This window comes from Acidimicrobiia bacterium, from assembly GCA_040289475.1.
Taxonomy (GTDB): domain Bacteria; phylum Actinomycetota; class Acidimicrobiia; order ATN3; family PSLF01; genus PSLF01.
Genome location: PSLF01000015.1, coordinates 1 through 53096 on the forward strand (window position 1 = coordinate 1; position 53096 = coordinate 53096).

The 53096-nt window shown below is 55.9% G+C and carries 50 protein-coding genes, 1 tRNA gene and 2 pseudogenes; 11 read left to right on the forward strand and 42 right to left on the reverse strand.

Going from position 1 to position 53096, the window contains the following annotated elements; all coding sequences use genetic code 11:
• Window positions 1-278 precede the first annotated feature (278 nt).
• The 4 genes from C4318_07850 to der form a co-directional block, all read right to left on the reverse strand.
• Window positions 279-353: transfer RNA gene (locus tag C4318_07850), tRNA-Pro, on the reverse strand.
• Between the two features lie 214 nt (window positions 354-567).
• Window positions 568-2142: a carboxylase gene (locus tag C4318_07855; GenBank protein ID MER3455050.1), complete on the reverse strand. Its 1575-nt coding sequence runs from the start codon at window positions 2140-2142 to the stop codon at window positions 568-570.
• Window positions 2127-3041: a hydroxymethylglutaryl-CoA lyase gene (locus C4318_07860; GenBank protein ID MER3455051.1), complete on the reverse strand. Its 915-nt coding sequence runs from the start codon at window positions 3039-3041 to the stop codon at window positions 2127-2129. Before C4318_07860 ends, C4318_07855 begins: the two co-directional genes overlap by 16 nt.
• A 4-nt stretch (window positions 3042-3045) precedes the next feature.
• Window positions 3046-4392 carry a ribosome biogenesis GTPase Der gene (gene der, locus C4318_07865; protein ID MER3455052.1) on the reverse strand — a complete coding sequence of 449 codons (1347 nt, stop codon included), beginning with the start codon at window positions 4390-4392 and terminating at the stop codon, window positions 3046-3048.
• Window positions 4393-4511: 119 nt separating this feature from the next.
• On the opposite strand from der, the gene ispH reads away from it, so the two are divergent.
• The gene (gene ispH / locus C4318_07870) at window positions 4512-5597 is read left to right on the forward strand and encodes a 4-hydroxy-3-methylbut-2-enyl diphosphate reductase (protein MER3455053.1); all 1086 of its coding nucleotides are present in this window, start codon (window positions 4512-4514) and stop codon (window positions 5595-5597) included.
• 52 nt (window positions 5598-5649) lie between these two features.
• Here the strand turns inward: ispH and C4318_07875 are convergent, their stop codons facing one another.
• The 21 genes from C4318_07875 to C4318_07975 form a co-directional block, all read right to left on the reverse strand.
• A complete protein-coding gene (locus tag C4318_07875) occupies window positions 5650-6342 on the reverse strand; it encodes a 1-acyl-sn-glycerol-3-phosphate acyltransferase (GenBank protein MER3455054.1) in 693 nt (230 codons plus the stop codon).
• A 22-nt stretch (window positions 6343-6364) separates the two neighbouring features.
• Entirely contained in the window at window positions 6365-7051 is a 687-nt protein-coding gene (locus tag C4318_07880) for a (d)CMP kinase (protein MER3455055.1), read from the reverse strand.
• 40 nt (window positions 7052-7091) lie between these two features.
• Entirely contained in the window at window positions 7092-8432 is a 1341-nt protein-coding gene (gene aroA / locus C4318_07885; GenBank protein ID MER3455056.1) for a 3-phosphoshikimate 1-carboxyvinyltransferase, read from the reverse strand.
• Between the two features lie 9 nt (window positions 8433-8441).
• A complete protein-coding gene (locus C4318_07890) occupies window positions 8442-9617 on the reverse strand; it encodes a hypothetical protein (GenBank protein ID MER3455057.1) in 1176 nt (391 codons plus the stop codon).
• A 69-nt stretch (window positions 9618-9686) separates the two neighbouring features.
• On the reverse strand, window positions 9687-10703 hold the full coding sequence (aroF, locus tag C4318_07895; GenBank protein MER3455058.1) for a 3-deoxy-7-phosphoheptulonate synthase: 1017 nt from the start codon (window positions 10701-10703) through the stop codon (window positions 9687-9689).
• 51 nt (window positions 10704-10754) lie between these two features.
• Window positions 10755-11117 carry a chorismate mutase gene (aroH, locus tag C4318_07900; GenBank protein ID MER3455059.1) on the reverse strand — a complete coding sequence of 121 codons (363 nt, stop codon included), beginning with the start codon at window positions 11115-11117 and terminating at the stop codon, window positions 10755-10757.
• 2 nt (window positions 11118-11119) lie between these two features.
• Complete coding sequence (locus tag C4318_07905) at window positions 11120-11914, reverse strand: pseudouridine synthase (GenBank protein MER3455060.1); 795 nt, start codon at window positions 11912-11914, stop codon at window positions 11120-11122.
• 14 nt (window positions 11915-11928) lie between these two features.
• Window positions 11929-12570 carry an SMC-Scp complex subunit ScpB gene (scpB, locus tag C4318_07910; GenBank protein MER3455061.1) on the reverse strand — a complete coding sequence of 214 codons (642 nt, stop codon included), beginning with the start codon at window positions 12568-12570 and terminating at the stop codon, window positions 11929-11931.
• Between the two features lie 22 nt (window positions 12571-12592).
• On the reverse strand, window positions 12593-13423 hold the full coding sequence (locus tag C4318_07915) for a segregation/condensation protein A (protein MER3455062.1): 831 nt from the start codon (window positions 13421-13423) through the stop codon (window positions 12593-12595).
• A gap of 5 nt (window positions 13424-13428) precedes the next feature.
• Window positions 13429-14523 carry a tryptophan--tRNA ligase gene (gene trpS / locus C4318_07920; protein ID MER3455063.1) on the reverse strand — a complete coding sequence of 365 codons (1095 nt, stop codon included), beginning with the start codon at window positions 14521-14523 and terminating at the stop codon, window positions 13429-13431.
• 59 nt (window positions 14524-14582) lie between these two features.
• On the reverse strand, window positions 14583-15374 hold the full coding sequence (locus C4318_07925) for a hypothetical protein (protein ID MER3455064.1): 792 nt from the start codon (window positions 15372-15374) through the stop codon (window positions 14583-14585).
• A 49-nt stretch (window positions 15375-15423) separates the two neighbouring features.
• Complete coding sequence (locus C4318_07930) at window positions 15424-16077, reverse strand: site-2 protease family protein (protein ID MER3455065.1); 654 nt, start codon at window positions 16075-16077, stop codon at window positions 15424-15426.
• A gap of 49 nt (window positions 16078-16126) precedes the next feature.
• On the reverse strand, window positions 16127-16462 hold the full coding sequence (locus C4318_07935; GenBank protein MER3455066.1) for an RNA polymerase-binding protein DksA: 336 nt from the start codon (window positions 16460-16462) through the stop codon (window positions 16127-16129).
• Window positions 16463-16468: 6 nt separating this feature from the next.
• Complete coding sequence (gene xerD, locus C4318_07940; GenBank protein ID MER3455067.1) at window positions 16469-17413, reverse strand: site-specific tyrosine recombinase XerD; 945 nt, start codon at window positions 17411-17413, stop codon at window positions 16469-16471.
• A 24-nt stretch (window positions 17414-17437) separates the two neighbouring features.
• Window positions 17438-18559 (reverse strand): alanine dehydrogenase, encoded by a 1122-nt coding sequence (gene ald, locus C4318_07945; protein MER3455068.1) that lies wholly within the window; start codon window positions 18557-18559, stop codon window positions 17438-17440.
• A 1-nt stretch (window position 18560) separates the two neighbouring features.
• Window positions 18561-19136: an ADP-ribose pyrophosphatase gene (locus C4318_07950; GenBank protein MER3455069.1), complete on the reverse strand. Its 576-nt coding sequence runs from the start codon at window positions 19134-19136 to the stop codon at window positions 18561-18563.
• On the reverse strand, window positions 19133-20824 hold the full coding sequence (locus C4318_07955; GenBank protein MER3455070.1) for a CTP synthase: 1692 nt from the start codon (window positions 20822-20824) through the stop codon (window positions 19133-19135). The genes C4318_07950 and C4318_07955 overlap by 4 nt, the downstream gene beginning before the upstream one ends.
• A 127-nt stretch (window positions 20825-20951) precedes the next feature.
• The gene (recN, locus tag C4318_07960; protein ID MER3455071.1) at window positions 20952-22640 is read right to left on the reverse strand and encodes a DNA repair protein RecN; all 1689 of its coding nucleotides are present in this window, start codon (window positions 22638-22640) and stop codon (window positions 20952-20954) included.
• A gap of 174 nt (window positions 22641-22814) precedes the next feature.
• Window positions 22815-23678, reverse strand: a complete 864-nt coding sequence (locus C4318_07965; protein MER3455072.1) for a hypothetical protein — start codon at window positions 23676-23678, stop codon at window positions 22815-22817.
• Window positions 23675-24415, reverse strand: a complete 741-nt coding sequence (locus tag C4318_07970; GenBank protein MER3455073.1) for a TlyA family rRNA (cytidine-2'-O)-methyltransferase — start codon at window positions 24413-24415, stop codon at window positions 23675-23677. The genes C4318_07965 and C4318_07970 overlap by 4 nt, the downstream gene beginning before the upstream one ends.
• A 6-nt stretch (window positions 24416-24421) precedes the next feature.
• Entirely contained in the window at window positions 24422-24718 is a 297-nt protein-coding gene (locus C4318_07975) for a hypothetical protein (protein ID MER3455074.1), read from the reverse strand.
• Between C4318_07975 and C4318_07980 the strand changes: the two genes are divergently transcribed.
• A complete protein-coding gene (locus C4318_07980; GenBank protein MER3455075.1) occupies window positions 24717-25574 on the forward strand; it encodes a hypothetical protein in 858 nt (285 codons plus the stop codon). The two genes, C4318_07975 and C4318_07980, sit on opposite strands and share 2 nt — an antisense overlap.
• Here the strand turns inward: C4318_07980 and C4318_07985 are convergent.
• The gene (locus tag C4318_07985) at window positions 25518-26495 is read right to left on the reverse strand and encodes a hypothetical protein (protein MER3455076.1); all 978 of its coding nucleotides are present in this window, start codon (window positions 26493-26495) and stop codon (window positions 25518-25520) included. The two genes, C4318_07980 and C4318_07985, sit on opposite strands and share 57 nt — an antisense overlap.
• A 46-nt stretch (window positions 26496-26541) precedes the next feature.
• A complete protein-coding gene (locus tag C4318_07990) occupies window positions 26542-26943 on the reverse strand; it encodes a hypothetical protein (GenBank protein MER3455077.1) in 402 nt (133 codons plus the stop codon).
• 298 nt (window positions 26944-27241) lie between these two features.
• Between C4318_07990 and C4318_07995 the strand changes: the two genes are divergently transcribed.
• From C4318_07995 to C4318_08005, 3 genes are read left to right on the forward strand one after another with little or no spacing between them, the layout of a single operon-like run.
• Entirely contained in the window at window positions 27242-28480 is a 1239-nt protein-coding gene (locus tag C4318_07995; protein ID MER3455078.1) for a hypothetical protein, read from the forward strand.
• Complete coding sequence (locus tag C4318_08000) at window positions 28477-29418, forward strand: MBL fold metallo-hydrolase (GenBank protein ID MER3455079.1); 942 nt, start codon at window positions 28477-28479, stop codon at window positions 29416-29418. Before C4318_07995 ends, C4318_08000 begins: the two co-directional genes overlap by 4 nt.
• 54 nt (window positions 29419-29472) lie before the next feature.
• Entirely contained in the window at window positions 29473-29739 is a 267-nt protein-coding gene (locus C4318_08005) for a hypothetical protein (protein MER3455080.1), read from the forward strand.
• Window positions 29740-29800: 61 nt separating this feature from the next.
• Here C4318_08005 and C4318_08010 read toward each other — a convergent pair whose 3' ends face one another.
• From C4318_08010 to C4318_08035, 6 genes are all read right to left on the reverse strand, one after another.
• Window positions 29801-30946, reverse strand: coding sequence for a hypothetical protein (locus C4318_08010; GenBank protein MER3455081.1), 1146 nt, complete (start codon window positions 30944-30946; stop codon window positions 29801-29803).
• Entirely contained in the window at window positions 30943-32001 is a 1059-nt protein-coding gene (locus tag C4318_08015) for a copper oxidase (GenBank protein ID MER3455082.1), read from the reverse strand. The genes C4318_08010 and C4318_08015 overlap by 4 nt, the downstream gene beginning before the upstream one ends.
• Window positions 31998-32891 (reverse strand): hypothetical protein, encoded by an 894-nt coding sequence (locus tag C4318_08020; protein MER3455083.1) that lies wholly within the window; start codon window positions 32889-32891, stop codon window positions 31998-32000. The genes C4318_08015 and C4318_08020 overlap by 4 nt, the downstream gene beginning before the upstream one ends.
• A gap of 95 nt (window positions 32892-32986) precedes the next feature.
• Window positions 32987-33472, reverse strand: coding sequence for a copper-binding protein (locus tag C4318_08025; GenBank protein MER3455084.1), 486 nt, complete (start codon window positions 33470-33472; stop codon window positions 32987-32989).
• A 74-nt stretch (window positions 33473-33546) separates the two neighbouring features.
• Window positions 33547-35040: a hypothetical protein gene (locus tag C4318_08030; protein ID MER3455085.1), complete on the reverse strand. Its 1494-nt coding sequence runs from the start codon at window positions 35038-35040 to the stop codon at window positions 33547-33549.
• 323 nt (window positions 35041-35363) lie between these two features.
• Window positions 35364-35846, reverse strand: coding sequence for a hypothetical protein (locus C4318_08035; protein MER3455086.1), 483 nt, complete (start codon window positions 35844-35846; stop codon window positions 35364-35366).
• 250 nt (window positions 35847-36096) lie between these two features.
• Here C4318_08035 and C4318_08040 point away from each other — a divergent pair, with 250 nt between their 5' ends.
• A complete protein-coding gene (locus tag C4318_08040; protein ID MER3455087.1) occupies window positions 36097-36276 on the forward strand; it encodes a hypothetical protein in 180 nt (59 codons plus the stop codon).
• A 229-nt stretch (window positions 36277-36505) separates the two neighbouring features.
• Here the strand turns inward: C4318_08040 and C4318_08045 are convergent, their stop codons facing one another.
• The 5 genes from C4318_08045 to C4318_08065 all read right to left on the reverse strand — a co-directional run bounded on the left by C4318_08045 (window position 36506) and on the right by C4318_08065 (window position 42386).
• The gene (locus C4318_08045) at window positions 36506-37039 is read right to left on the reverse strand and encodes a thioredoxin family protein (GenBank protein ID MER3455088.1); all 534 of its coding nucleotides are present in this window, start codon (window positions 37037-37039) and stop codon (window positions 36506-36508) included.
• A 103-nt stretch (window positions 37040-37142) separates the two neighbouring features.
• Window positions 37143-37466, reverse strand: coding sequence for a hypothetical protein (locus C4318_08050; protein ID MER3455089.1), 324 nt, complete (start codon window positions 37464-37466; stop codon window positions 37143-37145).
• 6 nt (window positions 37467-37472) lie between these two features.
• On the reverse strand, window positions 37473-38306 hold the full coding sequence (locus tag C4318_08055) for an alpha/beta hydrolase (GenBank protein MER3455090.1): 834 nt from the start codon (window positions 38304-38306) through the stop codon (window positions 37473-37475).
• 33 nt (window positions 38307-38339) lie between these two features.
• A complete protein-coding gene (locus C4318_08060) occupies window positions 38340-39560 on the reverse strand; it encodes a hypothetical protein (protein ID MER3455091.1) in 1221 nt (406 codons plus the stop codon).
• A 66-nt stretch (window positions 39561-39626) separates the two neighbouring features.
• Window positions 39627-42386, reverse strand: a complete 2760-nt coding sequence (locus tag C4318_08065) for a hypothetical protein (protein ID MER3455092.1) — start codon at window positions 42384-42386, stop codon at window positions 39627-39629.
• A gap of 1 nt (window position 42387) precedes the next feature.
• On the opposite strand from C4318_08065, the gene C4318_08070 reads away from it, so the two are divergent.
• From C4318_08070 to C4318_08090, 5 genes are all read left to right on the forward strand, one after another.
• A complete protein-coding gene (locus tag C4318_08070) occupies window positions 42388-42813 on the forward strand; it encodes a hypothetical protein (protein MER3455093.1) in 426 nt (141 codons plus the stop codon).
• A gap of 287 nt (window positions 42814-43100) precedes the next feature.
• The gene (locus tag C4318_08075) at window positions 43101-46325 is read left to right on the forward strand and encodes a hypothetical protein (protein ID MER3455094.1); all 3225 of its coding nucleotides are present in this window, start codon (window positions 43101-43103) and stop codon (window positions 46323-46325) included.
• Between the two features lie 244 nt (window positions 46326-46569).
• Window positions 46570-47574 carry a Fe(3+) ABC transporter substrate-binding protein gene (locus C4318_08080; protein MER3455095.1) on the forward strand — a complete coding sequence of 335 codons (1005 nt, stop codon included), beginning with the start codon at window positions 46570-46572 and terminating at the stop codon, window positions 47572-47574.
• A gap of 223 nt (window positions 47575-47797) precedes the next feature.
• Window positions 47798-49384, forward strand: a complete 1587-nt coding sequence (locus tag C4318_08085) for an iron ABC transporter permease (protein MER3455096.1) — start codon at window positions 47798-47800, stop codon at window positions 49382-49384.
• Window positions 49384-50427: an ABC transporter ATP-binding protein gene (locus C4318_08090; GenBank protein MER3455097.1), complete on the forward strand. Its 1044-nt coding sequence runs from the start codon at window positions 49384-49386 to the stop codon at window positions 50425-50427. The genes C4318_08085 and C4318_08090 overlap by 1 nt, the downstream gene beginning before the upstream one ends.
• A 105-nt stretch (window positions 50428-50532) precedes the next feature.
• On the opposite strand, the gene C4318_08095 is transcribed toward C4318_08090, so the two are convergent.
• The 4 genes and pseudogenes from C4318_08095 to C4318_08110 form a co-directional block, all read right to left on the reverse strand.
• Window positions 50533-51231, reverse strand: coding sequence for a MarR family transcriptional regulator (locus tag C4318_08095; protein MER3455098.1), 699 nt, complete (start codon window positions 51229-51231; stop codon window positions 50533-50535).
• A 79-nt stretch (window positions 51232-51310) separates the two neighbouring features.
• Window positions 51311-51436: pseudogene (locus C4318_08100) on the reverse strand (transposase).
• Window positions 51433-51561, reverse strand: a pseudogene (locus C4318_08105) (IS200/IS605 family transposase). The pseudogenes C4318_08100 and C4318_08105 overlap by 4 nt, the downstream one beginning before the upstream one ends.
• A 46-nt stretch (window positions 51562-51607) precedes the next feature.
• The gene (locus C4318_08110) at window positions 51608-52201 is read right to left on the reverse strand and encodes a protogloblin ApPgb (protein MER3455099.1); all 594 of its coding nucleotides are present in this window, start codon (window positions 52199-52201) and stop codon (window positions 51608-51610) included.
• Between the last annotated feature and the right edge of the window lie 895 nt (window positions 52202-53096).

Sequence of the window (53096 nt, forward strand, 5' to 3'; positions counted from 1 at the left end):
GAGAGATGGCGCGCCACCGATTCCATAAGCGCCTCAAAGACGGGGTGTTGGGCGAGCGCTTGTAACTTGTAAGACGATTACCAAAGCCCGTCCGCTGGATGATGTTGTGAGGCGCCCGCTTGACCAGACCGCGAAGCTGCGCTCGAACATTCGCCGGCGCGTGTTGATCTAGCCGGGGATTTGCTTTGCGGGGTGCATCCGCAACTGGATGCGACGCATGCGCAACCCCGGTCTGCGACCCTCCGGAGAATATACGCCTCTTGACTAGGCTTTACCCGTCGGGCCGGCCGGATTTGAACCGGCGACCTCTTGACCCCCAGTCAAGCGCGCTAACCAAGCTGCGCCACGGCCCGCCGTAGCCCCCTACAGGCTAACAACGCATTGGGATATCACTAGGGCAATTGGCCGGACAGGCCCCTCGGTCGGATGCGCCCTCTTGAACCCGTGTCTATCAATGCCCAGCAATCCAACGCGCTATCCATCCACCTATCTGAACGAGACGCAGTATGACATAAACAGCAAAAGCCGCCCCCAACAGCTTTATATGCCAGGGAAGAGTAGGACGGCTCAAACCGGAGGCACCCCGTGGTGGCGATCAGAGAAACTACGGTCCTTGTTAGCGACACGCTCTAGCCGAGATGCGAGTTCTGCTCGCAAGTTTTCTGGGTCGACGACTGCATCGACGACGAGGTCAGAAGCTAGCCTCAAAAGGTCGACATCTGCCTCGTATTCTTTTTGCTTTTCCTCTATGAACTTCGCTCTTTCCTCCTCGGGCAGCGACTGGATTTTGTTGTAGTAAACGGCATTGACCGCAGCCTCGGGTCCCATCACAGCGATAGAGGCCGTGGGAAGTGCAAGAGTGGCATCGGGCTCGAAAGCCGGTCCCGCCATCGCATACAACCCTGCGCCGTAAGCTTTTCGTACTACGACACAGATCTTGGGCACCGTCGCCTCCGACACGGCCGTAATCATTTTGGCGCCGTGGCGTATGATTCCTTCCCTCTCGACCTTGGTGCCGATCATAAAACCCGGAACATCGCACAAAAACACGAGGGGGATGTTGAAAGCATCGCAAAGCCAGACGAATCTGGCAGCCTTGTCTGCAGAGTCGACAAACAAAACGCCTCCCCTCACAGCCGGCTGGTTGGCGACGATTCCAATGACGCGTCCTTTGAGCCGCGCGAATCCCACAATAATTTCGGGGGCAAACAACGGCTTCAGCTCAAAGAAGCTACCTTTGTCTACTAGCCCTTTTATCAGTAGGTGCATATCGAAGGGCTTGCGTCCCTCAGCGGGCACTATGCTTCGGAGCGGAGGCCCTTCCTCTGGCGCGCGAGCTGGCACGGTCGGTGGGTGAGCCCTGAAGTTCTGGGGAAAATAAGAGAGATATCGCCGCGCAACTTGGATTGCCTCCTCGTCACTGTCGACGAGAAGGTCTCCACATCCAGAGACAGTGCAGTGCATCTCCGCTCCACCCATCTCCTCGAGCGTCGTGATCTCCCGAATCACCACCTCTGCCATGCGGGGTGATCCCAGGTACATGGATGCATTGCCTCGAACCATGATCACCACATCACAGAAGGCCGGTATGTACGCCCCGCCGGCAGCCGACGGGCCCATCAGACAGCAGATCTGGGGAACCTTCCCAGAAAGGCGGACTTGGTTATAGAAGATTCTGCCTGCTCCTCTCCTGCCGGGAAAGAGCTCGACTTGATCGGTGATCCGGGCCCCAGCAGAGTCGACCAAGTAGAAGATGGGGATCTCGTGCTTGAGGGCTACCTCGGTGATGCGGATGATCTTCTCGACAGTCCGAGCCCCCCAAGACCCTGCCTTTACCGTAGGATCGTTGGCCATGACACACACTGGCCGCCCGTCTACTGTACCGGTTCCTGTCACCACCCCATCCGCAGGCAGCTCAGGATCCAATGCATTGGCAAAAGCTCCATCTTCTATAAAAGAGCCCTCATCCAAAAGCAAGTCGAGCCGGTCCCTCACGAACAACTTGCGTTGTTCGGCGAGTTTGCTTTTGTAGCGGGGATTCCCATCCCGGATCTTCCGCAAACGGTCAGCGAAAGTCCGAGCCAAATTTTCGGGACCACCCCCAGCACGAGAGGCAGATAGGTTCTCTATTTCTTTTTCCATCTCGGGCCCGCTTTGAGAACAGCACTCGGAAGTTCTCGTCCGGCTATTTCTTGAGCAAGTCTGGCCACTTCTAAGAGGCTATCGAGATCGACCCCGGTCTCGACTCCCATATCGTGGGCCATGTAGACGAGGCCCTCGGTCGCAATGTTTCCCGCCGCGCCGGGAGCATAAGGACATCCTCCCAGACCACCAATGGACGCATCGAAGTAGCGCTCCCCGGCATCCATGGCCCCCAGGACGTTAGCCAACCCCGTACCCCGGGTGTCATGGAAGTGGAAGTTAAGCGCCGTCACTTCGTCTGTACCCAAGACCGAACGCACCTCGTGTGCCAAGTCCCAGACTCGCCGCGGAGTGGCCATTCCTGTCGTATCCCCCAGTGATACCCCCTGAACTCCCACCTCCACACACCGCCGCACCAGCCGCACAACTTCGGATGGCTTGACGTCTCCCTCGTAGGGGCATCCCCAGGCGGTGGAGATCGTCACCTCGACATCTGCACCGATTTGAGTTGCCGACGATACGACCTTCGATAACTCTTCGATAGATTCCTCTCTGGATCGTCCGGCGTTTTTTTTGTTGTGGGTCTCGGATGCCGAGACCACAAATTGGAGATGGGAAAAACCTGCCTCCAAAGCCCTTTTTGCGCCCTTTTCATTAAGAACCAGTGCCGAATAAATCACGCCGTTTGCCTTCTCGATACCGGCCCACACATCTTCGGCACCTGCCATCTGGGGCACTTTGTCCGGCCTAACAAAGGAAGTGACTTCGATTCGGCGAAGACCCGTTTTAGAAAGGGAATCGATTAGGCGAATCCGCTCTGAAACCGGAATCGGAGCCTCGTTTTGAAGGCCGTCTCTTGGCCCTACTTCTCGGATCTCAATAGATTGCGGAATGTACATGGCTCTATCTTCTCCGTGATGCCCTAGGTACGACCTTGACCTTTATAGGGGTGGGCCCAATCCCTAAATCCTTTCTAAATCTGTTCTCCAGGTATCGGACATACGAATCAGGCAACTTCGCCCCAGTGAAGACAACGAAGGTCGGAGGTTTCCTAGCTGCTTGAGTGGCATACAGCAGCTTGGGACGCCGCTTGAGCGCACTCTCGAACGGCGGGGGGTTCTCTGCGACGACCCTTTGAAGGACTTCGTTGACCTTGGCCGTTGTAGCCCGTGAGCTATAAGCCTCCAACACCTCATCTATGACAGGTAAGATTTTCGGCACATTTCGCCCCGTTGCTGCGGACACCCTCAATACAGGTGCAAAGTCTACGAAGCGAAGTTTGCTTGCCGCCTCCTTCAGTACTCGCTCCTTTGTCTCCTCATCACAGAGATCCCATTTGTTGAGGATCACTGCGATGCCACAACCAGCCGATAGCGCGCGTCGTGCAATCGATTGATCTTGCTCGGTTACACCCAAACTTGCATCTGCAACCAGAAGAACTACATCGGCCCGGTCGATTGCCCTGTAGGTGCGGGTGGCACTGTAGTACTCCACCCTACTCTGGTAGCTGCCTGCCTTCTTTAGGCCCGCTGTGTCAACGAAGCGATACCGCCTCCCATGTTCGGTCTGTACAATGCTATCGATCGAATCCCTAGTCGTACCCGCTACATCACTCACAATAGAACGCTCCTCGGAGAGGATTTGGTTGAACAGGGTCGATTTGCCCACGTTTGGACGCCCAACTATGGCTACGGCGGGAATCTCCTCCTCTTCAACTGAGAGTGCCGGGGCCCGATCTCCGAGCATCCCCACTATCCTGTCCAAAAGGTCACCTACGTTCCGCCCGTGTAGGGCCGAGACTGGCACCACCTCGCCCAGTCCCAAGGCGTGAGCTTCATAAGAAGCAGCTTCCCGCGTCTCGGAATCTACTTTGTTCGCAACTACGATCACATTTGGCGCGTGACCTTCAGTGGCCCGCTTTCGCAACAGGTCAGCGATTTCCCGATCGCCAGGAAGAATGCCGGCTGACGCATCTACAACAAAGAGCACGACGTCTGCATGGCGAACAGCCACTTCGACCTGACGAGCGACCAACTCATCTAAGACCTCACCCCTGCCCGTTTCCCAGCCCCCGGTATCCACCAACGTGAAGAGACGGCCAGCCCACTCGCACACCTCTTCTTTGCGGTCTCGGGTCACCCCCGGAACTTCGGCAGCTACAGCGGACTGACGGCCCAAAATTCTGTTAAACAGAGTGGACTTGCCAACATTTGGTCGACCGACTATGCAGACTATTGGGAGCTTGCTCATAAGCGATGTGAGTAAGGGGTTGATCGCGGGGTTCTCATCGAAGGTCTTTTGGCTGGCGTAGTAGACTATCAACGATGTCCAAGACGACTGTGTCCGTTAGGGGATCTGCTGGACGAAAAATGGTCGAGCCCGATCCCCCGTTCAACCGATCCACGTCTCGCCAGCGCTCGACCCTTCGCGAGGCCGGCATACAAATAGAGCGTGTGCTGGTATCGAAGCCTCGAGGGTTCTGCGCGGGAGTCGAGATGGCCATCAAAGCGCTTGTGTGGATGCTTCGCATATTTGGGCCGCCCGTCTACTGCTATCACCAAATTGTCCACAATCGTTCGGTTGTAGAAGCTTTTGAAAAAGCAGGGGTGGTGTTTATAGAAGACATCTCGGACGTACCTGGGGGGGCGCCGGTCATGCTATCCGCCCACGGCTCTGCGCCCCAAGTAGTAAAAGAGGCGGAGCGCCGGGGTGGCTTCGTCGTGGACGCCGTGTGCCCTCTGGTCACCAAGGTTCATCACGAAGCACGAACGAGAGCGAAACGAAATTACGAGATTGTGTACATCGGTCACAAGGGCCATGACGAAGCAGTGGGCACTATGGCGGTCGCTCCTGAATCGATGCACTTGGTGGAGTCCCGCCAAGAACTAGAGAATCTCGAGCTGAGAAGCGATCGCGCAGGGGTGGCTTTGCTAGCCCAGACCACGCTGTCTCACTTTGAGTGGGAGGGTATTTTAGAAGAAGCCAAAGCGCGCTTTGGCGACCTGTGGCTTCCCGGACGCGAAGATCTTTGCTATGCCACCACTAATCGGCAAAAGGCGGTCATGGAGCTGGCAAGGCGCGCCGATGCGATCTTGGTAGTAGGATCTGCTAACTCTTCAAACACCAATGCTTTGGTCTCGGTCGGTAAGAAAGCGGGATGTGAGCGCACAGCCCGAATCGACGGCCCAGACGACATCGATCCAGCAATGCTAGAGTCGGCCAAGACAGTGGGGCTTACAGCGGGTGCATCGTGCCCTGAGTCTTTGGTGGAGGAAGTCATTGCCTATCTGGCACCTTCAGCAGGCGTCGAAGTACTGAGCGTTATCGACGAAGACGAATACTTCCCCCTTCCACCAAAGCTCAGAGAGCTGCTCGCCGAGCGGTTCGGGAGTGTAGTCGACGATCGAAAAGTAACGGCCGCCGATGCCCTAGCAGAGTTGGAGGACCTCTCCTAAATCCAGTCGATTTCCTCAAAGTACCGTGCGGATAGGCGGGATTGAGGCTAGCCTATCGTGACCTCGTTGCTTCGACATGCTTGGATCTGTTGGAAAGATTTTCTAGCTCATCTAAAAGCGTTTCAAGAGAGCTCTTCAATGCTGAGGTTACCTCTTGCCGTTCCGCTCTCCCACCTCGCCTTATATAGATCGGATCCCCCACCTTGACAACGACCTTCGAAAACGGATGTGGAACCCCACGTCTGTCGAGCAGTCTGTCAGAACCCAATATCGCGACCGGCACGATCGGAGTATTGGCCCGTTCTGCCAAGTAAGCAACGCCTGAATGCAGTGGCCCCACTTCCGGACCATCCATTCGTGTCCCCTCTGGAAAGACGCAGACAATCTCTCCTCTTTTGAGGAGATAGCAGCCGGTCTCGATAGCTGCTCGGTCACCGAGGCCACGTTTGACAGGAAACGCGCCAAACAGAGTCGATATCCAGCCTCCGAGGCGGCGGTTCCAAATCTCGGCTTTGCCCATAAAATGGATAACGCGTCTGGTTGTCAGAGCAACCAAAAGAACGTCTACATAGCTACGGTGGTTCGGGGCAAGAATCACCCCTCCGCTAGACGGGATTTTTTCTTTTCCAAATAGTTCTAAGCGACACAAAAGCTTGAAAACAACAAGAGCAATCGGCCAGAGGATGCGATATAGGAATGGCCTCCTTACGACCGTGTATCCGCCTTCGACGTGCTCTTTAGGCATCTTCTCTCCTAGTACCTCTCAATCAAGAGCGCCGAGAGCCTTTCTGTGCCTCCCGCCAGAGGGCTTCAATCCGGTCCGCCACTGCGGTGGGCTCCAAGTGTGTTGTGTCAATTACTTCGACCCCCTTCGCAGCCTTCAATGGAGACGCTTCTCGCGTCGAGTCAAGGCGATCGCGTCTCTGAATGTCTTCCAGGAGCTCTTCGAGCGTTCTGCCCTTGTCTGTTTCAAGCCTGCGCATCGCTCGAACTTCGGGAGATGCTGTGAGGAACACTCTCACGGCAGCATCTGGAAAAACAATAGTTCCAATATCACGTCCTTCGACTACTGCCCCATCGCCAACGTATCTTCTTTGTTTTGCCACCAGTGCCTGCCTAACCTCTGGAATCGCCGAGTACTCTGAGACAGCACGGTCTACGTCCTTGCTTCTCAACTCTTCGGTAACGTCCTCTCCGCACACGAAAACCCGACCGTCTTCAGACATCTCGAAATCTAGATTGCCAGCCAGTTCAGACAGGCGAGCTGTATCTGTGGAATCTATTCCAGCACGCAGTGCAAGTAGCGTGACCGCCCGATACATCGCCCCTGTGTCCAGGTATCTGAATTTCAGTCGATCGGCCAAAAGCTTCGCGACGGTTGACTTTCCTGCGCCTGCTGGCCCATCAATCGCTATCACCCTGCGGCGCCTTCGGGTCGAATTCGATTGCGCCATTTCACCCCGTACTCATTGCAGAAGTCGGCCTTCACGGCCCCTACGAATAAAAGTGATCCGATCCAGCCATTCGAATTAGCTCCGAGACAAATTCCGGATAGGAAACGGCGCATGCCGATATGCCATGAACTCGGGACACCCCCTTCGAAGCGCATGCAAGCATAGCTGTCGCCATAGCGATCCTGTGGTCCCCGTGGGAGTCGTACTCTGCAGCCACCGGCGGGCCGTTCACGCCTTTAATCAGTAGGCCGTCGGGGCGCTCTTCTATGAATGCACCGGTCTTAGACAGTTCACGAGCAAGGGCAGCAATGCGGTCGGACTCTTTCGTCCTCAGCTCTGCAGCGTCCTTTATAAGACTCGTCCCACGCGCTAGGCAGGCAGCAGTTGCCAGTATCACAACCTCGTCGATCAAAGACGGTATTTCTCTGGCGCCGATGGAAAATCCCCCCAGGGACCCATTCCATTGGGCTCGGAGCGTGCCGAAGCTCTGCCCAAGCACCTCTCCTCGGCAATCGCAGACAATCTCGGCCCCCATCGAAACGAGAATATCGGCAAAGCGCTTCCGGACTGGGGTAAGCACGACATTTTCGGCTTCCACTGTCGAGTTTGGAATCATTGCAGCTCCGGCGAGAAAAAAAGATGCAGAGGATATGTCTCCAGGTATCTCTGCATGGAAGGGAAGCACCTCGGAAGGTTCCAGGCAAATCTCGCCGTCAGCAATCTCGACAGACGCTCCCAGTGCCTTGAGCATTACCTCGGTATGCTCTCTTGTAGGGTACTTTTCTTTGACGAGAGTCCGACCCTCTGCTGCTAATCCCGCCAAGAGAATAGCGCCCTTCACTTGAGCGGAGGCTACTGGCAGCTCGTATTCAATCCCCCGTAGACGTCTACCTCGAATCATCACCGGCGGAACCCCACCAGGAGAAGTGTTCACGGCAGCCCCCATCGAAGAGAGCGGCACCGCGACTCGGTCCATCGGCCTTCGTCTGAGGGATGCATCTCCGGTAAGAACCGATAGATACGGCAGTCCCGCCACTAAGCCGCTTCCTAGCCTCATGGTAGTGCCAGAGTTCTGGCAGTCGATCACCCGAGTAGGTTCGGCAAGACCTTCGAGCCCTCGGCCCTCTACCACGACCAGTGCCTCCCTGCTCTGCAGACCCACCCCCAAGCACTTCAAAAACCTCATTGTTGAAGAGACATCCGCTCCGGTGCTCAAGTTCGATATACGACTCTCGCCTTTGGCAATAGCTGCCATTAGAAGGGCTCTGTGGGAGACGGACTTGTCACCTGGAGGACGGATGGTACCCGCGAGAACTACCGGGCCCTCTACTACAAGGGTGTCACCGTCGAGGCGAATTCGGGAATCGTCGTCACTCGCCATCGAAGCGCTTTAGCTTCTGCGATCAGAGTCATCGTCTAGCGGGGGTGATTGAGGTCGAACACTCGCCCTAAATCCCGCTTCCCGCAAGGCTTGGCCCGCCGCTATGGCCTCGTCTTCGCCCTCGATGGTAAGACGCAATAGTCCTGCCCCACCGGACCCCGCCTCGACGGGATGGGTAATCGTAACGTCGGAAATGTTTATCCCCCGCTGCCCAACCAAGGTGGTGACTTGCGCCAGCGCCCCCGGACGATCCTCGATAGCTACAGCCACCTCCCAAAAAGCGCCTTTTGCCTCTCGCTTAACAAAGAATTCGTTTCGAGCGGCCCTTGCTTCTAAGAGAAAGGTCTTCAACCTCACTGCATCCGACCCAGCTAGCCACTCTTTTACCTCACCGAGCCTTTTTTGAAGCTCCTCGAGTGCCTCGACGACCGCTTCCCCGTTCCAGGTTAAGATATCGGTCCAAATCTCGGGGCTACCTGCTGCGATCCGGGTAACGTCGCGAAGTCCTCCTGCTGCGAGCTTAGCAAGTGCTGCTTCCGAGGATGCTTTACGAGAAACGAAGTCCATCAAGGCTGCCGCAACCACATGGGGAAGATGGCTGACGACTCCTACAAAGCGGTCGTGTTCATCGGGTCTGACGGCTAAAACCTTGGCTCCGGTCTCAGAGACGACGCCCGATAGATCGGCCAAGGCTTGAGAGTCGGTCGTCTCCGTGGGTGTCAACACCCATGTCGCGCCTTTGTATAGATCCGCTCGTGCTGCTTCCAGCCCCGATAACTCCGAGCCGCACATCGGGTGACCCCCGATGAAGTGCTTTCCGGAAGGGATGGCTCTTTCGACATCCCTCACAATCCGGGCCTTGACGCTACCCACGTCAGAGACAATGCACCCATCCGGCGCAGCCTTGGCAGCTCTAATAGCTAGCTCGACAACGGTCGAAACGGGCGTAGCAATGAATACGAAATCGCACCCCTCTATGGCGTCCTCTAAATCCCTAAAAGCACGGTCGACGGCACCTGCTCGCGCAGCGCGCTCTGTTACCTCGTAGGTTCTGTTCCAGCCCCGAACCTCGAAGGACCGCCCCGATTCTAGAGCCGCGGAGCGAAGAGCCATCCCCAAAGATGCGCCCATAAGCCCCATACCTGCGATCGCGACCACGGCTCGATCCTTACCGCCTGCGGTCACTGCAGCTCCTTCCTACATAGCACTAGCCGCGATCCAATTGGAGCCTTTCCGCAGCAGAACACCCCGATCTCAACCGATCACGCGCCCCATCACCCTAGCAATCTGCCTCAACTCGCCCATAAGTCGCTCAAACTCATGAGGGAGAATCGCCTGAGCCCCATCGCACAAAGCTTCTTCGGGACACGGGTGAACGTCTATCATTACGCCGTCCGCTCCAACCGCAATTGCTGCTCGAGCCAATGGTCCGACAGCATAGGAACGCCCAGCAGCGTGACTCGGGTCCACAATTATTGGGAGATGGGTCAATTGCCGTAGCACCGGTACCGCAGAGATATCGAGTGTGAACCTGGTAGCAGGCTCGTAAGTGCGTATGCCCCGCTCGCATAGAACTATGGACTCGTTTCCCTCTTTGGCGATGTACTCAGCAGCTAGCAACCACTCCTCGATTGTCGAGTTCATTCCCCTCTTGAGAATTACTGGCTTGTGTTGTTTCCCTACCTCAGAGAGGAGCGTGAAGTTCTGCATATTGCGCGCACCCACGCGTAAAGCGTCCGCATATTCAGCAACTAGCTCCACATCTCGCGCATCTAGGACCTCGGCTACAAAGGGGAGGCCCGTGTCTCGAGAAGCGTCTTTCATGATCTCGAGAGCTTCCTTACCTAAACCCTGAAAGGCATACGGAGACGTCCTAGGCTTGAACGCTTCGCCCCTCAGAATCGTCGCCCCTGACGCCGCCACAGCCTTGGCCGACGTTAGCGTCTGCTCCCTGTTCTCTACCGCGCACGGCCCGGCTACTACTGCGAAATGCTCTCCTCCAATCTTTGCGGTACCAATCTCGACGATTGTGAGGCCGTCTTGGGCTTCTTTTGCGACGATCTTGTACGGCTTCAGTACTGGAATGACGCGCTCGACACCATCGAGTGCTTCGAGGGGAAGAGTTGCGATCTCGGTATCGTCACCGATAGCGCCCACGACCGTCCGGAACTTTCCCTTTGAAACGTGGGCCTCTGCCCCGATGGATTTGAGCTTCGCAACGACGCTTCGAACGTCTTCGTCGGTGGCGTTGGGTTGCATGACGATCAGCATTTCAAACCCCGTTCAACCTGGCTAATGTCTATACTCGGTGTCTCGTATCGCTCAGTTAGCTAGATCAACTCGCAAACGTTTTGCTTCCCCCTCGTACACGTGTTTAATTTCGCTGCGAGATTTGCTGCTGTAGCAGTGCACGAGAACCCTTATACAACGCGGGGGACCGTGCTCAACTAGTATCTCCCTCGCTCCCAAAAGAGGCACGTCGAGCAGCCCGATCGCCCGAGCTCCTGCGGCTGGGAACTCCGACCTGAGATCCTCGGTCGCCGTAAAGATGATACTTACGAGATCATCGCTTCCTACCTCGTTTAGCTCCAGTATCTTCTGAAGCAAAAAAGCTGTTTTATCCACAATCTCTTGAGGATCATCTTTATCTACTGTGATAGCTCCCCTAATAGCGACAAGTCTCACGCCTAATTTTCCTCGCCCCCACTAGCTCCACCGTTGAGGTGTTTTTTATGGAGCCTCGTTGCCATGTACAACTGGTGGACCTCGGCAGGTGTGAGGTACCGCCACTGTCCTGAGGAGAGCTTCCGATCTCTCAGAGGGCCTATAGCTGTGCGCACGAGCGCTTCGACTCTGCCCCCGACCGCAGCTATCATCCTTCTTATCTGGCGCTTGCGCCCCTCTGTGATTGTTATCCGGAGGATCCGGCGGCCTCCCACCTTGTCAAGCTGACGCACTTTCGCTGGCAGCGTCCTTCCATCCTCCAGTTCTATCCCCCTTCTCAGTTTTCCAAAGGCACCAGGGACCAAGCTTCCCGAAACTGCCACTACATAGGTTTTGTGCAGCTTAGATGATGGATGAGTGAGCCGGTGGGCAAGTTCGCCATCGTTCGTGAGGATCAACAATCCCTCGCTGTCTTTGTCCAACCGCCCAACTGGAAACAATCTATAGCGGTTCGTAAGGTCGTGCGGTAGTAGATCCAAGACCGTCTTTGTTGCATGTTCGTCTTTCACGCTGGTAATTGTTCCGGCGGGCTTGTTCAACAATATGTACACCCTTTTCTGGGATAAGGGCACCGGCTCGCCATCTACGGTGATTTCGTCTTTTTCGGGATCCGCTTTATCGCCCAGGCGAGCAACACGTCCGTTTACCGCAACCCGGCCTGCAGCTATAAGCTCCTCGCACTTGCGACGGGATGCGATGCCTGCACCAGCCAGAATCTTTTGTAAGCGAACTTTACGAGCACTTGGAGCATCGGGCACGACCGTCGTCCCCGCTAGGGCTCGAGGTCATTGCGTTCAGTGTCGGCTAAGGTTTCCTGATCCCCTGAGTTTCCCTCGTCCTCCGAGCGCGAATCGGGCGCGAGGAGTGCCTCTTCTATTCGCTCTGCCTCCCCCGGCTCGGGAGCAAACTGGCCGAGTGGTGGAAGCTCTTCCAGGCCCGAGATCCCCATCTGCTCGAGGAAGCGAGTCGTCGTACCGTATAAAACCGCTTTTCCCGGACCCTGGTCCCGTCCAACCTCTTCGACGAGACCTCGTACCACTAGGTTTCTTACCACAGCATCGCAGTTCACACCTCTTATAGCTGCTAGCTGCGCCCTTGACACCGGCTGTTTGTACGCTATGATCGCCAGCGTCTCCAGAGCCGCGGCAGAAAGCCTCGCGTCTTGCTGGGAGGCAATAAAAGCTTCGACGTATCCGGCCTCATCCGGGTGGGAGTAAAACCGCCATCCCCCTGCCACCTTGCGCAGGCAGAAGCCATGGCCCTCCCGCTCGTACCTGGCTGCTAGATCTTCGAGCGCTCGCTCGATCTCAGAGTGCGATACCTCGCACACCTCCGCCAAGACAGAAGGGGGAATAGGATCTTCCGCAACCATCAAGATAGCCTCAAGATGGCGGGCTAGCTCGCCCATGCCCATGTCGCCTGGATCGCCGCTCCTATCAGACGTGCTCATCGCCTTGCTCCCCGCGTCGCTCCTGCATTTCCGTAACAGCTTCAGCTGAAACCTCTTGGAGCAATTCCTCGACTGGAAAACGCTCGCCTCCTCGCCAAATCACAGTGATCTCGCCGAAGGTTCGAAACTGCTCAATGTCGACAAGCTCCTGCTTATAAAGCTCGAGAACAGCCAGGAAGTGGAGTCCTACCTCCAGACGGGAAGTGCACGAAGCTGTCAGGTCACGAAAGGTTATGTGACGGGCTGCCTGAGTGCGTTCCGCTGTAGAAACAAGCACCTGAGAAAAGCGCACTGGAGGCACGTAAATGTGGCTCATCTCAAGCGAGGGCTGGGGGGCGCTTCTTGCGAAAACCTCCGCAGCGAGGGCCGCCAGCATTTCGGGAGTAACCCCCTGCAAAAGCGGCGGCATTACCGATGCATATCTCTCGTCGGGTCCTATTGCACGGGGATATGGTGTGCGTCCAGCAATTAGTCTGGAACCAATGGCCTCTGCTGCTTTCTTGAAAGTTTTATGTTCGAGAAGCTTTGCGATGAGATAGTCCCGCTTCCCCGCAAGCTCGGCGTCAAGCTCAAGCGCGCCTCCGTCTTTTGAACGAAGAAGCCTCGCCGATTTCAGCTCTATGAGAATCGAAGCGATCAAAAGGAACTCGGTGGCGGAGTCTAAGTCGATTTCCCCCAGCCGCTCTAGCTCCTTTAGGTAATCGTCTACTATCTCGGCTAGCGAAATGTCGTAAATCTCTACCTGGTTGCCCGTGATGAGGTGCAATAACAAGTCGAAAGGCCCACTGAATACCGGGGTTCGTACCTCGATCGTCATTTCAGCTATTGGTCGTTGCTCGTCAGATGTCCGGAGCAAGTACTTCCGTCCAAAACGCCCGACTTTCCCCTGGCCGCTCTGGAATTCCCAACGCCCACCAGATCCCTTGCTCCCTCCAAAGTAGTCTCCGCAATAGGCTTGACCTTCTCGAAGCCCAAGTCAAGCACCTGATCGACTCTCCCGGGCTGTTTAGCCTCGGCTCTCCTTTTGCGTATGGGCTCCAACGTGGCGTTCAGATTGCCTGCAAGCTGATCTTTGCAAGCTACGCACCCCCTAGCTCCAGCTCGACACTCGGCAGCCACAATGGCCGTGTCCTCGGGAGGAGTGAAAAGTTCGTGGAGAGAATAAACAGAACACACCTCGGGACGGCCTGGATCCTTCAAGTAAATCTTTTGAGGATCCGTGATATAGGACCGAATTTTCTTTTGCACGATTTCGGGAGAATCATCGAGAAATATGGCATTCCCATAAGACTTCGACATCTTCCTTCCGTCGTTTCCAGGGACTCGAGATGCATCGCTAAGCAATCCCATGGGCTCGGGAAAATACTCTGCTCCAAAAAGATTGTGAAAACGCCTAACTACCTCCCTACCTAACTCTAGGTGCGGAAGCTGGTCCTCCCCGACTGGCACTACCTCTCCTTTCACCACTGTTATGTCCGCAAGTTGCAAAAGCGGGTACCCGAGGAATCCATGCGTGGAAATATCTCTCTCCTCCAACTCGGACAGCTGTTCTTTAAAGGTGGGATTGCGCTCCAACCATGAGAGCGGAGTGATCATCGAGTAATACAGAGCTAGCTCCGCTACCTCGGGCAAATCGCTCTGCCTGTATATGACGGCCTTCTCTGGATCTAGGCCTGCCGCTATCAGATCTACTACAAGGTCAGATGTGTTGACATCTAGTTCCTCGCCGCGATCGTAATCGGTAGAGAGCATGTGCCAGTCGGCAACGAACACGAACACCTCAGTAACGTCTTGGAGCTGCACCAAGTTCTTCACGTTCCCGAAAAGGTGCCCTATGTGAAGCTTTCCAGTGGGTCGAAATCCGGTGAGAACGCGTTTAGACGCCGCTTCCTCTATCGATACTGTGCCTTGAAGCATGATCAGCTCACTGTCGTCATCTGACTTGCCTCATAGTTTTTGCGATCGGGAGATTCGCTTTACAGGATCTGCTCTGGCGGCACAGGAATCGCGAACTCCCGTCGTTGAAACTTACCAAACGCTCGCTCGAAGTCATCGTCGTCAACTTTGCGCAATGCCGAGATAATTCCAGGATCGACACTCCCCTGCTCTGCAAGCACCATCAGCACTTTCAGCCCAAAGGCGGGATCGAATAACGGGGAGGGACTACTTTCCTGGGTGAGCCTTATATCCGGCCCATTGGCCGCGGCCATACCTTTGTACTGAAGCGTTTTTTCTTGCACGCCCGGTTGAGCGCCAGGCGAAGCGGGTTGGCCACCCGGGAACGTCCCCGACGGGGGCGTCGGTGTCCCAGGAGTCAAACGCTCTCGCAGACACCTGACTGAGACCTGCTTTTTCTCTCCGGGCCCCAAAACGAAAGATTGATTCTCCAATGGGATAAACCGAGCTCCATTTCCTTTCTCGAGATCGCCTACCTCGTATGGGATGAGAGCCGCTACGACTAGAGGCGGCGCGCCATCCGCATTTCTCGCAGAAAAATCCAAGGAGACCTCGTTACTACCGCTTCCAGCAAGAGGTACGACAAAGCCCGCTAGATCCAATGAGAGCGAGGTTTCTATCGGCTCGGCTGCAGGCTTCAATTTGTCTTTGTTTCGCAAGAACATCATTGCAACTTCGTCGCCTCCTGGCTTACCACCTAAACCAGTGGCACCGCTGTTTGCCACACCTTTACTGCCTCGGTTACACCCAGAGGCCAAAACGATTGCCGCGGTTCCAATGACCAGAATCTTTAGTGCCGGTCGATTTACCATCGATGACTCGCCTTCTTGCTGACCAAACCTCCGACTAGGGCTAAGAGCGTCACAACCCTCCAAGCGACGCAACCATCGCTTCAACCGCCCTGTATGTTGGACCTGCTAAGACGAAGAGAAACACTACAAGAACTACCATCCATGCGAGACCGGTGTTGAGCGCGGCAGCGGCCTGGCTATCGGGGAAGCTGTATCTGAAAAACAGAGCGCCATCCAAGGGTCCTGCAGGAAGCAAGTTGAATACGGCGAGTACTCCACTTAGGAGCGCAACGCGAATGCCGGCAATTCTCGCTCCCCTCAAAAACTCCACGAGAAATCCTGCGGCGCTTTCGCTGCCGACACTTTCCAACGCCATGCGTGCCAACCGAGCGCCGAGCGCTGCGACCACGCTAAGTGCTGCATTCGAAACAGGACCTGCGATCACCGATATGGCAGGCCCAACGCGTCTAGGCTTCATTGCCCTAGGATCGATGGGCGTACTGGCATAGCCAAGCACCGCTCCCGAGCTCAGGATTCCTAAGATAGGCAAGATCACTGTCCCAAATAGATCCATGTGCGGAAGCGGATTAAGAGTAAGACGACCCGCTTCTTTCGCCGTTTCGTCTCCAAAACGCGTTGCGGCGAAAGCGTGAGAGAACTCGTGAACCGTAACGCAAAACAAAAATGTGAGATAGCTCAGAACACCATTTACAAAAGCGCTCACGCTGGGCCTAGGTCTTTGCTCGGGCGTGTCAGATACGATCTTCTCAGGCTTATCCCTGACACTTGATGCATCTCAACGCGTGCGGTCTCGCCTCTAAGCGCCGTAGCGGAATTTCGTCTCCGCAAATCTCGCATTTTCCGTAAGTTCCCGCCTCCATCCGGGCGAGCGCCTCTTCTACATCGGAAAGAGTTACCTGGAGACGGTCGATCAGCGCCAAGGTCTCCGCCTTTTCAGCTGTGGCAGCCGCTGAGTCGGCAAAGCCTTCGTTCACCGCAATCTCGACGCTTCCCGACCCCAGATCGACCCCTAGCTCCTTTAGTTGAACAATCAAATTGTTTCGCTCTTCTTCGAGTCGTGTTTTTAGATGTGCGTACTTAGCTGTCATCAAAGATCAACCCCGCTTGAGTCGGCCGATGCCAGAACCGCTCCGGTTCCCGGATCGCGGATGAGTGCTGCGATAGACAGACTTGATGCGTGAAAAAGTGATTTTTGTATAAGTCTGAGTCGTAGTAAGGCTAGCATGACCCAACATCTCCTGTACCGCTCTTATGTCTGCACCACCTTCAAGCATGTGAGTAGCGCAGGAGTGCCGCAAGATATGGGGGCTCAATTCTTCACCTAGGCCTACTCTCGAGGCTCGCCTTTTGAGAATTGACCAAAGCCCCTGCCGCGTCAACCTCTGGCCTCTAGCGTTCACGAACAGTGCCGCTGGGGCTCGAATTCTAGATGCTCTTTCGACTAAAACAGGCCGGGAAAGACTCAAATATCGCTCGAGCGCTGCCCGGGCATGGCTTCCCAAAGGAACTATCCGCTGCTTATTTCCCTTGCCCACGATCCTCACTAACTCGTTTTCAAGATCGATGTCTCCGAGATCCAGCGCCGCTATCTCGCTTATCCGGGCACCGGTGGAGTACAAGACCTCGACGATTGCCCGATCTCTGATGTCGGCAGGCGCAGGTCCGTCAATACTCTCGATCAACCGCTCGATCTCCTCTTTGCTCAGAGCCTTCGGGAGCGGACTCATTGAATGTGGCCCTGCTACTTCCCGCGCTGGATTGGACGATGAAATTCCCTCTGCAATTGCGAACTCATAAAAGCTTCTCAATGCAGACAACGCCCTGGATACCGAGCGCGCCGAGAGTCCTTCCTTGCGGAGGCTGACAATAAAGTCCTCAACATCGGAGGGACTAGCCTCCTCCGGTCCTTCCAGCCCTCTTTCGGACAGAAAGCGAGCAAACCGTGCCAGATCTCGCCTGTAGGAATCCAAGGTGAGACGCGATCGACCTTTCTCTACCGCGAGGTGCTGTAAGAACTCTCCGGCCCATTCCCTAGACAGCCTCCCAAGCGGTGCCGCTACCACTCAGCCCAAAACCTCCTTCAGCGGCGTCGCCTCGTAGCCGAGCGCCTCTGCAACCGCGGCATTTACGACTCTGCCGTAAACTGTGTTGACTCCACTAGCCAACTCTGGATAGACCTCGAAAACCGCGGGGATGCCTTGCTTGCAGATAGCAAGCGCGTAAGGAAGAGTTGCGTTGGTAAAAGCAAAAGTCGAGGTATGCGGCACGGCTCCCGGCATGTTCGAGACGCCGTAGTGGATAACGGAGTGAACTTCGAATACCGGGTCTTCGTGAGTCGTCTCCCTCGAGGTCTCACAGACCCCGCCTTGATCGATCGCGACATCTACGATGACTGCGCCGTCTTTCATGGTGCGAACCATCTCTTCAGTTACGAGCAACGGCGCCCTGGCTCCAGGATTCAAAGCCGCGCCGATGACGACATCAGCTCTGGCGATTTCCTCTGCAATAGTCAGCCGGGATGAGTACAGCGTCTGGATCCTTCCCCGGTGAATCGAGTCGACGTATCGTAGCTTTTCAGTGTCCTTGTCGATCATTACTACCTCTGCCTCGGCCCCCTGCGCTATCCAGGCTGCGTTTCGGCCTACGATCCCAGCTCCGAGGACGACTACTCGAGCAGGCCTGACCCCCGCCGCCCCACCGAACAGCACTCCTCGCCCACCATAAGGACGCTGCAAGAAATGCGCCGCTATGTGTGGGGCCATCCTACCTGCCACCTCTGACATGGGAGCCAGCAAAGGAAGAGAGCCGTCGGGCTTCTTGACAGTCTCACATGCGATCGCGACTACCCCAGAGTCGAGGAGAGCTCGAGTGACCTCGGGATGCGCAGCCAAGTGCAAATAAGCGAAGAGCAATTTTCCTTGCGAGAGGAATTGAAACTCTTGAGGAGTGGGTTCTTTTACTTTGAGGACAAGGTCTGCTTCGGCCCATACGTCTTCTGCAAGCGGGACGACGCGAGCACCGGCGGCAGCGTAGTGCGAGTCGGGAATCGAGGAGCCAAGTCCCGCCCCCTCCTCGACATAGACCGAAACTCCTAAGTGTGCTAGTTCAGCTACCCCCTCAGGGGTAGCTGCCACCCTAAACTCTGAGGGTTTGATCTCCTTGGGAACGCCTACAGCGAGCACCAGCCTAATCCTCCAGGCCTAAATACCTCGCTGCTAAAGCCAGCGTCACGATCGATTTCGCGTCTCGCACGAGTCTTTCCTCAACAAGACGCGGCCACTCTCGAAGCCGAACTCTCACAAGCTCCATGTGGATTTCCTCGATACCGTGGCGATTGCTCTGGTTGTCATCGTTCAATGTGGCGATGCCCCGCGCCAAAAACGCATGCATTACTTCGTCGGTGAAACCGGGGGAGGTAAAAAAGACGGCAAGCTCTTCTAAGGACTCCGCAGCGAGGCCAGCCTCTTCTGCCAATTCCCGGCGGGCACACTCTTGCGGGCTTTCTCCGGCCTTCAGCTTCCCGGCGATGACCTCGAGAATGACATCGTCGATGGGCGCTCGATACTGCTTGCAAAGTACAACGCTGAGGTCAGCCATTACGGGTAGCACAGCAATAGCCCCAGGGTGCCGGACAGCCTCCCGCACAGCGAGTTCGCCCGCAGGACTAGATACCTCGAGTTCCTCCAGTGCCAAGAGACGTCCCTGGAAGACGAGTTTGCGATCGATAATTCGAAAGCTTTCCAACTCGCGAAAATCGCTCAAACGTCGATCGATGGGCGAATCGTCAAAGCAGTCTCGCGCACACCAGACTCTAGGTCTTTTGAAGCATTTTCTGGGTCGACAACTGCCTTCGATGCTTTGAACTCAAGCGCTGCCGAAATGAAATCTCGGAAAAGTGGGGCCGGCTCCAGTGGCCGGCTTTGGAACTCCGGGTGAAACTGGCTAGCTATGAAGTAAGGATGGTCAGTGAGCTCGACTATCTCGACTAGCCTCTCGTCTGGAGAAACGCCGGACGCAATCAATCCGGCTTGTTCGAGAGCCCTTCGATATCGGTTATTCACCTCATAACGGTGACGGTGCCTCTCGGCTATAACCTCGCTTCTGTAAACCTTTGCAGCCAAACTGCCCGGGCGAAGCTTGGCCACGTAAGTACCTAAGCGCATCGTCCCCCCTTTTGCGTCGACGCCAGATTGGTCGTCCATCAAGTCAACTACGGGATGAGGAGTCGAAGGGTCGAACTCCGAAGAGTTAGCTCCATTCAATCCAAGCACGTTGCGGGCAAACTCGATAACCGCGCATTGCAAGCCAAGACAAATCCCCAAAAACGGAACTTTATTACGCCGGGCAAATCCAGCGGCGGAGATCTTGCCCTCAATGCCCCTCACCCCGAACCCGCCAGGAACAAGGATGCCGTCGACTCTAGAAAGCTCTTCCGCTAGCGTTGCCTGATCGTCTCGATCGGCTGGGATCCACCTTATTTCGACGTCGGAGTTGTGATGAAAACCTCCATGACGCAGTGCCTCAACGACAGAGAGGTACGCGTCCGGCAGCCCGACATACTTTCCAACTATTCCGATAGAAACGCTCTTGTCTGCAAAGGATGCTCTGCGTACAAGATCCTCCCATTCCGACAGATTGGGCTCATCGGTGTGAAGGTGCAGGGTACGGCAGACGTGTTCGTCCAGACCTTCTGCCGCGAGAACTAGGGGAATCTCGTAGATAGAGCGAGCGTCGGGAGCCGAGACGACAGCTTGGAGCTCGACGTCGCAAAAGAGACTAAGTTTTTGTTTGATGGACAACTCGATAGGGCGGTCCGAACGACAGACCAATGCATCAGGCTGAATGCCTCTAGCACGAAGCTCGGTGACTGAGTGTTGTGTCGGCTTGGTTTTCAACTCACCAGAGGGCCTGATGTAAGGAATTAGCGTGACGTGTATGTAATAGACGTTATCTCGACCAACATCTTTTCGAAACTGCCGTATCGCCTCGAGGAAAGGAAGTATCTCGATGTCTCCGACCGTACCGCCGATCTCTGTTATCACCACATCGACATCGTCAGTGGCAATCTTCCTGATGCGATCTTTTATCTCGTTGGTTATATGGGGAATCACCTGAACCGTATCACCGAGGTAATCGCCCCTTCGCTCCTTGGCTATTACGGTCTGGTAGATGGAGCCTGTCGTCACGTTAGAAAGCCGGTTGGTATTAGTTCCGACAAAACGTTCGTAATGACCCAAATCTAGATCGGTTTCACAGCCGTCATAAGTGACAAAGACTTCCCCATGCTGGAAAGGGTTCATCGTTCCAGGATCAACGTTGATATAGGGATCTAGCTTCTGCATAGCTACCCGTAGGCCTCTCGCGACCAGAAGGCGGCCTAGTGAAGCTGCTGTAAGTCCCTTACCGAGGCTCGAGGAGACCCCGCCTGTGACGAAAATGTGCTTTGCCACGACTCACCCTTCTATGTTCGTGTCTGGAAGCGACAGAGGGGAGCCGTAAAGAGCCCCGTGTTCCAATCGTACCATGCCTTCCCTGCTCCTCGGATAAAGAGGTGTACTCACAACATTGGTAGGACCGTCATGAAGCCTTCTTGGACGCTGCTCGTTGCAGGATCTCCTGTGCGTGCTTGTTAGCGGCTCGGGAGGTGGCTTGTCCGCTCAACATCCGAGAGATTTCCTTGACTCGGTCACCTGGATCGAGTCTTCTAGCACGCGCCCCCGCTGGTCCCTTCTCGATCACAAAATGGCAATCTCCGTAGGATGCGACCTGAGCCAGGTGCGTCACGCAGATCACTTGTCGTGTCTCGGCTATAGATGCTAAAAGCTCACCCACTGCTACGGCGGCAGCTCCACCGACTCCCTGATCCACCTCGTCGAAGACTAATGTCGGCACCCCCTCCTTGCCACCAATGCTGACCTCGATAGCGAGCATGAGTCGCGCGAGTTCGCCACCCGAGCCAACCTTGTGAAGAGGCTTCGGCGGCATGCCTGGCATCGGCGAAAATGCAAACATTACGCTGTCGCACCCCACAGGTCCAAAGCCGTCGGGCCAGGAGGGATCCTTGGATGACACTCCCACTTTGAACGTCGCGCCTGCCATCCCGAGCCTAGGAAGAAGCTCCTGCACCGACCTTTCGAGGCCAGCCGCACCCTCTCGCCGCTTCCGCGAGATAGAAGAGCCCAGCTCTATAAGGCAAGCAGTGAGAGCATCGAGCTCTCGCTCGAGTGCTTCTGAGCGACTTTCGGAACCTTCCAACTCTTCTAAGCGACTCTGTGCATGCTCTAAGAACTCGAAAACCTCGGTCGTAGATCTCCCGTACTTACGTTTGAGATCTCCGAGAAGATCAAGCCGCTCTCGCACCTGAGCGAGACGCTGATCGTCAGAGTCTACCGAGTCAAAATAGCTCCTGAACGCTCGCCTTAGCTCCTGAAGCTCTTCTGCGAACACGCGACATTTACCGCGCAATTCGTCGAAGGTGGGATCGCACCCCGTCTCGGGTCCAGACGACCCTGCGCGTCCAACCGCATCCTGTGCCGACTCAAGTAACTCGCAGGCCTTCGCCGCAGCAGTTCGCAACTCTTCGGCTGCCTCCAGGCGCCTCAGCTCAGCGTACAACTCCTCTTCTTCGCCTTGGCGAAGGCGGGCCGCTGTAATCTCCGCCACCTGATGCCGTAGAAAATCGATCTCTCGAGCGATTTCTCGGGCATCTACCGCCTGCTCGAGATACCGCCGCAAGCTAGTAGCCTTCTGGTAGGTAGCTGCGTACACATCTAGTTCTTCGAAAAGCGGCGCCCCAACGTAGAAGTCCAGAAGTGAAAGCTGCCGACGAGGATCTCCTAAAGCCTGGACAGAAAACTGGCCGTAGATCTGGATAGCATCTCCGAGTGCCCGCTCAATCTCCGTCACCGTGGCCATGCAACCGTTGAGGTACTGCCTGCTCTTACCTCCTGCGTCTATGATCCTTCTGACAACTATCTCGCCGGTGGAGTCGAGATGATCTGCAGTGTTCTGTTGTGGAGAAATTTCAGTTATTAGTCGCGGCTGAGTAGCGTGATCTAGTAAAAAGCGAGCCTCAATGGTGGAGGAGTTGCCCCACGGACCTACCGCATCTCTAGGCGCTCTTGAGCCACACAGATACGACAGTGCTTCGACGCACAAGGTCTTGCCTGCTCCCGTCTCGCCAGTGATCACATTTAGCCCAGCATCGAGTTCGAGATGAGCTTCTTTTAGTAATCCGAGATTTTCGACTCTGACTTCGACTAGCATCCCCTACTCGCAATGTCCAGACAAGCAACGGCTCTAGTACACACGCCATCCGGCCGCTTAGCGCCGAGCTGTCTAATCCAGCAGCCCAGACGCCGATTTACTTCGCCTTCGAGACGAGGTTATCAAAAGGATAAGACAGATCGAGGAAACCCCCGTTGAACTGGACGATTGCGCCTAATCTAGCCCGAACTTATTCCGAACCCGCTCGAGGAAGGGCCTTGGGGGACGTAAAAGAGCAAATCGGACTGGCTCGGCCGCCCTCCCGACGACACATCTAGCCCCCGGACCCATCACCGCCCAGCGCTGTCCGTCCAAAGCGATCTCGGCCGGTCTGTCTGCACGAATCGTGAGTTCTACTACCGACGTTGCGGGCGAGACAATTGTTCGGTCGAACAATCCGTGTGGAGCCACCGGGACAACCAAAATCGCTTCCACATCCGGGTCCACAAGAGGGCCGTGAACCGAGAACGCATAACCGGTCGATCCGGTCGGCGTCGAAACCAAGACACCATCAGCTCGGTACGAGGTCAGCATCGTGCGATCGATGGTCACCTCAATTTCGACAAGACGCTGTGCGTCACGTTTCTCTACCGAAACTTCGTTCAAAGCGACTGGATAAAATTGCTTTTCCAGAACATTGGCATCGCCGGTAATCGACACGACTTCTAAGGCCATCCGCTCCATCACGGCGTATTTGGCCATCTTTATCTTGTCGACGGAGCCCAGCGCCTCCTCGGGTTCGGCAGTCGTTAGAAACCCCATCGAGCCCACGTTTACAGCCAAAACGGGAACTCCTCTGGCATAACGCGCAGCTCTCAGCGTTGTCCCGTCCCCACCGACGCTGATGATTAAACCTGCTCTGTGTGCGTGCTCCTCCTCACATCCGAGATCGGACCTCTGGAGTACGGCTGCTGTTTCTCCGAGCAGCCAAACCTCCGCGCCCGCCCGTTCTAGAGCGTGAAGCAGCTGAGCCGCTACACGGCGTGCCTCGTGCCGAGTGGGGTGGATAGTCAGTGCTATGGGAAATGGTGACGTCATTTTTGGTCCAGTTTCCAAGCAGAAAGGTACTCGATGTTTCCACTAGCTCCAGGTATTGGAGAGCACCGAAGTCCCGCAAGACAAAGCCCCTCGGCTTCCAGGCGCTCGATGACTCTCTTTAGCACTTCTCTGTGCACCGAGGGGTCTCGTAATACGCCTCCTCGTTGAACCTTCCCTCTTCCCGCTTCGAACTGTGGTTTTATGAGAACGATGAACCAAGCTTCTGGTGCGGCGAAAGAAACGAGCGACGGTACAACCTTTGTTGCGCTTATAAAAGACACATCAACCGTGACGACTTCGATGGCATCTGGAACCATCGTCGCGTTGAGATCCCTTGCATCTGTAGCCTCGAGTGAAACCACCCGAGGGTCTCGCCTCAACCGCTCATTTAGTTGAGCTCTGCCAACATCGACGGCATAAACCTTAGAAGCGCCGTGGCGCAACAAGCAGTCCGTGAAACCTCCCGTGGAAGCGCCCACGTCGAGACAGATCTTGCGATGCGGAGAAATCCTAAATGAGCGTAGTGCTGCTTCCAGCTTCACCCCCCCTCGAGAAACGTATTTCGGCCGCGTCCCACTCACAAAAATCGGCTCTTCTGGTGAAACCAGCCTCGCACTCTTAGTCGCCAGCACTCCCGAGACCATGACCCTTCCTGTATTGACCAACTCCGCCGCTTGTGAACGGGTGGATGCCAACCCTCGCCTTACAATCTCCTTGTCAAGGCGCTCTCGGCGCATCACACCCTAGGCCTCTTTGTCGGGCGAGTCCGGCCGTCGACTGCTCGACAGCATCGAATTCCACTCTTTATCTATGCTGGCCAGATCGTTACGGAGAGATTCTAGTGCAGAGACAACCTTGTCGATCATGGTCCACAGCTCATTGAGCCTTCTCCGGACTTCTTCGAGTTCCTGACGAGCTCCACCGGTCGTTACGGCGTTCTCGTTTTGCGCGGGCAACGAATCAAGCTTTTCAGACGCTTGGCCCTTTGAGTCTTCATCCTCGCTAGAATCCGAAGTCTGGGATGATAAGCTCTCGTTCATGGCCATTCCTCTCAGAGACGATCTTTATCCTCGTAAGATACCTTTCGTCACTCTGGCGATTATCGTCATCAACACAGCGATTTGGATTTTTTGGGAGCCGACCTTTCGAATTCCCCAACCTGTGCACGTTGGACCAGTAGGAAACCAAGTAGCCTCCGACACCCACCAGAACTTTCTCCTCATAAATGCTGCGATCCCGTGCGAGCTTGTACAGCGGCGGCCGTTAGTCGTAAAGGAGGTGAGAAGCCTTCTCGAGAAACAGCGCGATACGGCTTGTATCCCCAAAGAAAAACTCGGTACGGGCGGAGAGTACAAGCCCGTATTTCCCAACAAAAAAATATGGCTGTCACCACTCCTATCCATGTTCTTCCACGGGAATTTGGCTCACTTGTTCGGCAATATGCTGATTCTTTTGATCCTTGGCAACAACGTCGAAGACAAACTTGGTCATCTTCGCTATCTCTTCCTGTATCTAGGAGGAGGGGCGATTGCCGAGGTCGCGCATGTAGCCTCGAACCCATATTCCATCACCCCTGCTATCGGAGCCTCCGGAGCAATTGCCGCAGTGATAGGAAGCTTCCTAGTGTTTTTTCCCTTTGCTCGCGTCCTGACATTAATTACCTTTCCGATCCCTCTTGCCGTGTACTTGCCGGCGTTCGCGCCGATTTTGTTCTGGTTTGTCCTTCAGTTCACCCCTATCGTCGGATCCAATGTGGCCGTGTGGGCCCATATAGGAGGATTCGCTGCCGGTGTACTGACGGGGCCACTCCTTTACGCTACGATCAGGCCTCCGCGGACCTCACCGCTGCCGCGAGGACCTGTCTGGGTCAACACGAGACCCATAGTTCGACTCTGAGTTACGCGACAGTACAGCTTGCACCGCGCGAGCTATCTCGGGGTCGCCGCCCTCCGCAGAGATGTCGCCTTTTGGACCTCGAAGTATGAGTACCGGATTGTCGAGCAGTGTGGGAAGAGATTTGGCAACCAGCTTGGGAGGGTACGGCGAACGGACTGCGTCTTCGAGGCTAGCTACGCCAGACAGCACCAGAGCCGAGTCGAAACCGAGTCGATGAGCAAAAGCCAAGTCGGTGTCCCAGCGATCTCCCACTACAAGGGCATGCGCATCTCCCAGTTGATTCGAGACCAGATCCACCATCGGCCAGTGCGGTTTCCCTGCCACGCGAGCCTTGCGTCCCGATGCGACTTCCACAGCTGCAACCACCGCTCCTGCCCCAGGAACCAGGCCAGATGGAGTAGGGTAGGTCGGGTCCTCATTGGTCGCGATGAACTCCGATCCTTCTCTTATAAACCGTGACAGCAGAGAAAGTCGCTGGTAGTTAAAGTTGCGATCGACTCCCAGTACAACGCCGGGCGGAGCCTCGGGATCACTCCACTCTTCTGGAGCGACAGGCTCGATCCCGACTTTTCTTAGGGCATCGTGAACTCCTTTTCCTCCCGCTGCAACCACCCGGGGCTTCAACGGTGTAACCCCTTCTTTACCACTCAAGCGCTCAGCCAACGTCTGAAGCATCATCCTGGCAGCAGCGGCGGAAGAAGTGAGGACTTGCGAGGGGTCTGCTTTAAACGGTCCCGCTGTAAGCATCTGAGCAAACGCTTCGGGAGTACGATATGAGTTGTTGGTTACAAAAACCACTCTCGCGCCCGTGCTTTCGATTTTGAAAAGTGCCTCCGGTACCCCCTCGAAGAGACGACCGTCCAAGTAGCAGACCCCATCCAGATCGATCACGAACGCTTCGTAGGTCTCCAATGGGTGCATACTTGGCTCCGGGTGCTCAAGATCGGATACAAGTTGAATTCAGATGCTAATCAGATTGCTCTCGAAAAGACGACTCTTCGTTGCCGTAACGCCGCATCTGCAGGCGCTCGTAGGCCTTTGCATACTCCTCGTTGCCCGGATTCATTACCCTCGCCATCTGCAGATGCGAGCGAGCTCTGTCGTCATCACCCCTTCTCATCGCGCAGAGGGCGAGAGCGTAGTAGGCATAGTCGTTCGAAGGATCTATCGCCAACAACTCGGTGAACTCCTCTTCTGCTTGACGCGCTCGCCCAGATATGAAGTAAGCGCGCCCCAGCGCTTCCCTGACCGATCCCTTCGACGGCTCGACGTCTCGTATCGCCTCGAGGATGACGGAGGCGGCGTGCGCGTTACCCGATGCGAGCAATTCTTTGGCCCTCATCCATCTCTCATAAAGACTCGCCGCCATGCCGTTGCCTCCCTAGTAGTCCAAGCACCGATTTGCGTGCCTTTCCAGGTTGTTCGAACTTCGTTCGCTTTGAACTTGCCCCCAGCGTCTTACTTCCTTCACGAAAATGCTCAGATATTCTCGACCAGCCAGCCTCCGCGCGGCTACCCTCGCAAGAAGTGTGCCTGATGAATTCAAAAGAACACGGATTCATTCGCCACCCCCCGATCGCCTCGTCGCATAAACGGCGGCGAGTCACGGCTGGCGCATGACCCGTGTAGCTTTGTTCATTCGCACGTTACGTTGAGAATGGAGGGTTATCTTGGCACTAATAGAGCCGTTCCGAGGGATCAGATACAACCTCGAAAAAGTGGGCTCATTGAGTGATGTTTGCGCACCGCCATACGACGTCATAGACGAGGCGGAAAAACGACGCCTTCTAGAAACCAGCCCTTACAACTCGGTTCGACTCATCCTCCCCGAGGACGAAGACGGGGAAGATCGCTTTTCTGTCGCTGCCCGAACGCTGAGTGAATGGATGCGTCAGGGGATTCTACTGATCGACGAACAGCCGTCAGTTTATCCGTATCGAATGAAGTACGTGCATCCCTCGAGGGGTCCGCAAGTCACAGCCGGACTCGTCGTATCGGTGAGCCTCGACCGGCGTTACAGAATCGTGCCACACGAGCGGACGATGGCAAAACCGCTCGAGGAGCAGATGCGATTGCTGGCTTCTACAAAGGCAAACCTGTCCCCGGTATACCTCCTTGTCGTTCCGGCACAAGAGTACTCGGGTGTAGTCACCAAAGTAGCTCTCGAGGACTGGCCTCTTTTGGGTGAATGCACTGAGCCCTCAGGAGTCGAGCACTGCATATACAAAATCGATGAGGGGGACATACTCCAAGAACTGCAATCCAGTATGGAAGAAGCTGTATTGGTAATTGCCGACGGGCACCACCGTTTTGAAGTCGCCCGGTCTTTTTGGGAAGCCACTAGGGAGCCCGGATCGGATCGCATCATGGCATTGGTCGTCGACCTCGACCAAGCAGCCCATGGCCTACAAGGCACTCATCGGATCATTGTTGGTTCAGCGGATGACCCCGAGGAGCTATTGAAGCGCTTCAAAGCAGCCTGTGGTGGCTCCGAGGAAATACTTCCCGATCCAACCTCGCTGTATTCTCTTCTAGATAAAGGACGCGTCATACTACTCACTCGCCACAATGCGTCCTCGCCAAAACATCCCCTTGTGAGCGCACACTGTTCGATTTTCACAGCAAGCTCGGCATCGAACGAGATATCTTCCACTCCGTCGGCGTGGGTTCACGACTCTGTCCTCAACACCGTTCCCCAAGATGCCGTCGTATTCGAATCCTCTCTCGAAACGGCTTTCGCAGCTGTCATAGAGGGCAAAGCAGTAGCTGCTATACTTCTCCCTCCCCCCTCACTCAAGGTCGTAACAGCGGTAGCCAGAGCTGGGTCATTACTTCCCCAAAAGTCAACTTACTTTTATCCGAAGCCTAGGACCGGTGCCGTGTTCCGGAGGTTCGACGCAGGATGAGTCGAAGTATGCAGCGCGTCGGATCCCGAATCTACATGATCGATTCGGGGTTTTTGGGGCTTCCTAAGCTGGCTGCTGTTTACTACATCGATGCACCTCGGCCGGCCTTGATCGAAACTTCGGGATCTTTAGTAGCCCGGGAAGTTATCGAGACCTTGAAGAGCGCGGGCGTGGATGCTCTTGCCTATGTCATCGTCTCTCACATTCATCTCGATCACGCAGGAGGAGCTGGACACTTTCTGAAGGAGTACCCCGGAGCGAAACTGGTAGTCCACCCCGAAGGTGCCCGTCACATGGCCGATCCAGAACGGCTTCACAGAAGCGCAGAGCGTGTCTATGGTAAGCAAGCCATGATCAAGGAGTGGGGATACCTTGAGCCCGTACCTAAAGACGCCATCGTTCCAGCCGCAGATGGACAGTCACTCGACTTAGGCGACGGAGCACTGCGCATCCTCTTTACGCCAGGCCATGCAAAACACCACATTTGCGTCTTTGACCTTTCCGAAGGAGCTCTGTTTCTCGGAGACTCCGCGGGTGTGTATCTGTGCGACGTGGAATACCAGACTCTATCGGCACCGCCTCCAGACCTCGATCCATACTTGGCATGCGAATCACTGGAGAGAGTGGCTGAGCTAGTACCCGAGGTTATTCTCTTTACCCACTACGGCCCCGGGAATGAGACCGAGCGGCTTCTCGAAAACGCTCGCAGACAGTACATGGAATGGCTCCGAGTAGTGGAGGATGGGTTTTATCGCTCTCAAAACACTGAAGAAATCGCCGAGCGTCTCGCTAAAGAAGCGGACCCCGAACGAAGCAGACTCCCCCAAGACGCTGTCGCACGGCTTGCCAAGCTCGTGCCATACGACGTGCAAGTTGAGGGGTATATAGGCTATCTCCGGCGTCGCACAGAAAAGAAGAGGCGCAACATTGGAATTTAGTATGTCTTCACGCAGACCCACCCGAGATCCCCAAAGCCTCCTTGGACCCCTCCCCTGAAGCTCCTCGCGAGTGGCAACCTCCGGATCGATATCGCAGTGTTACAGTCCGTTCTGGGTCCAGAACGCGTCAAATTCACAACTTTCGATTCCAAGCCAGTCCGAGCTATTCTCAGCTATTTGGAAGGCACACCCGATCCGGTAGACCTCTTGGTACTGGGAAGCCGTGGACATACCACCCTTCCCAGACCCCACATAGGATCCGTGACATTTTCACTAGCCCACCGCGCAGATATCAACCTCTTCGTAGCAGGCGCGGAATAAAACCTTGCGTTTCGGATCCAGGGCATAATCGGCAAAAATGCATTTCGAACCCAAGCATCGCTCAGGCAACAAAGATGGACGTGAAGTACATAAACGCTAGACCTGTTCCCAAACCCCCGGTGATGTGAGGAGCTAGAACAGCGCCGCCACCCGAGGTGAGCAATCCCCATACCTCTGCTACGACCTCTGCGATTGCACCCAATCCAACTGCCAAGAGCGCTACAGATATAGGCTTCGATGGCGTCAGGCTTCCGATGAGAAGTCCGCCGAGCGCTGGCAGCCCTGCAATTGCCGCCGCCCACTGGTAAAAGAAAATCGAGCGCGATTTTTTGCCTGCCACAGCCGCTATAGCAACACCTTCTGAAACATTGTGCACGGCAAATCCCAGCGCCAATAAGCCACCCACGGCTAGGACCCCTGCTGCTTCAGCGCCAGCCACCGCTAGCCCTTCTCCCAGATTGTGAAGTCCGATCGCCACAGCCAAAGCCCATGCGGCGACCAGAGCTCGATCCTCGCCTCGCTTGGATCCCATCCTCCGAGCCCACTCGTATATGGCCGCGAAAGAAATCACAGAGACACTTACCACGAGCAGTCGTCCTGCCAGAGGTGCTACAAGCTCTGCCGATAGCTCAAAGGTATCGAAGCTGGACTCAACCCCAATGGCCAGCAAAACACCGATAGTAAAGGCCAAGAAAAACTCGCTCGTTTTGTGACCCGATCTCCGGAGCACGGGCCTCAATAGCATTCCCGCTGCGACCGGAAGAACTCCCATTCCAAGGCCTAGCGGAACATAGCGTTTGAACAAATCCCTCCCAGGGTGGGGGGTCTCCACTGGAAAGTTGAGGGTGTGGACGAGGGTTTGTCCATCCGCACTCACAAGTTTCAATTCCAATGGTTCGCCTCTTATCCAGGGGTAGTAAAGGTCAATGTCGGCAGTTTGTAGACGCCGAATCTCTAGCCGGTCGCTGGAAAACTGCCAGTAGGCGCCGTTTATGGCTACTTGAGCTATGTTTACAGGCACACTCCCGCCGTTGCGCACCGTCACAACGATCCGACCTGGCTTGAGAACTACCCGCTCCACCGATAGCGACTGTGCCACCGAGTCGCCGGTCTTGTGAGACATCCACTTAGGAAGATAGAGCACGATGCCGGCTAACACTAGAGTGAGGCCTCCCACGAGAAGGGCCCCCACCGTGACCTTCTTCACCCCTCTACCGCCTCGAAGATCCCGATCCAACCTAGCTCGGCGAATTCCGACACGTGTGCGTGGAACAGGTACTTCCCCGGCCATCTGTATCGGAGCTCCAAGATTGCACGCTCCCCCTGTCCGAGCACAATCGTGTCTGTGGTACCGTCCGGCTCTAAGCGAGTTCCGGTCATATAAAAGTCGAAGAAATTTGCGTGGGAGTGAAACGAGTTGACTAAGTCGAACTCAGTAATGTTGACGAGGTATATCCGGACAAGCTCTCCAACGCGCACCCGAATCGGGTTGCGAAAGTAGTAAAAGGCTTCCGTATTAATCGCATAAAACTCGTTTTTTTCGTCGCCATCGGTGTCGAATGCGTTCATCACCATCACCAACTCGTCAGCCGGCGGCCTTTGCGACGCGGGATCTACGATAAATACCCCATAAAGACCCTTGTGAATGTGACGCTTCACAGGCATCACGTGGCAGTGGTAGAGGTGAAGGCCGAATGGATCTGCGTCGAACTCGTAGACAAAAGTTTGTCCCGTCTCGACGATCTCAAAAACACCGTCCATGTCTGCTCGGTGGAACCCATGAAAATGGATAGTGTGCGGATGGGGAGAGGCATTCTGGAAACGAATCCTCAGGTGATCACCTTCTCTAGCCCGAAGCGTCGGGCCTGGAACCCGGCCATTGTACGTCCATGCTGGAAAGCGCACCCCGGGAGCGATCTCTATCTCGCGATCGGCAGCAAAAATCCGGTACTCCCGAATAGAGCGGCCGTCATCTGTAGCGGTCATCGTCCCGTAATCGAACTCCCGCAGGTACGACATCGGATCAAAGACTGAAGTGTTATACGCCCCTACCGTGCAGTTCAAGTCGTGAGACACGACGTAAGGCTTGCGAGACTCGGCCGCATTATCTTGAGTGGAGAAGCTCGTTGCACTCTGCGAACCCACGGCCCGATAAGCCACCAACCCCGCAAGTCCCGCGGTTCCGCCCCCAAGAGATGCTCGAAGAAGTTGCCGTCTCGTAACCCGCGCTACGAAAGGCCGAATGATCGATCGTCTTCTCATCGCCGAGGGTTCCGTCTGCCCGCCTCAGGGAGACGATGGGCCAACGCTTGATTTTTCGAGCTTGCCTCCTTTGATAAAACCTCGATCCGCACCCTTTGGGCGAGCCCCCGTGCCAATGGAATCATTCCTCCGTCACCCTCGAGCCACACGGGCCCTCCGTACGGCTCTATATGCGTTATTCGAAACCGGCGATTCGGTAAGATCCCCAAAGTCACTAAGCGACTGACGGCGTCTTCTTCCTCGTCATCGAGTTCCGAAACCCGAACCACCGAGCCTTCACTAACTGCGTCCAAGCGTCTGTAAGGGCCCCCTCCTTTCGCTTTGAGCCCAGTTGGCGGCCCCGAACAAAAACCTCGCCGAGACGAAGACCGGTCTCCAGTACGTCCAATCTCATTCGAAGCGAAAGCCAAGCCGGCTTGACTAGTGATTGTCGAGTCAGATTTGGAGGGAAGAGACTCGGCTGCCTTAGTTGCTTTCCGGCGCCTTTGGCGAGTTGGCGGTATCCGATGGCCATGCGGATCGCGTTCGGGATAACCCAGGTAAGTATCAATCCGCTCCTCCAGCCGATCGCTGACTACCGCTTCGAGTGCTGCTGCCTCTGGATGAAGCTCTTCCAAGGAGTAACCCAAGACCTCGTATAGAAATGTCTCGACCAGTCGGTGCTTGCGAACGATCCTTTCAGCAGATGCCCTGCCTTTTGGCGTGAGACTCACGCTGCCCCTGTGGAGGCGTCGCACCACTCCGTCGGTCTCTAGTCGCCTAAGCATTACAGAGGCAGTAGCCGTGGAAACCTTCAGTCGCCGTGCCAATGACCCGGTGCTGACATATCCTTTCGAAGCCTCTTCCGTGTAAAGAGCTTTTAGATAATTAGTGATTGCGTTCTTAGACATATCTAAGAAGGATAAACGAACAATCTAAACTTGCCTACATCATTGAGCGGTCCAAGCGCTCCTAGATAATAAAAAGAGGTTGGGACTCTGAGTTGTTATGAGGCGACGGTAAGGGCAGCCCTCATACCAGCCCGATAATGTCCCGCAATATTGCAGATGAGCACGTATTTGCCCGGAGTTAGGTCGACGGATTTAGTAGCAGTCATAGAAGGGCTCAGCTCATCGGGTTCTATCTCGGTGACCACCTCCACAGCGCCACCTTCTTCGACTGTGTCCTGAGGTCCGACCGGAAGCATGTCCGCAGCGAGATCAGTTTTGATCACGACAAGTTCATGTGGCATGGTGCCCTCGTTGTGAGCCATGAACGTAACCTTGCCAGCTTTGGCGGACTCTCCCTCGACGCGAATCGAGTACTCCTTTAGATAGGTTTGGACCGTCATCTCGGTCTTGGAGAGCGAAGGAGACTGAGTGGATTCGGCGGCCCTAGGGGCAGTATTGCTCTTGCAGGAGACAAATATCGATGCAACTGCCAAAGCCGAAAGCAGGCAACAAGTAGATCGGACGAGTCGTGATAGGACCATTATCTTCACCTCCGTCACGTTGGGAGGCCCCACTAGCAGATGCTGCAACGCTACTAATGATCTGTCCGCTCCGTCTAATGCTTTGAGCGCTTGGCTCCGCCCTGCGATGCCAAAAGCGCCAGCATCTGCTGAGCGTCCTGGACAATTGTGAAGCGAGCCCGCCACAGAATCAGGCTTCCTGCAACTATCGGTGGGCTCACTAAAATAAATGCGCGCCGAAGAGAATGCGTGAGATCTGAGAGCAGTCCGACCACAGCGGGCGCCAACGCGGTGCCAAACACGGCCGTCACTAGGGCGAAAGCTGATGTACCGACCCCCCGGGAGCTCGCAGGCACGACATCCATTACGGAGGCCCTCAAGGTAGGGGGAACGGTTGCTATGAGAACGACACCAGCGAATTGGAACGCTATGCTCACCCAAACAACACTAACTATCCAGGAAACAAAAAAGGCAGCAGCTCCCCCCAAGATCATCGCCACCGACATGTCGATCCGTGCCGCGTAACCTTTTTTGGACAATAACCTGTCTGCGAATGATCCACCCCAGAACGTGCCAATAATTCCCGCCACCCCCAGGATTCCCGCTGTGACAGTCGCCGCCTTCGTGAGACTCATTCTTGAGTACCGCTGGTGAAAAACTGCTAACCAGTACCCAATCCCTTGAACAGTAAAGAGTAGGGTCGCCGCACCGATCAGGATGTAGCGCATGGTGCGAATCCGCAACAAGGCAATGATTTCTCTTATCAGATCCGCCGCTGCATACCGCAGAAAAGACCAGAGTCCTAGCGTAGAAGGATCTTCTAGCTCCCGTGATCCTGACAATTGAGTCTCGCCTGCTGCTTCGAAGGTGTCGCTTAGCTGGGAGTGTCGGGGCCCGACCATCGTTTTGTCACCCTGGCCCTCGTGCGGGGATCGCTCGCTATTTGGACTTGGGATTCTCGAATTTTCACTTCGAGGTTTCAACGAATCCAGATCGGCCTCTCCCCTTTTTGGCTCCCTTAGCCGAAAGGCCATAATCGCCACCAAAGATCCCGGCATACCTACAAGCAAAAACGCCCAGCGCCACCCCAACCGAGACCCTATGTAACCGGCCAGAGCGAGGCCTACTCCTTGGCCCACGAAAAACATCACTTGCTGCACCGAGAACACCCGGCCGCGGGTATGCGGAGGGAAGTAGTCACCAATCAAAGACGTGGCTGCTGGGTCGGCTAGGGCTTCCCCGAATCCCATCACGCCCCTCGCCACCAGAAGACTCGGATAGTTGAAAGCTGCAGCCGACAGCGCCGACAGCGCGCTCCAGGAGGCAATGGTGTATCCGATAACCCGTCCTCTCCGGTAATTGTCAGCTATCCATCCAGCTGGGATCGAAGCGAGAACATTGAGAAAAATAAAGGCGAAACCCAACAGTCCCAGCTCGCGATCCGAAACGGAGAAATACTGGCCGATTAAAGGGAGAACCCCTCTTTGTATTGCGGCGTCGACATTGCCGACAAAACTCACGAGCGCTAGCACTAAAAGCGGAAATGTGTAGATACTTTCCCGCTTTGGTTCGGTCTTGCCGTCCTCCACTCAAACCCCCGTTTTCCCTAGCGCCCCAAAACGGCCCGGCATCCGTCCCCGAAGTGTCGAATCTACAAGCAACTTCGCGCCCGCAAAACCCATCGGCCACAAGCCGCGCCATTGGCCACGACATGGTCCGCTCGATACCGAGAGAGGCTACAAACTCCCGGGCGGGATGACTGAATTGCACTCGATAGTACCTATCTGTCCGTCAAAAGACCAGTACTGATTAGCTATCAACTACCCCTCCGAACTTGCCTTTCGCCTGATATAGGCCATTTGCAGCGCGGCCGTAAATTCCTGGTTCTATGAAAGGATCTCCCCCAAATAAGTCAGCCTCGTCTGTAGCGGTCGTATCCGAGAAAGAGGGTACAATCCTGGTACAGATCGTAGTTGCTCCCCTCGAGGGAGTCTAGGTAGCTGCGAAGCGGCTCTGAAATTCCTCCGCCGGCTCCGGCCGAGAAGGACCCGCGCCTCATAACTTCTTTTCTGCAAAGCCTCGACATCTGAGCCCTTCGGAACGACCACCACCCGAGTTTTGATGCAAAGTAGAACGGCAGGCCAAGTAGAACAAGCCCCCACTTGCCCCCGACCGCGCTGTAGGGATCTTCCCACTCGTCTAATTTCCCCGACACAGCGAGCGCTACTAAGCCGAAAAGCCCTCCGACAATAGTGATGCGAGCAACCGAGAAGCCATCCCTAGCGAAGGCAAAGTCGACAACTCTTACCAACAGAACCCGGACAGGTCTAAGCGCCATCAACAACGCTACTTCACTCGTCAGCGCTACGATGAGAAACAATCTGTTTGTTCCCATGACCAAGTGCCTCCAGCCCCGAAAACGCCAGTCTCACGGCTGGGACAATCCCGTTCATCTACAAACACCCCAGCAATTCTGCCCCGAGATTAAGACCATATATGGCACATCGTGCCTTTTGAATTGATACATTTGCATGGTTACTTGAATTCGCAAGTCGGCCAAGAGCACGAGTGCCACAACGCTCCCGTTCTGTTCGTTTTGAACGAATTCCAAGCGCCCGAGCAGATGATGCGTTCGGCCTTGTTGATTGGCCCTGCAGCGTTTAGGTATCGACCTCGAAGACGAGGTAGTGCTCACGTGTGCCAGCGGAAACAGGGCCATGACCGCTGCCTCCATACTCGAGGCCAAGGGTTTCAGTCGAGTTGCCGTTCTAGAAGGCGGGGTAAGCGGGTTGAAGGAAAAAAGGGCTTCCTTTTTTATTGTTTGATTGCCGCGTTCGGCATCACAAAAGCTGTCTCTAACTTTTTCGCTGGGTTGGCATGAAGATCGACCTTGCAGGACCCAAGCAGCGCGGTCTGGCGATGGGACTCAACGAGTTCGCTGGGTACTTTTGCGTAGCTGTTGGTGCATCTTCTACTGGACTACTAGCGTCAAGGTGGTGACCGAAGCTGTCGGGGTAAGCGTCGCAAATGCCAACCGCCATCTTCATCAGCTACCTACCTCCATTTGATGGTACAGCCAACTGGCTCGGTCTCTTGGATACGAGGCAGATTCCCCTGCAGTAGGGCGTCAAGAGCGTTACGTAGGTAGTGGCTCTCCACTGCTGCGGGATCGTCATAGTTATCGTCAATGGCACCGTGATAGCGTAAAAGCCGATCCCTGTCGAACACGAACACTTCCGGTGTGCGCTCCGCCCCGTAGGCCCGAGCCACTTCTTGTGACTCATCCCTCAGATAAGGGAAGTTGAACCCTTTGGTTGCCGCCCGTTCTTTCATCGACTCGAAGTTGTCCTCCGGATACTTGGTGTCGTCGTTAGAGTTGATGGCAATAAGTTGCACGCCTTTTTCTTTGTAGTCGGCCTGGATTTGTATCATGCGGTCCTCCCAAGCCTTGACATAGGGGCAATGGTTGCAGCTGAAAATCACGACCAAAATATGCTTGTCGTCGTAGTCGGAAAAAGAGTGAACGGCCCCGTCGACTCCTGGAAGCTCAAACGGAATCGCCCTGTCCCCTAGTTTGAGATTGGCCATTTCTTACCTCCTGAACTCGTCTCGACCTGCTCCGTTTATGCCCCACTACCCAGTGACCCTTTAGGCATATACAGCTATTAGATCTATTAGATAAAGGCTAGCCTCACTCTTCAGCTCCGATGCGTGCTCGGATTGCCTCCCTTATCTTTGTAGTATCCGGAAGAGGTCCGAGGGAACCATCCGACTTCGTATAGGTCCTACAAGACAACCGCCCGGATTCATCTCGGCTGGCAGGGTCTATATCTTGGCCATCCACAAGAATCGTAGGAGAACCCGCGAAGCCGGTACGACGAGCCTCTTCTTCAGTGTTGACCTCTAAGACCTCTATGTCCGCCTGGATGGCATCTTCCGCAAGTACCTTCTGTACTCGCTCAATCGCCTCCTTATAGGAGTGACACTCGGGCCAGTAGATAACGGTCACCCTCATGCTTTCTCATGCCTTCGCACGTGTTGCACAATTTCCGGCCACCTCAGCTATCCACTGCAAAAGAAGCTCGTTGAGATCGTCTTGGCGTTCTACCCCTAGGGAGTGTCCAGCACCTTCGAACGAAACAAACCTGGCACCCCGGATTAGCTCGGCGATGGCTTGTCCGTTCGGATGCGGAAGCAGGGCATCCTCTGTACCGTGTACGACAAGAGCAGGGGCCTGGACCCACTTGAGCCTCGTCGAGGCGTCGTGCTTGAGCGCTGCCTCAAGATGCCTCCTAAATACATACTCCACAGGGCGCATAGCTCGTGCTTCCTGGATCAGCTCCTCTAGCAGCTCCGGATTGTTTTGCCGAAAACTTTCCGAGTAACCCAGCTCGGCGGAGTTTCGCTCAAACTCCTCGGCTGACATCTCCTCTCTCTTGGACCACAGCTCCAGTACCTCACGACGGGGTGGAACGGATTTCGAGCCGCCCGCTGTCGAGCAAAGTACCACCAAGCTCTTTGTCATATAAGGAAAACCGATGGCAAACTCTTGGGCGATCATGCCTCCCATCGACTGCCCAACAATGTGAGCCTCTTTCCATCCGAGCGCAGCCATCACATTTGCCGCATCGTGAGCGAACATTTGGATCGAGTATGGATGGTCGGGCTTATCCGACTCGCCTACCCCTCGGTTGTCAATAACTAAAACCTGGAAATGGCGGGAGAGTGCAGGAACCTGAAATCGCCAACTCTCTTTCGGTCCTCCCAGTCCAGCCAAAAGGACAACTCGCTCTGCAGAATCCTTCCCCGACACCTGATATCCAAGTTCGACCTCGCCTACTTTGATCCGAGCCATTGCGCCTCTCCTAACCGCGTACCCTTGCGCTCTTTACAAACCTGCTAAAAGTGTCCTATATATCGCCTCCATTGCTACGGCCTCAGCCTCGATTCGCATCGGAGGGCGCATGCGCATGGCTGTTCGCTCCAGAACGAAAGGGTCGTACGCAATTTTTTCGAGAATATGTGCCAACGCCTCGGCGTCTCCCATCGGAACCTCCCACCCTCCCTCGCATTCTTTTACGATCTCCGACATTCCACTGGGGCCTGTGCATATTACGGGAACCCCGGAGGCGAGCGCAGACTCGGCAACCAATGAGTGTGTCTCCGGCCAGATAGATGGAATGACAACAATGTCGGTGGCAGAGAGTAGGTCGGGTAGGTATACAAAGTCGTATGGCCCTTCGAACGAGACGCGTTCGTCCTTGGCTGCGAGCTCGACAAGGCTCTTGTAGTACTCGGTCTCGTCGTAGCAATCCCCGTGTATGAAAACCCGCAAAGGAGCGCCTGGGATCTTGGCGAGAGCAGCGAGCAGGATGTGAGCCCCTTTGTGATGCAAAAGAGTTTCCAGGAATCTCAGCCTCAGCGGACTTTTCGAGCGTTGCATCGGCTGCTTTCCAAGTTGCCATCTTTTCTGGTGCGAGATCGTCCCTGAGGGAAGCAGGATCCAAGAGGAGGTTGCAAACCCTTCCCTCGAAAATGTTTCCATGACGAAGCGGGTCGGAGCCACGACCGCGTCGAAGTACTCCAGCTCCGCGCGAGCCCAGGCCATCCGCTCTTCTCCATCTGGCACAGAGCAGACTGATTTGCAATTCGATCCTGCATTGGCAGATACGCACAAGGAGGAGTCCACTCTGAGTAACTGGACTCTGGGGCAAAGGAACCAGTAGTCGTGAAGATGGACCACTGTCGGCAGACCACACGCAGAAGCCACCCTTCTTGCCTCCGGATACATCATCGGGTGCTGGACGTCTACGATGTCGGGACGAAGCTCCTCGATTACAGACGCAACTACTAGAGCGGTATCGATATCCCAGTGGTGGTCCGGAACCGCCGTGTAGGCGCGGGTGGGGGCGAACTGCCATACCTCGTTGCCCTCGTACATGTAGCGGGTGGGCTCAAACTCGTGGTTGCGACCCCGAGGTATCACCGAAAGCACGGCCACTTGATGCCCGAACTTTTGCATGTGAGTAGCCAGAGTCTGAGTGGACCTCGCCACGCCTGTGGGAAAGTACGGAAGATATTGGTGGGTGACGTAAAGAATTCGTTCCACGGTTGATTGCTCCTCTCGAGACTCTCGGAGCCCTCACCCCAACCTTGCGTCGGAGGATGCAGTTCCTCAAAGCCCCCGCAATAACTCCTCGATAGGCCCTAAGTCCCGCTGCGCCCGCGAAGCGTCTCCTACGAAAGTCCCAGCCAGTCCGCCTGCGACACGAGCAATAAACCGGCGCCCAGCGTTCGCTCCACAGCCGTCATTAGCGGAGGCAAACTCCAAAAGTATAGGGGCTCGCAAGTACTCCGCTAGGCGCTGTCTAAGCAAAGATCTGAGATCGGAGAATGAAACACTTCGGTCGTAGGGCTCTTCATCGACGCTGCCTGAAATCCATAACAGCGCGTCGTAGACCTCTTGGAGCTCCGACTCGTGCCATTCCGAGTCAAGCTGGTCCACCGCTTCATCGGCTCCTGACTTTATCTCCTCCGAAACTTTGTGGAGTCGAGCTACAAGACCTCTCGCTTGGGTTTCGGCAAGACAAAGATCTACCGCCCTAATAAGATTCGCCGTGAGATAAGCGACTGTGGCCAGCGGGCCATCGCTGAATCGCGATCGAGACGTCGGTACTAGTAGTTCCGCTAGACAAGTTCGGTCCGCAATGTGGCGACGCATGTGATATAGGGCGCTCCTGTCGTGGGAGTGAATAACTGGCGCCTCATGGCAGTACCCGAGCTTGAAACCCCTATTTAGCGCTCTCACCGCAAAATCCAGATCCTCTCCGAAACGGACTCGCCTGAACCCAAGCTTTTCCAGAACCTCTCTGCGGTAGGCGCAACAGACATTGTCCGCTCCAGACACCCACCTTCGCCTCTCTATGAAAGTAAGTGAATCGAAGTTTCGTTGGCCTTCCGGAAAAACGGCACTGCGATCGAGACCCAAAAATCGGTTGTGCTGGTAGACGGAAAAGGCGCCGTAGAGGTCGGCGCCAGAGCGCGGTACTTGACGGCCTGAGGCTGCCGCTATCTCTCGAGCGCTGTCAACCACAGCTATTAAGTTCTCGAGAGTAGCTTCAGTAGCAGGAAGGGCGTCTTGAGTGAGAAAGATCAAGTACTCCCCCGAGGCTTCTGACGCTAGGTAGTTCCGCGTCTCTCCGTGATTGAAGCTAGAGGCCTCAACGTGTATAACGCGGGCGCCGAACGACTTCGCCACCTCCAGAGTCGCATCCGCAGACTCCGAATCGGCGACAATGATCTCGGCTTCGTCGCCGCCCTCTGAACAGCGAACCGCTTGCAACAGCTCGCCGAAGTGAGGACCTGCGTTTTTGGTGGGTATCAATATGCTTGCCCGGGCCAGCAGAGGACAACCCGATGATGCTCGCTCACGACGCAGAGGTGCCCCGCCGCCAAAGCGTTCCCCAAAAAGAAAAACCACTGCCTCTTTGGCCCTTTTTTGCCTCGTTCTGTGAAGACCAGGGGAATCCTCGGGCGCCGCCCTAATTCGAGCGAGTTTTCTAGGCCCGCCTTCTGACTCGAGGTCAGAAGAGGCACCGTATTTGTCCTCCTTGTTGTTCGGCGCTGTTTGCGAAGGCCCTCCTCCCAGCGGCCTCCCCAGCGCTGCCTCCACGGCTGGTCTTAGCATCTGCCGGGACCACTCCGGGAGCCTCGGCCACAGCACTTTGCCAGTTCGTTTAGCCAGTTTCAATGTTCTCTGCAGCGCCCGAGTCTCGGTAGAGTGCCTAATCTCTTCGTTGAGGCGCCAGAGCTGGTGCGCCACCTCTCCTAGGAACTGGTCCGGTCTTGGCTTCGTCTCCTCTCGGGCTCTCTCAGCTGCGGTCCGCCAAGACTCTTGTTCCCTCACCACTTTCCGGTACTGATGCGCAAAGTGATCCAGCTCCTGGAGAGCTTGCTTGTAGAAGGACGAGTGCAAAACGGTGTGTTTGGGCTGAAGGGAGGGCGGCTGGGACAATTTCTTGCGGGGTCTTTTGGGAAGCCGCAGTACCTCCGCCATCGCCTCAAAGTGCTCGCCGAGCCGAACCTTGTCTTTTTCAATCTGCGAAGAGAAGTCCGCCTTTTCGCCTAACGCCCGTTCCAGTTTTATGCTCAGGTCGTCGGAGGAGTGAAACCCGCGATCCTCCAGGCCCCGTTCGGCCAAAAACGCTCTAACTTTGCCAGGCCTCGCGAAGACTAGGAAGGGCACGTTGTGCGTGTAGGCAAACAGAGCCCCGTGGAAGGACGCGCACACAAGTAGCCGACACTTATAAATAGCCCCTAATTTCTCGGCTGGAGTCTCGGCCATTGACAGAGGGATTTCCCGGTCCGCGAGGGCGCCAATCCGGACCATCGTCGCTGCGTCGCCCGCATACGGCGTGAGCGAGATCCACCTCACATCAAGGTCCTGCAGCTGCCGGAGAATCGTCGGCAACTTCTGACAGTGGTGCAGCATGTTGGAGTGAACATGGAAAAACACCGTCGAAAACTGGCTCACCTCTTCTGGAGGGTAGGCGGGATCGAGGGCCATAGCGACATCAGGGACAACAACGGCATCCGGCCGCACTTCCTCAATCATCGCCTTGTCCGCCTCGGACCTCACCGAAACATAGGCGTACTCGGACAAGTACTCCATGTCTGTCGAGGAAGTAACACCAGCGGCGTTTAAAACGTGTCTTCCCTTTAGTCTGAAAGCGTCATAGAAGGGATCCCCGGGCGCCCGCAGCAGCTCGCCGCCCCCAACTACCGTTAGATTCGAAGGGCTTGGCTTTTCTTCGGGGTCCAGAATCTTTGGTTCGGCACCACGCTCTAGGACAAAGCGAAGCATCACCTCGCCGATGGCTCTATCGCCGGTGTTGTCGTTGACAGAGTCGAACAGCAGGTTCACGGTTTTTGGCACGGTGCCTCCTAGAATTACCTACCGCCTTGTTCCGACCGTCTCGGGACCGATCGCTCTAGCTTACTCACGAGGCCACGGCGTGCCCAACGAGCAGTTCATCCGCGAGCTCGCCTTAGAACTGCTCGATCCTGTGAATCTTAAGGTTGAGATATTCCGAGCGCTAGGGATAGGCGTGGCGCTCAGGATTTTAGCAAGCAGGCGGCCGTGTCCCGCTTTTGGATGTGACAATTCTGGGCCTGGTTGCCGAAGTCGATTCGTCCAGCTCGCTCAAATCTCCCACAAGATTCATGACCACCCCGAGCTTGGATTCGAGGAACATTTCGCATCTGAGCTGCTGTGTGAATGGCTCGAATCCAAGGGATTTCAAGTCCATCAAGGAGTTTTTGGCTTGAGCGCCGCTTTTCTGGCTACAAAAGGCTACGGCTAGCCAAGGTTCGTGGTGTGTGCGGAGTACGACGCCCTTTTCGAGATCGGTCATGCCTGTGGCCACAATGTCATAGCCGCCGCAGCGGTTGGGGCAGGTGTGGGAGCGACGCAGGTCGCCTCTGAATTGGGGTTCGAAATACTAATAGCAGGAACTCCAGCGGAAGAAACTGTGGTCGGCCGGGCCTCACATCCCTCTTTACAGGCCGGCATAAAGAGCGGCAATGCCCTCGATGGTATAGTCGAGGCGTACTTGGCGCTGCGCCAACTCGATCTCGGACCGTACGAGCAATGTGCGGGGGTCATCACAGAGGGCGGCAAGGCGCCCAACGTGGTACCAGAGATAGCTACTGCTTCTTACTACGTGCGTGCCACGACCCGTGTCGAGCTGGAGTCGCTATGGAGCCGCTAATCTCACCCAAGACTCGCGTGGCCACGGCGGCGGTCGCGTTCCTGCTTCTCATAGGGGCGGGGTCTCCGGCTAAGGCGAACGTTAGCGGTGCAGGTTCAGGAGCCCTAAGAGCCGGAGTCGCGTTCGCTACGTCCTTACGCTCCTGTCGGCCTTTTACTTTCCGCATTGACGGGGTGCCCTCAGTAGCCAATCCATTCGACCCCCAACAGATCGATGTTGTCGCTCGTTTCCAGTCGGGAAGCAGAGTTTATGACGTCCCCGCCTTTTATACACAAGACTATCAACGATCCAGAGACGCCAGCGGAGCGGAGATTCTTCAGCCACAAGGGAACCCCTACTGGGCAGTGCGCTTTACCCCTCCGGCAGGAGGAACATGGAACTGGGAAGTCACAATTCGCCGAAACGGCTCGTTGATCTCGATCCAAGATAAGGGTCAGTTCTTGTGTGATAGCACCGACCATGGCCCGCTCAGGCGACATTTAAGCGATCCTAAAAAACTCGAGCACGCCGACGGAACTCCATACCTAGCCATGGGCGAGAACCTCGGATGGTACGGCCCAGGTGGAACCTTCGACTACGATGCATGGCTCGATCGTCTAGCCGCCCAAGGTGCAACCTGGATCCGGGTGTGGATGGCGTCATGGTCGTTCGGATTGGAGGGGATCCGGCGGGACTCTTCTGGGGCTGTCGTCGAGACTTCGCTCGGAAACTACACCGCCCGCCTCGACAGGGCTTGGCAGCTTGACTACGTGATCGAAGCTGCACGTGCGAGGGGAATTGCGACACAGCTGGTCATCCAATACCACGGACCTTTTTCACTCACTACCAACAGCGAGTGGGCCGACAACCCCTACAACTCGGCGAATGGCGGGCCGATCTCGGATCCCGCCCTCTTCTTCACAGACCCCACATCCCGGCAGCTAGTTCGACAGCGCCTCCGCTACATCGTCGCCCGGTGGGGATACGCCGACAACGTGATCTGGGAGTTGTGGAACGAGGTTGATCTCACCGCTGGCCAGCCCAACGACATACTCACCTGGCACGACGAGATGTTCAGGTACCTAGACTCGCTCGATTGGGTGCCCCACTTGCGCACAACTAGCATCTCGGAGTGGCTCGACTTCTTGCAGCCCCTCCCTCGCTGGGCAGGACTGTGGTCAAATCCGCTGTGCGACCTCGTACAGATTCACCTATACGGTCAGGGCGCCAATCTTCCTATTGACTTCACGCGCTGGATCCCCGCCCTCGTGGGGTCGGCGTCGAGATCGTTTGGCAAGCCCGTTTTGATGGGAGAGGCTGGGGTCGACGCAAGAGGACCCACCCAAACCTTGGCTGCCGATCCTTTAAGTCTTGGCATCCACGAACTCGTGTGGGCCGGGCTGTTCGCGGATAGCTACGGAACCGGCATGACTTGGTGGTGGGACAACCTCATACACCCTCTCGACTTGTATGCAACGATAGGATCCCCCAAAACCCTCGTATCGGATCCACCCCTTTCGACCTCTGGTCTCTCGTCGGGACCCGCCACTGCGACCTCTGCGGATGGAGCTTCGTTGTACGGTGCCGAATTGAGAGGCGAGCGCACTCGTCTAGCCTGGGTGCGAAACCCCAATCATTGGTGGTTCCGTCCTGACTTCTCACAGATTCAGGGTGCGATCCTCCGACTCGCAGGGATGGAGCCTGGGGCGTGGCGAGTGCGATTCTACGATCCCTACACGGGGAGATGGATAGGCGACGCTCCCATAGAAGTCGGTCTCGACGGCGCTCTCTCTCTAAACTTGCCGACTTTCCAGGGAGAGATCGCCGTGCGGGCGGACAGGGTCGAGCAGAAAATGTATTTTGCCGAAGGCGCAGCAGTAGATGGCCTCTTTGAGACATGGCTTCTTTTGCAAAACCCGTCTTCTACCCTGGATGCCTTAGCGGCTGTAAAGATGCTAAGGGCCTCCGGCCCGCCCATTGTCACCCACGTGGCTATACCGTCGTCACAACGTGTGTCGCTCAGGATCGGCTCTTACCTTCAGGACTTCGAAGTAGCTTTCGAAGTCGATGTGTTGAAAGGAACAGTCGAAGCAGAACGGGCTCTGTATTCGGTCCATCCCGACAGGCCAGGCGCCACACTCGCTTCGGGAATCGAGACCCTATCCCAGCGTTGGTTCTCCGCAGAGGGCGCGGCTGATGGACCATTTGAGACATGGCTTCTTTTGGCCAATCCCGCGCCCCAAACAGTGACAGCGACGGTAACGTTTCATACGGACTCGGGAGTAAGACCGGGCCCGACAGTAGATCTCTCCCCGTCTAGTAGGAGAACACTGAAGGTCAACGATTACGTTGGTGCACCCACCTACCACGTCTCCTCCGCAGTCGATGCTAGCTCTCCGATCGTCGTAGAGCGGGCTGTCTATAAGAGAAACCCCGCGTGGTCGCCCCTTCGAGGATCCGCTACCGCGGATGTAGCCCAACCCCAGCCATCGACGATCGCACTGCTTCCCGAGGGATCCACTGCTGGATTCGAGACGTGGTACTTGATCGCGAATCCTTCCGAAAACGCTGCATCGGTGACGATTACTCCGATGACTTCGTCAGGTCCTGGTGCAGGGCTTCAGCTCAGGGTTCCACAAGCATCGCGTGTCTCGGTAAGAGCTAACGACTACTGGCCAAACTTGGTCTCCCTAGGAGCGGTAGTCGAATCCGACATAGCTGTCTTCGTGGAGACCGCACAGTACGGGCTCGATGGAGCCTTCGCCGGAACCGCCCACTCCACCGCGCCGATAACGAAGGCGGTAAAAGCATGGGACCTTCCAGAAGGGGCAACTGCTGGTGGCTTCCGCTACTATGTCCAAATTCTCGACCCATCCGACACTGAAGCTAACTGCACCCTGAGGTTTGTCACCGCGGAAGAAGCGACCCTCAACACGCTCGTCGTTGTTTCACCTCGCACCCGCCAGACCTTCGCCATACACGAGATGATCTCCGTACCTAGCTTCGACGTACACGGCTCTGTAGAGTGCTCTGTCCCGGTGGCCGTCGCCCACACTCTGCTGAGTCCTCCTTCGCTGAGCGGGGACTCCACGTCCTCTCCGGCGATCCCCTCGCGCCTGGTCTGAAGCTCAGCGCTACCCCGACACTACCCATCCTCGAACTTGAGCCTAGTCCCCGCTTCTAGCCGTGCCTTTCCCTAGCACCGTCAGCCACCTAGGTGAAATCTGGCGCAATTTTGGCCCTCGTATTTCAAAATTCCGATAAGTTCGCTAGGATTTAGCCCGAGGAAAGAGATTCCTTTAGGCTAGCCGAACACCCGAAGCAGGAACGAGAGGTAAAGAAGGGATGTTAATCCGAAAGATCTTGGCGATGCTCGTACTGGTGACCTTGGCTGGTTCCGCTTGTGCCAACCGAACCAGCACCGCCGGCGGCGCCGGCTCCGGCAAGGAACAAGTTGTCAGGGTGTATACGTCCCGCCACTACGGCATAGAGCCAGTATTTGAGGCGTTCACCAACGACACGGGCATCCGAGTCGAGTTCACAACCGGGGGGGATGCAGAGCTCCGAGAGCGACTACAAGCCGAGGGCGACAACACCCCCGCGGATGTGTTCATGACAGTAGACGCAGCCAACTTGTACTTGGCCGCACAATCGGGCCTTCTGGCGGAAACCTCCTCTACTGTTCTCAACTTCGCTGTGCCCGAGAATTTGAGAGATCCCCAGGGTCGATGGTACGGGCTAAGTCTCAGAATTCGAGCAATAGCCTACGCGCCCGATCGAGTAAGCCCCTCGGAGCTCTCCACCTACGAAGCGCTCGCAGACCCTAAATGGAAGAAGCGGCTCTGCTTGCGGCCTGCCACTCATCCCTACACGGTGTCACTTGTTGCGGGAATGATCGCTGCAGACGGGCCTGAGGAGACGGAGCGAGTGGTAAGAGGGTGGGTCTCCAACGAGCCCGTGTATATCAACTCCGATGTCGAGCTACTAAAGAACGTGGCAGCCGGCCGCTGTGACCTTACCTTGGCAAACAGCTATTACCTAGCAAGACAGATAAACGATGATCCTTCCTTTCCTGTCAAGATGTTCTGGCCGAACCAGGATGGAAGGGGTGCCCACGTCAACATAAGTGGCGCTGGTGTCACAAGAGCTGCCAAAAACCCGGAGGGAGCCAGGCGCTTGATTGAATGGCTGGCCATTAGGGGACAACGGCAGTTTGCAGACGCCAACTTCGAGTTTCCGGCGAATCCCGCAGTTCCCCCGGCGCCTATCCTTGCCTCCTGGGGAGAGTTCAAAAAGGATCCGCTTTGGGTAGGAGAACTGGGAAGACTCCAGCCGGAGGCAGTCAAGATCTTGGACAAGGCGGGGTATCTCTGACATCCGGATCAGGGTGAGTAATCGGTAAGGCAAAGGGCAAACGGTTCGAAGGGCAGTGAGTACATCTTCTGGTGTCGCCGAAAGCTTCGCCAGCGCCCAGCGCGGAGGAACCGTCGGATATGACGAGGGCCCCCGCAGCTGCCCGCACGGCACAAGTCGCCCAAAATGCGGGCCTCCAGTTCCTTCCCGACAACCGCTCTCTCTCGGCTGGACAGCTATCTCCATGTTTTTTGGGATGGGGCTGGTAGCGCCTCTCGCCACCCTGGTGGTATCGGGGATCACACTCAACCGCGGGGTGTGGAAGCACCTCGCTTCTACGAGGCTGCCTTCGATGGCTTGGTCCACAATCGTCTTGGCGGCACTAGTGTGCCTTGGGACATTGATCCTCGGAACGACACTCGCCTGGCTAGTCACTGCCTACCGCTTCCCTGGCAGATCGCTAATGGCTTGGCTCCTGCCGATGCCTTTGGCGATGCCCGCCTATGTCCTTGGGTTTTTGTTCGTCTCGTCGATGGACTACGCCGGCCCGATCCAATCATGGGCTCGGTCGGTCTTTGGACGAGATGTTTGGTTTCCCGACGTCCGCTCTATCCCATGGGCTGCCTTCGTGATGTCGCTTACTTTCTATCCATACGTCTTCTTGCTAGCGAGAGCGGCCTTCAGAGAGCAAAGTGCCGGCATGTTAGAGGTCGCTCGCACAGCTGGATTCGGCCCTCTCGAGACCTTCTTTAAGGTCGTGTTTCCTCTGGCCAGGCCTTCTCTAGCGGCTGGTGCGTCCCTGGCCGTGATGGAGACTCTTACCGACTTTGCCACCGTAAGGTTGTTCAACGTCCAGACCCTCGCCGATGGAGTCTTTAGGGTCTGGTTTGGCTTGGGAGATCGACAAGCCGCCACGCAGCTAGCTGTGGCGCTTCTCGTGTTTGCGGTGATCGTAGTTGCTCTCGAGCGGATCATGCGGCGCAGAGCTCGATATACACAGCAGTCTGGGGGTACAAGACCGCTGAGCCCTGTAGTTCTCAGAGGACTAAAAGCATGGGCAGTGACCGCACTAACAGCAACCGTCGTTCTTTTATCTCTAGGGATTCCACTTGTTTGGCTCACTTCCTGGGCTTGGGAGGCCACCCGGCGCGGTCTCACCCGGACACCGGTGGGAGGATTCGTGGACCACGCCTACCACAGCGTATTTTTGGCAGTCCTCTCTTGCATACTGTGCCTGACTGTCGCCACCCTCCTTGCCAACGCAGTTCGCTTCGAGGAAAACCCCATCGTAAAAGTCTCAGCGAGGCTCGTCACCGTTGGCTATGCCATCCCCGGCGCCGTGGCCGCAGTGGGAGTGGTGCTCGTGCTCACTTCGCTCGACCGGGTTAGCTCGTCCATTTTTTCTAGATGGATTTTCATTACGGGAAGTCTTGCAGGGCTGGCCTACGCCTATGTCGTCAGATACGCAGCAGTGGGCTGCTATTCGCTTGAGGCCAGCCTGGCCAAGGTGACGCCTTCGATAACTTGGAGCGCCCGCACGCTTGGCGCTAGGCCGACTAAGGTTCTGTGGAAGATCCACCTTCCGATGATGAGGTCCGGGGCAGTAATGGCGGCAGCTTTAGTGTTTTTAGATGTGATGAAAGAATTGCCGGCGACGCTTCTTCTCAGACCTTTCGGGTACGACACCTTGGCCGTGTGGATATGGAGGATGACCTCTGAGTCGCGCTGGATCGAAGCCTCACTTCCGGCTCTAGCCTTGGTAAGCGTCTGCCTCGTCCCAATGGGGATATTCGTGAGGCGCTTCGAAAAAGGGGAAGGTTCCCTCACATGATGGACAGCGCACCAACGAATCCTTCTTGTTCCCCTGCCCTTCTCTGCTCTGGCCTTTATAAATCGTTTGGTTCGACTGTCGCTCTTGAAGGTTTGAACCTCGAGGTTGCCCCTGGAGAGCTGCTAGTGCTCTTCGGGCCAAGCGGATGCGGCAAGACCACCGCCCTCAGGGCAATCGCTGGAATAGAGCCCCCAGATGCTGGGGAGATTTGGATAGGAGGGCGCAAAGTTTCTGGCGACACCTGGGTTCCGCCCGAGGAGCGGCGAGTAGGCATGGTCTTCCAGGACTGGGCGCTGTTCCCTCATCTAAACGTCGAAGAAAACGTGGCTTTCGGCGCAAAAGGATCCAAGCGCAAGAAACGAGCCAGAGTCGCTGAGGTACTCGAGTTGGTACACCTCGGCGGCTACGAAAAACGAATGCCCCACGAGCTTTCGGGCGGACAACAGCAGCGCGTGGCACTCGCCCGAGCACTGGCCTCCGATCCACAGATTATCCTCTTGGACGAGCCATTCTCTAACCTCGACGCATCGCTACGGGCCGAGCTGAGGACTGAAGTGAGGGATGTCCTTTACAAAGCAGGCATCACGGCCGTGTTCGTAACCCACGACAGAGAGGAGGCCCTCTCGATCGCAGACCGAATCGCCGTCATGGTCAACGGCAAGGTGATCCAAGCGGGCACGCCCTACGAGCTGTACTCGGAGCCACCCAACGCTTTGGTGGCCAGGATGCTGGGAGACGCGAACGTGTTCTTGGTAGAGGTTCGTGACGGCTTGGCTCACACGCCCTTTGGTGAAATCCCGTCGTACAAGAGGGATGGTGTGGCGCTCTTGCTTGTGAGGCCAGAGAGCATAGACGTGAAGCCCGACCCCGAGGGAGATGCGACCGTGGAGAGGATCGAGTTCTATGGCCACGACCAACTGTTGCGTTTGTCCTTGAGCAATGGCACAACTCTCGAGGCCCGGACCATTGGGGGAAGACCAGTTGCAAGCGTGGGTGCGAGAGTCAGGACTGCGCTCTTAGAAGAGCCAAGGTTCTTGGGGTGAAAGGACTCGGGGTAAGTGTCATCGGGCAGGCATGCCCACCTCAACCCCGGCACCACGCTTGCGTAGCGCAATAGCGCCCGTGGCCCACGGCCTGCGCACCCGAGATTAGGAGACCGGCACGTGGTCGGGACAGTCCAGCCTTATCAATCTATCTCCAAAGGGAGCGTCAACAAAGGCACAGTGGTGCGGCCTCTCTGGGTCTGGGTGTGCGTTCGGTCTAAAGTACACGCAGGTAAGACACATCCTCGCCACCGGGATGGCGCCTTGCTCCTGGAGACGACGGATGAGAGTCGTAACGATATCAAGAAGCGCGAGTTTCTGATCCTCTCTAAGGGCGTCGAGTGCGGCTATAAGATGATCAGGCCAAGAGGCTAGCTTGGACGCTGCACTCTTCCCTTTTGCTGTCAGCCTCAACGAGAGAGCACGGGCGTCTTTTCCCGAGCGCCCCTTTGTCACCAAGCCTTTTCTTACGAGCGCCCCAACCGCCTCACTTACCGTCGGTAGCCCAATCCCCAGCTCGCGAGCGACCGATACGAGGGTTCCTAGCCCGTCGTGGCGCCACAGCAGTGCCACGATCTCTGCCTGTGTAGCAGAGAGCCCGGATGCAAAAGCATCTCGGCGCGCACCGTGTCTAATTGCAGCACCGAGTTTAGACAGTCCAACTGCTAGCCGCTCGGAAAGGTCGCCTGCCTCCGCATCGAATGCCTCAGCTCTTTCCTCGCTATTGTCTTTTTCCTTGCTGCCGCCTCCTTGTGCCACGACTCTTCGCTCTACGCTAGCCCCACCAACCATCCCTTCGTACATTCCCTGGCAGTATCCTTCTCGGTGTAATTGACGTCCTCCCCACGGCTAAAGCCGGGGGATTCTTTCTCGCCTTAGCGAGCTACGCGGGGGCGCACTGATAAGGGTGCCACCGCACGCCCGTGGGGGACGCCATCGCCCCAACTACTGGGTCTTGGCCCAGATGCTTGCGCCGGATGTTGATCGCGCCGACGCCATCGCGGTGGAATTCGATCCTTTCATCTGTTTGACCAATCGATGGATGCCAAACTGCGGGTCTACTTCCACAAGCAAATTTACGTGGTCCGGCATGACCTCCATTTCGATGATTTCAGCACGGCGTTCATCCGCTACGGTCCCGGGGCTTGCGGCGGCCGGGATTTGGTCAGAGATCCCCCCTCTACCAGTCTTCCCCAGCATAGGGATGGCTCCACAACGCCACTTGCAAGGTTACCGACTTGAACCAAGCCTGATGCATCTTGTCAACATCTTCTGGCGAGTGACCTTTCTTCGCCAAGAAATCCTTGATAGTTAGCGTGATAGGCGAGATAAAAGCGATGAGATACCTCAAGGGGATGTAAGGTACCGACTGCACTGCATCGGTCTTGTTCTTTTTTTCTCGATGGTGCCGGAGCCCAATCTCCTCTGCGTAGTCTAGGTATGCCCTGTCGTGGGGGCGGTTGCATGTGTCGAGGATCCACTGGCCGAAACGGCCTCTTACTGCCTGTAAGTATCTCGAATCGGGCTGTCCGTCCGGGCCGCTGAAGTAGTAAACGAGATGCGGATGCGACCCGACAAAGCCATACCACAAGTCAAGAATGTCGTCGACTTGATCGGCTAAAACCTCGCCAGCCATGCGAAGGTACCTTTCGTCTTCTTCGCTAAAAAGCACTGCTGTCTTTAGCTTTTCGAACTCCTCGTCGCCAAGCGGTGACGTAGCCACCTCCCCGGTGCCGTAGGTGTATCCGGAAATTTCACCTCGCCCCTCTGCCATTTTGCGTTCCTCCTCTTTCGCCTTCTGCGGCTACCTACTCGATAGTGCATATCTCGCCACAACCCCTAGACGCTTCGAGACATCGATGGCTGAGCCAAGAAACCCCCGAAGGCAGGCGTAGATATTATTCGGACTCCGAACTATACTTCAATATCGCTCGGTTGTCAACGAATCGCTATGGAGACCAACGGGCGCAAAAAGCTGGGGATCACATTCGGGATCCCCATAAGAAGCGGGACTTAGGTTCTTTGGAGACGACACCCGGATCGAGGGCTCCTCTCGCAATTCACCGCCTTTTCAATGTTTCGATCGCGTGCCCCGGAGGCTTCTTTCGCACTACACAGCCCCTGCACCAAAAGAGGAAAAAGAGAGGCAGCCGGTGCGAGGAAAACGCCCTGCCTCCCTGAATCCAGGCCTCCCAATAACTGCGACAGAAAACTAGCTGCCTGTGAAAACTGCCGTGCTTACCCATTCACAATGGCTCCAAAATCGCACGCATGCCTTGGGGCGATGGTCTCTCCTCAAGTGGGTTGGGACGGTTTCAGCCGGGAGTGCTTAGCTATATGAGGTTCGCCGAAACTTCTGAACCCTTTGATTAAGTGAAGTGTCTGGTCGACGCCGAGATCGGAGGGAACAATGGCAAGAGCCACAAGGCCAACGACATGCTCAATATGACAGCCGATGATTATTCAGGCCAGCCGACCCGATTCGACCTCAAGTAAACCTCAAGTAAAAAGACAATGGGCACTACCAACGCCCTTGAAAAATTCAGATAAACATCCAGCTCAAACTTGAATAACTCGGCGCGGTTGGCAAAGTCTCGCTTCAATTGGCCCGCAACTATTTAGTTGCGGAAATTCAGCACTACATCTTGCCTCCAACCAGCATGGCAATA

Bases quoted from the DNA above. Each gene is read 5' to 3' on its own strand.
- C4318_07875 (MER3455054.1), bottom strand. From the start codon at position 6,342: ATGCCTAAAGAGCACGTCGAAGGCGGATACACGGTCGTAAGGAGGCCA.
- C4318_08020 (MER3455083.1), bottom strand. From the start codon at position 32,891: ATGTCTAAGAACGCAATCACTAATTATCTAAAAGCTCTTTACACGGAA.
- C4318_07935 (MER3455066.1), bottom strand. From the start codon at position 16,462: ATGACAGCTAAGTACGCACATCTAAAAACACGACTCGAAGAAGAGCGA.
- ispH (MER3455053.1), top strand. From the start codon at position 4,512: ATGGTCGAGCCCGATCCCCCGTTCAACCGATCCACGTCTCGCCAGCGC.
- C4318_08090 (MER3455097.1), top strand. From the start codon at position 49,384: ATGGACAGCGCACCAACGAATCCTTCTTGTTCCCCTGCCCTTCTCTGC.
- recN (MER3455071.1), bottom strand. From the start codon at position 22,640: ATGCTAGTCGAAGTCAGAGTCGAAAATCTCGGATTACTAAAAGAAGCT.
- C4318_08050 (MER3455089.1), bottom strand. From the start codon at position 37,466: ATGAGGGTGACCGTTATCTACTGGCCCGAGTGTCACTCCTATAAGGAG.
- der (MER3455052.1), bottom strand. From the start codon at position 4,392: ATGAGCAAGCTCCCAATAGTCTGCATAGTCGGTCGACCAAATGTTGGC.
- C4318_07990 (MER3455077.1), bottom strand. From the start codon at position 26,943: ATGGCGGCGAGTCTTTATGAGAGATGGATGAGGGCCAAAGAATTGCTC.
- C4318_08080 (MER3455095.1), top strand. From the start codon at position 46,570: ATGCTCGTACTGGTGACCTTGGCTGGTTCCGCTTGTGCCAACCGAACC.
- C4318_07965 (MER3455072.1), bottom strand. From the start codon at position 23,678: ATGACGTCACCATTTCCCATAGCACTGACTATCCACCCCACTCGGCAC.
- C4318_07855 (MER3455050.1), bottom strand. From the start codon at position 2,142: ATGGAAAAAGAAATAGAGAACCTATCTGCCTCTCGTGCTGGGGGTGGT.
- C4318_07915 (MER3455062.1), bottom strand. From the start codon at position 13,423: ATGACGATCGAGGTACGAACCCCGGTATTCAGTGGGCCTTTCGACTTG.
- C4318_07860 (MER3455051.1), bottom strand. From the start codon at position 3,041: ATGTACATTCCGCAATCTATTGAGATCCGAGAAGTAGGGCCAAGAGAC.
- C4318_07980 (MER3455075.1), top strand. From the start codon at position 24,717: ATGGCCATTCCTCTCAGAGACGATCTTTATCCTCGTAAGATACCTTTC.
- C4318_08110 (MER3455099.1), bottom strand. From the start codon at position 52,201: ATGGCAGAGGGGCGAGGTGAAATTTCCGGATACACCTACGGCACCGGG.
- trpS (MER3455063.1), bottom strand. From the start codon at position 14,523: ATGCTTCAAGGCACAGTATCGATAGAGGAAGCGGCGTCTAAACGCGTT.
- C4318_07925 (MER3455064.1), bottom strand. From the start codon at position 15,374: ATGGTAAATCGACCGGCACTAAAGATTCTGGTCATTGGAACCGCGGCA.
- C4318_08085 (MER3455096.1), top strand. From the start codon at position 47,798: ATGTTTTTTGGGATGGGGCTGGTAGCGCCTCTCGCCACCCTGGTGGTA.
- aroF (MER3455058.1), bottom strand. From the start codon at position 10,703: ATGCTGATCGTCATGCAACCCAACGCCACCGACGAAGACGTTCGAAGC.
- C4318_07970 (MER3455073.1), bottom strand. From the start codon at position 24,415: ATGCGCCGAGAGCGCCTTGACAAGGAGATTGTAAGGCGAGGGTTGGCA.
- aroA (MER3455056.1), bottom strand. From the start codon at position 8,432: ATGGCGAGTGACGACGATTCCCGAATTCGCCTCGACGGTGACACCCTT.
- C4318_08045 (MER3455088.1), bottom strand. From the start codon at position 37,039: ATGGCCAATCTCAAACTAGGGGACAGGGCGATTCCGTTTGAGCTTCCA.
- C4318_08095 (MER3455098.1), bottom strand. From the start codon at position 51,231: ATGTACGAAGGGATGGTTGGTGGGGCTAGCGTAGAGCGAAGAGTCGTG.
- C4318_08015 (MER3455082.1), bottom strand. From the start codon at position 32,001: ATGAGAAGACGATCGATCATTCGGCCTTTCGTAGCGCGGGTTACGAGA.
- C4318_07975 (MER3455074.1), bottom strand. From the start codon at position 24,718: ATGAACGAGAGCTTATCATCCCAGACTTCGGATTCTAGCGAGGATGAA.
- C4318_07880 (MER3455055.1), bottom strand. From the start codon at position 7,051: ATGGCGCAATCGAATTCGACCCGAAGGCGCCGCAGGGTGATAGCGATT.
- scpB (MER3455061.1), bottom strand. From the start codon at position 12,570: ATGGGCATGGGCGAGCTAGCCCGCCATCTTGAGGCTATCTTGATGGTT.
- C4318_08025 (MER3455084.1), bottom strand. From the start codon at position 33,472: ATGGTCCTATCACGACTCGTCCGATCTACTTGTTGCCTGCTTTCGGCT.
- C4318_08075 (MER3455094.1), top strand. From the start codon at position 43,101: ATGTGCGGGGGTCATCACAGAGGGCGGCAAGGCGCCCAACGTGGTACC.
- C4318_07985 (MER3455076.1), bottom strand. From the start codon at position 26,495: ATGCACCCATTGGAGACCTACGAAGCGTTCGTGATCGATCTGGATGGG.
- C4318_08055 (MER3455090.1), bottom strand. From the start codon at position 38,306: ATGGCTCGGATCAAAGTAGGCGAGGTCGAACTTGGATATCAGGTGTCG.
- C4318_08035 (MER3455086.1), bottom strand. From the start codon at position 35,846: ATGGGAACAAACAGATTGTTTCTCATCGTAGCGCTGACGAGTGAAGTA.
- C4318_08000 (MER3455079.1), top strand. From the start codon at position 28,477: ATGAGTCGAAGTATGCAGCGCGTCGGATCCCGAATCTACATGATCGAT.